Origin of the sequence: Cupriavidus sp. BIS7, from assembly GCF_000292345.1 — a bacterium.
Classification (GTDB): Bacteria; Pseudomonadota; Gammaproteobacteria; order Burkholderiales; family Burkholderiaceae; genus Cupriavidus.
In genome coordinates, this window is the sequence record NZ_ALOU01000010.1 from 114,680 (window position 1) to 172,350 (window position 57,671).

At 60.8% G+C, this 57,671-nt stretch carries 50 protein-coding genes and 4 pseudogenes; 18 read left to right on the top strand and 36 right to left on the bottom strand.

Annotated features, from left to right (window positions below; genetic code table 11):
* Positions 1-77 precede the first annotated feature (77 nt).
* The 4 genes from B552_RS0104440 to B552_RS0104455 all read right to left on the bottom strand — a co-directional run bounded on the left by B552_RS0104440 (position 78) and on the right by B552_RS0104455 (position 3,093).
* Entirely contained in the window at positions 78-752 is a 675-nt protein-coding gene (locus B552_RS0104440; RefSeq protein WP_019447807.1) for an anti-sigma factor, read from the bottom strand.
* On the bottom strand, positions 742-1,362 hold the full coding sequence (locus B552_RS0104445; RefSeq protein ID WP_019447808.1) for an RNA polymerase sigma factor: 621 nt from the start codon (positions 1,360-1,362) through the stop codon (positions 742-744). The genes B552_RS0104440 and B552_RS0104445 overlap by 11 nt, the downstream gene beginning before the upstream one ends.
* A gap of 402 nt (positions 1,363-1,764) precedes the next feature.
* Complete coding sequence (locus tag B552_RS0104450; protein WP_026035319.1) at positions 1,765-2,112, bottom strand: cupredoxin family copper-binding protein; 348 nt, start codon at positions 2,110-2,112, stop codon at positions 1,765-1,767.
* A gap of 36 nt (positions 2,113-2,148) precedes the next feature.
* Positions 2,149-3,093, bottom strand: a complete 945-nt coding sequence (locus B552_RS0104455; RefSeq protein ID WP_026035320.1) for a metallophosphoesterase — start codon at positions 3,091-3,093, stop codon at positions 2,149-2,151.
* A 300-nt stretch (positions 3,094-3,393) separates the two neighbouring features.
* On the opposite strand from B552_RS0104455, the gene B552_RS0104460 reads away from it, so the two are divergent.
* The 5 genes and pseudogenes from B552_RS0104460 to B552_RS0104480 all read left to right on the top strand — a co-directional run bounded on the left by B552_RS0104460 (position 3,394) and on the right by B552_RS0104480 (position 9,642).
* Complete coding sequence (locus B552_RS0104460; protein ID WP_026035321.1) at positions 3,394-5,091, top strand: adenylate/guanylate cyclase domain-containing protein; 1,698 nt, start codon at positions 3,394-3,396, stop codon at positions 5,089-5,091.
* A gap of 343 nt (positions 5,092-5,434) precedes the next feature.
* Positions 5,435-6,610 carry an iron-containing alcohol dehydrogenase gene (locus tag B552_RS0104465; RefSeq protein ID WP_019447812.1) on the top strand — a complete coding sequence of 392 codons (1,176 nt, stop codon included), beginning with the start codon at positions 5,435-5,437 and terminating at the stop codon, positions 6,608-6,610.
* A 635-nt stretch (positions 6,611-7,245) separates the two neighbouring features.
* Positions 7,246-8,457 carry an NO-inducible flavohemoprotein gene (gene hmpA / locus B552_RS0104470; RefSeq protein WP_019447813.1) on the top strand — a complete coding sequence of 404 codons (1,212 nt, stop codon included), beginning with the start codon at positions 7,246-7,248 and terminating at the stop codon, positions 8,455-8,457.
* Between the two features lie 169 nt (positions 8,458-8,626).
* Positions 8,627-9,223 (top strand): short chain dehydrogenase, encoded by a 597-nt coding sequence (locus B552_RS0104475; protein WP_026035322.1) that lies wholly within the window; start codon positions 8,627-8,629, stop codon positions 9,221-9,223.
* A gap of 111 nt (positions 9,224-9,334) precedes the next feature.
* A pseudogene (locus tag B552_RS0104480) lies at positions 9,335-9,642 on the top strand (acylphosphatase).
* 163 nt (positions 9,643-9,805) lie between these two features.
* On the opposite strand, the gene B552_RS0104485 reads toward B552_RS0104480, so the two are convergent.
* Together B552_RS0104485 and B552_RS0104490 are read right to left on the bottom strand one after the other, a co-directional pair.
* On the bottom strand, positions 9,806-10,024 hold the full coding sequence (locus B552_RS0104485; RefSeq protein WP_019447816.1) for a hypothetical protein: 219 nt from the start codon (positions 10,022-10,024) through the stop codon (positions 9,806-9,808).
* A 241-nt stretch (positions 10,025-10,265) separates the two neighbouring features.
* Positions 10,266-11,189: a LysR family transcriptional regulator gene (locus B552_RS0104490; protein WP_019447817.1), complete on the bottom strand. Its 924-nt coding sequence runs from the start codon at positions 11,187-11,189 to the stop codon at positions 10,266-10,268.
* Between the two features lie 132 nt (positions 11,190-11,321).
* Here B552_RS0104490 and B552_RS0104495 point away from each other — a divergent pair, with 132 nt between their 5' ends.
* The 6 genes from B552_RS0104495 (at position 11,322) to B552_RS0104520 (ending at position 19,003) form a co-directional block, all read left to right on the top strand.
* Positions 11,322-12,410: a tartrate dehydrogenase gene (locus B552_RS0104495; protein WP_019447818.1), complete on the top strand. Its 1,089-nt coding sequence runs from the start codon at positions 11,322-11,324 to the stop codon at positions 12,408-12,410.
* 155 nt (positions 12,411-12,565) lie between these two features.
* The gene (locus B552_RS0104500) at positions 12,566-13,921 is read left to right on the top strand and encodes a dicarboxylate/amino acid:cation symporter (protein ID WP_019447819.1); all 1,356 of its coding nucleotides are present in this window, start codon (positions 12,566-12,568) and stop codon (positions 13,919-13,921) included.
* 25 nt (positions 13,922-13,946) lie between these two features.
* Complete coding sequence (locus B552_RS0104505) at positions 13,947-15,212, top strand: glycerate kinase (RefSeq protein ID WP_026035324.1); 1,266 nt, start codon at positions 13,947-13,949, stop codon at positions 15,210-15,212.
* Between the two features lie 12 nt (positions 15,213-15,224).
* Positions 15,225-16,643: a pyruvate kinase gene (gene pyk, locus B552_RS0104510; RefSeq protein ID WP_019447821.1), complete on the top strand. Its 1,419-nt coding sequence runs from the start codon at positions 15,225-15,227 to the stop codon at positions 16,641-16,643.
* An 18-nt stretch (positions 16,644-16,661) separates the two neighbouring features.
* On the top strand, positions 16,662-17,957 hold the full coding sequence (gene eno, locus B552_RS0104515; protein WP_019447822.1) for a phosphopyruvate hydratase: 1,296 nt from the start codon (positions 16,662-16,664) through the stop codon (positions 17,955-17,957).
* A 41-nt stretch (positions 17,958-17,998) separates the two neighbouring features.
* On the top strand, positions 17,999-19,003 hold the full coding sequence (locus B552_RS0104520; RefSeq protein ID WP_019447823.1) for a tripartite tricarboxylate transporter substrate binding protein: 1,005 nt from the start codon (positions 17,999-18,001) through the stop codon (positions 19,001-19,003).
* A 226-nt stretch (positions 19,004-19,229) separates the two neighbouring features.
* On the opposite strand, the gene rpoD is transcribed toward B552_RS0104520, so the two are convergent.
* The 4 genes from rpoD to B552_RS0104545 form a co-directional block, all read right to left on the bottom strand.
* The gene (gene rpoD / locus B552_RS0104530) at positions 19,230-21,080 is read right to left on the bottom strand and encodes an RNA polymerase sigma factor RpoD (RefSeq protein ID WP_019447825.1); all 1,851 of its coding nucleotides are present in this window, start codon (positions 21,078-21,080) and stop codon (positions 19,230-19,232) included.
* Positions 21,073-22,236, bottom strand: a complete 1,164-nt coding sequence (locus B552_RS0104535; RefSeq protein ID WP_019447826.1) for a DUF1275 domain-containing transporter — start codon at positions 22,234-22,236, stop codon at positions 21,073-21,075. Before B552_RS0104535 ends, rpoD begins: the two co-directional genes overlap by 8 nt.
* Positions 22,237-22,297: 61 nt before the next feature.
* Positions 22,298-23,113 carry a fused MFS/spermidine synthase gene (locus B552_RS0104540; RefSeq protein ID WP_026035326.1) on the bottom strand — a complete coding sequence of 272 codons (816 nt, stop codon included), beginning with the start codon at positions 23,111-23,113 and terminating at the stop codon, positions 22,298-22,300.
* A gap of 29 nt (positions 23,114-23,142) precedes the next feature.
* Positions 23,143-23,394 carry an HPr family phosphocarrier protein gene (locus tag B552_RS0104545; RefSeq protein ID WP_026035327.1) on the bottom strand — a complete coding sequence of 84 codons (252 nt, stop codon included), beginning with the start codon at positions 23,392-23,394 and terminating at the stop codon, positions 23,143-23,145.
* 160 nt (positions 23,395-23,554) lie between these two features.
* On the opposite strand from B552_RS0104545, the gene B552_RS0104550 reads away from it, so the two are divergent.
* Positions 23,555-23,737, top strand: coding sequence for a hypothetical protein (locus tag B552_RS0104550; protein WP_019447829.1), 183 nt, complete (start codon positions 23,555-23,557; stop codon positions 23,735-23,737).
* A 41-nt stretch (positions 23,738-23,778) separates the two neighbouring features.
* On the opposite strand, the gene B552_RS0104555 is transcribed toward B552_RS0104550, so the two are convergent.
* From B552_RS0104555 to B552_RS0104640, 17 genes and pseudogenes are all read right to left on the bottom strand, one after another.
* Positions 23,779-24,291 (bottom strand): formate hydrogenlyase, encoded by a 513-nt coding sequence (locus tag B552_RS0104555; RefSeq protein WP_019447830.1) that lies wholly within the window; start codon positions 24,289-24,291, stop codon positions 23,779-23,781.
* The gene (locus B552_RS0104560; protein WP_019447831.1) at positions 24,291-25,835 is read right to left on the bottom strand and encodes an NADH-quinone oxidoreductase subunit C; all 1,545 of its coding nucleotides are present in this window, start codon (positions 25,833-25,835) and stop codon (positions 24,291-24,293) included. The genes B552_RS0104555 and B552_RS0104560 overlap by 1 nt, the downstream gene beginning before the upstream one ends.
* A 4-nt stretch (positions 25,836-25,839) precedes the next feature.
* Entirely contained in the window at positions 25,840-27,294 is a 1,455-nt protein-coding gene (locus B552_RS0104565; protein ID WP_019447832.1) for a hydrogenase 4 subunit F, read from the bottom strand.
* A 1-nt stretch (position 27,295) separates the two neighbouring features.
* The gene (locus B552_RS0104570) at positions 27,296-27,955 is read right to left on the bottom strand and encodes a formate hydrogenlyase (RefSeq protein WP_019447833.1); all 660 of its coding nucleotides are present in this window, start codon (positions 27,953-27,955) and stop codon (positions 27,296-27,298) included.
* 1 nt (position 27,956) lies between these two features.
* Positions 27,957-28,904 carry an NADH-quinone oxidoreductase subunit H gene (locus B552_RS0104575; protein ID WP_019447834.1) on the bottom strand — a complete coding sequence of 316 codons (948 nt, stop codon included), beginning with the start codon at positions 28,902-28,904 and terminating at the stop codon, positions 27,957-27,959.
* Positions 28,905-28,914: 10 nt separating this feature from the next.
* Positions 28,915-30,939 (bottom strand): hydrogenase 4 subunit B, encoded by a 2,025-nt coding sequence (gene hyfB / locus B552_RS0104580; RefSeq protein WP_019447835.1) that lies wholly within the window; start codon positions 30,937-30,939, stop codon positions 28,915-28,917.
* Between the two features lie 138 nt (positions 30,940-31,077).
* A pseudogene (locus tag B552_RS29135) lies at positions 31,078-31,227 on the bottom strand (ribbon-helix-helix protein, CopG family); the annotation flags it as partial.
* A 1,626-nt stretch (positions 31,228-32,853) separates the two neighbouring features.
* A complete protein-coding gene (locus B552_RS0104595; protein WP_019447838.1) occupies positions 32,854-33,210 on the bottom strand; it encodes a transcriptional regulator in 357 nt (118 codons plus the stop codon).
* Positions 33,211-33,215: 5 nt separating this feature from the next.
* A complete protein-coding gene (locus B552_RS0104600) occupies positions 33,216-33,518 on the bottom strand; it encodes a type II toxin-antitoxin system HigB family toxin (protein ID WP_026035328.1) in 303 nt (100 codons plus the stop codon).
* A 546-nt stretch (positions 33,519-34,064) separates the two neighbouring features.
* Entirely contained in the window at positions 34,065-35,072 is a 1,008-nt protein-coding gene (locus tag B552_RS0104605) for an aromatic ring-hydroxylating dioxygenase subunit alpha (RefSeq protein ID WP_193352170.1), read from the bottom strand.
* Entirely contained in the window at positions 35,069-36,202 is a 1,134-nt protein-coding gene (locus B552_RS0104610) for a hypothetical protein (RefSeq protein WP_157160176.1), read from the bottom strand. The genes B552_RS0104605 and B552_RS0104610 overlap by 4 nt, the downstream gene beginning before the upstream one ends.
* Entirely contained in the window at positions 36,199-37,347 is a 1,149-nt protein-coding gene (locus tag B552_RS0104615; RefSeq protein WP_019447842.1) for a hypothetical protein, read from the bottom strand. Before B552_RS0104615 ends, B552_RS0104610 begins: the two co-directional genes overlap by 4 nt.
* On the bottom strand, positions 37,335-38,792 hold the full coding sequence (locus B552_RS0104620; RefSeq protein ID WP_348599285.1) for a F390 synthetase-related protein: 1,458 nt from the start codon (positions 38,790-38,792) through the stop codon (positions 37,335-37,337). The genes B552_RS0104615 and B552_RS0104620 overlap by 13 nt, the downstream gene beginning before the upstream one ends.
* Complete coding sequence (locus tag B552_RS0104625) at positions 38,683-39,531, bottom strand: MBL fold metallo-hydrolase (protein ID WP_019447844.1); 849 nt, start codon at positions 39,529-39,531, stop codon at positions 38,683-38,685. Before B552_RS0104625 ends, B552_RS0104620 begins: the two co-directional genes overlap by 110 nt.
* Positions 39,528-40,526, bottom strand: coding sequence for an NAD(P)-dependent oxidoreductase (locus B552_RS0104630; protein ID WP_019447845.1), 999 nt, complete (start codon positions 40,524-40,526; stop codon positions 39,528-39,530). The genes B552_RS0104625 and B552_RS0104630 overlap by 4 nt, the downstream gene beginning before the upstream one ends.
* A complete protein-coding gene (locus B552_RS0104635; RefSeq protein ID WP_019447846.1) occupies positions 40,526-41,539 on the bottom strand; it encodes a beta-ketoacyl-ACP synthase III in 1,014 nt (337 codons plus the stop codon). Before B552_RS0104635 ends, B552_RS0104630 begins: the two co-directional genes overlap by 1 nt.
* Before the next feature lie 9 nt (positions 41,540-41,548).
* Positions 41,549-42,289 carry a helix-turn-helix transcriptional regulator gene (locus B552_RS0104640; RefSeq protein WP_019447847.1) on the bottom strand — a complete coding sequence of 247 codons (741 nt, stop codon included), beginning with the start codon at positions 42,287-42,289 and terminating at the stop codon, positions 41,549-41,551.
* A gap of 523 nt (positions 42,290-42,812) precedes the next feature.
* Between B552_RS0104640 and B552_RS0104645 the strand changes: the two genes are divergently transcribed.
* From B552_RS0104645 to B552_RS27145, 3 genes and pseudogenes are all read left to right on the top strand, one after another.
* Positions 42,813-43,349, top strand: a complete 537-nt coding sequence (locus B552_RS0104645; RefSeq protein WP_019447848.1) for a hypothetical protein — start codon at positions 42,813-42,815, stop codon at positions 43,347-43,349.
* A 110-nt stretch (positions 43,350-43,459) separates the two neighbouring features.
* Entirely contained in the window at positions 43,460-44,005 is a 546-nt protein-coding gene (locus tag B552_RS28725) for a hypothetical protein (RefSeq protein WP_157160177.1), read from the top strand.
* Positions 44,006-44,634: 629 nt separating this feature from the next.
* Positions 44,635-45,251, top strand: a pseudogene (locus B552_RS27145) (tyrosine-type recombinase/integrase).
* Positions 45,252-45,371: 120 nt separating this feature from the next.
* Here the strand turns inward: B552_RS27145 and B552_RS29415 are convergent.
* The 4 genes and pseudogenes from B552_RS29415 to istA all read right to left on the bottom strand — a co-directional run bounded on the left by B552_RS29415 (position 45,372) and on the right by istA (position 48,193).
* The gene (locus B552_RS29415; protein WP_348599289.1) at positions 45,372-45,602 is read right to left on the bottom strand and encodes an antibiotic biosynthesis monooxygenase; all 231 of its coding nucleotides are present in this window, start codon (positions 45,600-45,602) and stop codon (positions 45,372-45,374) included.
* Positions 45,571-45,780 (bottom strand): annotated as a pseudogene (locus B552_RS29420) (hypothetical protein); the annotation flags it as partial. The gene B552_RS29415 and the pseudogene B552_RS29420, both read right to left, overlap by 32 nt.
* A gap of 96 nt (positions 45,781-45,876) precedes the next feature.
* Positions 45,877-46,632 (bottom strand): IS21-like element ISRme9 family helper ATPase IstB, encoded by a 756-nt coding sequence (istB, locus tag B552_RS0104665; protein WP_019447851.1) that lies wholly within the window; start codon positions 46,630-46,632, stop codon positions 45,877-45,879.
* A gap of 7 nt (positions 46,633-46,639) precedes the next feature.
* Positions 46,640-48,193, bottom strand: a complete 1,554-nt coding sequence (istA, locus tag B552_RS0104670; RefSeq protein WP_026035332.1) for an IS21-like element ISRme9 family transposase — start codon at positions 48,191-48,193, stop codon at positions 46,640-46,642.
* A 1,004-nt stretch (positions 48,194-49,197) separates the two neighbouring features.
* On the opposite strand from istA, the gene B552_RS0104680 reads away from it, so the two are divergent.
* Complete coding sequence (locus tag B552_RS0104680) at positions 49,198-50,100, top strand: alpha/beta hydrolase (protein ID WP_237718164.1); 903 nt, start codon at positions 49,198-49,200, stop codon at positions 50,098-50,100.
* 666 nt (positions 50,101-50,766) lie between these two features.
* Here the strand turns inward: B552_RS0104680 and B552_RS28735 are convergent.
* The 5 genes from B552_RS28735 to B552_RS0104695 form a co-directional block, all read right to left on the bottom strand.
* Positions 50,767-52,350: a polymorphic toxin type 5 domain-containing protein gene (locus B552_RS28735; protein ID WP_157160178.1), complete on the bottom strand. Its 1,584-nt coding sequence runs from the start codon at positions 52,348-52,350 to the stop codon at positions 50,767-50,769.
* Between the two features lies 1 nt (position 52,351).
* Entirely contained in the window at positions 52,352-53,527 is a 1,176-nt protein-coding gene (locus B552_RS0104690) for an HlyD family secretion protein (protein ID WP_019447855.1), read from the bottom strand.
* Positions 53,528-54,011: 484 nt separating this feature from the next.
* On the bottom strand, positions 54,012-54,314 hold the full coding sequence (locus B552_RS28740; protein ID WP_157160179.1) for a hypothetical protein: 303 nt from the start codon (positions 54,312-54,314) through the stop codon (positions 54,012-54,014).
* 32 nt (positions 54,315-54,346) lie between these two features.
* On the bottom strand, positions 54,347-54,637 hold the full coding sequence (locus B552_RS28745) for a hypothetical protein (protein WP_157160180.1): 291 nt from the start codon (positions 54,635-54,637) through the stop codon (positions 54,347-54,349).
* Between the two features lie 508 nt (positions 54,638-55,145).
* Positions 55,146-56,069: a LysR family transcriptional regulator gene (locus tag B552_RS0104695; RefSeq protein ID WP_035879413.1), complete on the bottom strand. Its 924-nt coding sequence runs from the start codon at positions 56,067-56,069 to the stop codon at positions 55,146-55,148.
* Between the two features lie 110 nt (positions 56,070-56,179).
* On the opposite strand from B552_RS0104695, the gene B552_RS0104700 reads away from it, so the two are divergent.
* Both B552_RS0104700 and B552_RS0104705 read left to right on the top strand, forming a co-directional pair.
* Complete coding sequence (locus B552_RS0104700) at positions 56,180-56,710, top strand: NAD(P)H-dependent oxidoreductase (protein WP_019447857.1); 531 nt, start codon at positions 56,180-56,182, stop codon at positions 56,708-56,710.
* Between the two features lie 29 nt (positions 56,711-56,739).
* Entirely contained in the window at positions 56,740-57,594 is an 855-nt protein-coding gene (locus B552_RS0104705; RefSeq protein ID WP_019447858.1) for an SDR family oxidoreductase, read from the top strand.
* Positions 57,595-57,671 lie beyond the last annotated feature (77 nt).

A 57,671-nucleotide genomic window follows, 5' to 3' on the forward strand; every position in this document is an offset into this window, starting at 1 on the left:
GGGCCGAGCCGAAGTCCAGAGATGCCCGGACGATGCAGAACGGGGAGCGGTGGGAGGCATAGACCAGGCTGCCCCTCTCACCGACTGCTCGCCTGAGTCTTCAGCGAGGCCACGAACGTGTCCAGGTGCCCCGGCTCCGCATCGGTAATGGCCCAGAAGCTCATGCCGTTCTGCTGCCAGCGGGCGATCGAATAGCCGTCAGCTGAATACTCGGCCGACGCTGCCTGTGAGCCTTCCGAAGTGGGAAACACGTAAAGATCGATTGGGTGCATTTGGTAGTGGTAGATCAGCACCGCAACGGTTCGATGGCCGACATAGTCGAGCCGGCCGCCCACAAGAGGAAAGCCCTGTGCCGCAAGGTCAACCACCGGCGGCGCGTAGTCGAGCTTGCCGTTGAACCAGGGCTTGACCGTATGCTGATCGGTGGATTGCACGTCGATGGTGTGCTGAGATAGCAACGAGCGTACGTGGCTCGAAAGCACTTCTTCACCCATAAGACTGGGTTGGCGCGGCTGCACCAGGGACATCATGCCAAACACCAGTACAGACGCTGCAATGCCCGTAATCCCACCGCCGGCCCAAGCCAGCGCGCCGTCGAAGGCAAGGCTCCTCCAGACGACCCATGGCGTGCGACGGATCTTGCGCGGCAGCCGTGCAATGACGCGTGCACGCAGATATGTCGGCGCACGATAGTAAAGCGATTCGTCGTGCAATAGAGTGCTCAGCGAAACGAGCGTCTTGTCATCGTTCATGATTCACTCCCATCCGGTACTCACATGCGGATGCGCGTGCAACGGCGATGCCCCCGGTCTGGCTGCCTGCTGCCTCTTGCGCGGCGCGCACGGCGACACTGAGCAAATGACGGCCACGTGCTAACCGTGACATCACGGTGCCGATCGGGATGCCCGCCACGGCGGCGATATCGCAATAGCTCAAGTCCTCGAGCTCGCGCAATACCAGCACTTCGCGATACTCGACCGCCAACTTTTCAAGCGCACGGTGGACAAGCTGCGCATCTTCACGGCGCACTGCCACCGCTTCGGGGCTACTGCCAATATCGTCGACCCAACCAGGCAGGCGTTCATCGCCGTGAAGTGTCTCGTCATAGGGGGTGCCGTCGGCTGCGTCGCGTCGTCGGCGCCATTCGGTGAACCACGTGTTCCTGACGATGGCAAGCAGCCAGGGGCGCGCGTTGTCGCCATGAAAACTATGGAAAAGGCGAAACGCGCGCAGGTAGGCATCTTGCACAATATCGTCTGCGTCGCTAGCGCTGCCGCTCAACCAGCGTGCGAGGTTGTATGCAGCATCCAGATGCGGCAGTGCCAGCTCAGCGAAGCGGCGTGATTCGTCGGTTGCGTCCACGGTGCTCTCCTGTCCCCTACGCCTGTACTACTGGCCGGGTTTTCCGCTTATTCCATGGGAATTCGTCGGGACAATCCCTGTGGAATAAGCGATGGCGACCCGAGGAGCACAATTCCCATGGATACGGAGGATTTTTCGAAACGCATGACGGTCTCCAATGTGGTTTCGATACGCGGCGCACCTGGAAACCAGCGGATTCCTTGTGCGGGATACCCGCGTGAACCAGGTCAGGCCCTGGGCTGCGCTTGTCGTTGGCAGCCCTGCCGTCATTCGTCATGCGGGTGCCGGTCCGGGGCAATGGTGCATCGGGCCGGCACCTGTACTACTACATATTGAGAGAAGTTATTCGTGTGAGCTTGTTGCGCTCGAATGCGCGACATTCGACGCGTCGCGCATCGGTTCCTACTGGACCGTAATCGTCGCCTTCATGTTCGGGTGTATGCCGCAGAAGATCTTGTAGACACCTGGTTTGTCGAATTTGAACTTGTAAGTGTCATTCTGATCGAGCGCGCTGGAGCGGAACAGGCCCGCATCATTGACTACCGAGTGCGGCTCGCCATCGAGATTCTTCCAGGTCACGGTCGAGCCAGCTTTGATCGTGACCGACATCGGCGAGAACATGAAGTTCTTGATGACGACGACATCAGGCTCCTGCGCTTGCGCAACGGAGAGCCCGGAAATCGATGCCGCCAAGGCCATTGCTGCCCCGAGGGGAATCACGATGGCCCGGCGAATGGTTATGGATAGCATGACATTGCTCCTGATCGGTCAGTTGTGTGCGAATGCTCAGGCGAGTGTCGAATCGCTGAGAGTCGGTGCAAGCGGGTGGCGCTCGATCTTGATAGTGGTCACGCCAAGCATCCTGGGAAGCCGTTCGCTCGGTACGGTCAGCGGCATGGGTCCAGGTCCTTCGCCAGCCGTCGGCTGAGGGTATGCCGTCGAGCGCGCCGTATGGAACGTGACGTTGCCCTCTACCTTCGACACGATCTGGTGAATGTGCCCGTTCAAGACCGTCACCGAACCGAATCGCTTCAGATAGCTCATCGCCTCGCCGGCATCGCCAGTGCCCCATCCCCATGGCTGGTAGATCGTCCACATAGGCATGTGAGCGAAAACGACGATTGGCGTGCTGGATGAGCGCCCCTTCAGATCGGCTTTCAGCCAGGCAAGTTGGTCATCACCCAAGCCCCCCAAGCCGTTCGGCTTGAAGTGCATCACATTGACCAGGCCGATAAAGTGGACGCCACTGTGATCAAAGCTGTAGTAGCCCTTGTTGTCAGATGCGGCACCGAAGCGTTTGAAGTACTCCGTCCCCGGCCCATCAGTCACGTCATGCTCACCTGGCACCGTATGCAGTTCGGTGATGCTTAGCCCTGACATCAATTGAGCGGCGTGGTCGAACTCATCCGCCTTCGATAGATGGGTGATGTCGCCTGTATGAATCGTCAGCGCTGGCTTGACCGGCATGGCGTTGACGAACTCAATGGTCTGTTTGAGCGTGCCCGCGACATCGGGATTGGCCTCCTTGTTGAAGCCAATATGCGTGTCGCTGATCTGCAGGAAAAGCGGCACGCCCGCAGCAGCGGATGGCCCCTTCCCCGCGGCGGCCAGGGCCAGTTGCACCGGCTCGAGTACACCTCCGGCCAGGACAAATACTGTGCCTGCCCCACCAAATGCAAGGCATTTCAAAGCGCCGCGGCGCGACGGATCGGATGGAAGATCTGATGACATATTGCCCTCACGCTTCAGAGTCGAGAGGTTGACCACCGGACCATCCGACGGGCCTCCCGATCGGGTTCAGGTGCAATACCGCCAGACCTTTCGTTTTATTCCTCCGCAAGTGCATCACTGCGGCGGCGAGGAACAAGATTCGTGTCAGTGCCGAAGCAGCACATGGCTGCGCACAGGTAGCGGGAATAAACCAGGGGTCTGTGCAGTATTGCAAGTGCACAGCGGACCCGTTCCAGGTATGGATCGATATCCCAACGCGGCAGGCAGCAGCCGGCTCATCGAGGGCAAGGAGAATAGAGCGTGTCAGTCTTTACCTACCTCCGAAGGTTGCGGCCGACTGGGGTACGATCGGTACGGCTGGGCAGCGGATTGGTGCTGTTCACGTACATCGGCACGCACCTTCTGAATCACTCTCTGGGCAATATCTCGCTCGCATGGCTGGAGCGCGATCTGCTTGTACAGAAGTTCATCTGGCAGGGATGGATTGGCACGTCCGTGCTTTACAGCGCGCTGGCCACGCATTCCTTCCTGGGCCTGTGGGCGCTATATGAACGGCGCTCGTTGCACTGGACTCCGGGCGAGGTGGCGCAGCTCGTCCTCGGCTTGTGCATACCACCGCTGCTAGCCAACCACGTCATAAATACGCGCATCGCCTTTGCCGAGTTCGGCTTGAACAAGGGATACGCGCAGTTGCTGTACTCGTTCTGGATCGATTCACCGTTCTTCGGCCGCGTGCAGCTTATGCTCCTGGTGGTTGCCTGGCTCCATGGGTGTTACGGCATCTGGTTCTGGTTGCGGTTGAAGCCGTGGTTCGGAGCGTGGCGCAGCGTACTGCTAAGCGCTGCCGTGCTGCTACCGGTGCTCGCGCTGCTGGGCTTCGTGCAGGGGGGACGGGAAGTGACCGCGCTCGCGCAGGACCCTGCATGGCGTGCCGAGGCGACCCGAACGGCGATCATCGGCACGAGGTCGCAGAATCTCTGGCTCGCCGAACTTCGCAACGACTTCCTGCTTCTGGACGGTGGAGCACTGCTACTGGTGCTCGCGGCTCGGCTGGTGCGCTCGATGCGCGAGCGCCGCGCCGGGCGATTCTGCGTGCTGTATCCGGACGGCCAAACGGTATTCGCGCCGCTTGGGTTTTCGGTACTGGAAGCTAGCCGCATGGCCGGCATTCCCCACGCCAGCAGTTGCGGTGGCCGCGCCCGATGCACCTTATGCCGGGTCCGCGTGGTCAGCGATGCGCCGCTTCCGTCCCCGGCCACGGCGGAGCGGCGGGTTCTGGAGCGGCTGGGAGCCGATTCGCAGACCGTTCGCCTTGCCTGCCAGTTGCGGCCTGCCCATGATCTCTCCGTGTGGCCATTGGTCCCGCCTGCGGCATCCGCAGCCTTCCTGCACCGGCGCCAGCGGGAAGCCATGCCGCAAGAGCGATTCGCAGCGTTCATGTTCGTGGATATGCGGGATTCCACAAAGCTTGCGGCGGCACAACTACCATTCGACAGCCTGTTCGTGGTCAGTCGCTTCCTGAACGCGGTCAGCTCCGCGGTGGTCCAGGCGGGCGGTCTGCCCAACCAGTTCCTGGGAGATGCAGTGCTCGCGATCTTTGGTTTGAACTGCGAACCCTCCACCGCTTGTCGTCAGGCGCTCAAGGCGGTGCCGCTTGTGGCGGCCAATATCGACGAACTCAACGCCGCGCTCAAACAGCAGGTGCAAACGCAAATCCGGTTTGGCATTGGACTGCATTGCGGCCGCGCGGTCATGGGTGAGATTGGCTTTCGCGAGCACGTCACGTTTACCGCGATCGGTGACCCGTTGAATGTCGCCTCGAGACTGGAGCAGCTAACAAAGGAAATCGCTTGCGAGGCCATCGTCTCGGAGCAGGTCTTCCAGCATGCCGGCGTTTCAGCCGCAGGCCTGCCGGAGCTCTCCGCACGCCTGCGAGGCCACGATAATCCGGTACCCGTCCGAGTGCTGTCCACGGCGGCGCAGATGCCTGGGGCCTGACTGCACCAGCGATGGCGACGTGGATGAAAGGCCCGGCCGGCTCGCGCTTTACGCGCTCAACATGAGCGCGATCCACAATGCGGATGACCCCGCACAAGTCCACCGCTACGGGGCAATTCTGCTGCAGCTCGTATCAGATGTGCGGAAGGTATGGAGCGGTGCGACGCTGAAGGTATTCGACAACGTCGCTCCAAAATTGAACACATCTGCTCATTTTGCAACACTCTGTGGGTCGCCTCTGATCGATAGCGTGTGAAAAGTCGCCTGACTGAATACAGGTACGGTTCGTGCGTCAAGGCTTGTGGGTGCAGGACACCTTATTTACCACAACATTGGAGACGCCATGAACACCCACCTGAATACCGCTGCTCGCATTGACAGCTTTTTCATTCCCTGCGTGAGTCTCTTCGGGCCAGGCTGCGCGCGTGAAACGGGCACTCGCGCAAAGTCACTTGGCGCGAAGAAGGCCATCATCGTCACAGATGCCGGCCTCCACAAGATGGGGCTCTCCGAGACCATCGCCGGGTACATCCGCGAGGCCGGACTCCAGGCCATCATCTTTCCCGGTGCCGAACCCAATCCGACCGACGTCAACGTTCACGACGGCGTAAAGCTGTTTGAGCAGGAAGGATGCGATTTCATTGTTTCACTCGGCGGCGGCTCCTCGCACGACTGTGCCAAAGGTATCGGACTCGTCACCGCCGGAGGAGGACATATCCGCGACTACGAGGGCATCGACAAATCAACGGTGCCCATGACGCCATTAATTTCGATCAACACCACTGCCGGCACTGCTGCGGAGATGACGCGCTTTTGCATCATCACCAATTCGAGCAATCACGTGAAGATGGCCATTGTCGACTGGCGTTGCACACCTTTGATCGCAATCGACGATCCTTGCCTGATGGTCGCAATGCCGCCCGCATTGACCGCAGCGACCGGTATGGATGCGCTGACTCACGCTGTGGAGGCCTATGTTTCCACCGCGGCCACGCCGATCACCGATGCATGTGCGGAAAAAGCGATTGCCCTGATCGGCGAATGGCTGCCAAAAGCTGTGGCAAATGGGGACTCAATGGAAGCACGCGCAGCGATGTGCTACGCCCAATACCTTGCCGGTATGGCCTTCAACAATGCGTCGCTCGGCTATGTGCACGCGATGGCTCATCAACTCGGCGGCTTTTACAACCTGCCGCATGGTGTGTGCAACGCAATCCTGCTGCCCCATGTGTCCGAATTCAACCTCATTGCCGCGCCAGAACGCTTCGCCAAAATCGCTGAACTGCTCGGTGAAAACACTGCAGGCTTGAGCAAGAGTGACGCCGCCAAAGCAGCCATCTCGGCGATCCGGGCCCTCTCCGCTTCAATTGGCATTCCGGCGGGCTTGGCGGGTCTGGGCGTCAAGGCCGAAGATCATGAGCTGATGGCAAGCAACGCGCAAAAGGATGCTTGTATGCTGACGAATCCGCGCAAAGCCACACTGGCTCAAGTCATCGCAATCTTCACTGCGGCGATGTAAATCGCGTGCCCCTTCCAAGAACTCGGGAGGCGGGCCGATTGCCTGTCGCCCAGGTCCGATCTCCTAACAAAGTTCCTTCCAACTCCAGGAGTTACGATGACTTCCCTCTACGTCGAACCGCTCTCCGGGATTAGCCGAGACGGTTCACCGGAAGCGCCGCAGATGCCGAAGATTCTTGCGCACTCAACCGCTACCACTTCGCACGGTGGGCCCAGGAAGCCAACCGAGGTGCTCATGGACGGCTCAAGCGGCCGGCCCGATGTATGGTCCGTTGCCGTGCTGGGTTACAACTAGCGTGGGTTCACCGCCGAATTTCGGGGAGGGATCGTGGTCCGTCGGCATGGCTCCCGAGGCACTTGTAGCGAGTAGCGCCGAGCAATCTCAAAGGTGACCCGTGGGCCAGGGGCGAGACTGCGGGCCCTGGCGCCCGGCAACCGCAGGCTCGCGTCCTTTCAGCCTGCCGCGTGAAACGATACCGCCCGCGAAGGGTGAGAAATCTTCACCCATGCCCTCTACAACTACGTCGCGTTGTTCGCCCGTCCCTCATCTAGACTTGACCGTATTCAAGGCACCAACGCAGGCCTGCCTAGTCTCTTCCCGTTTGGGATCTCGCGCCCGCGCAATGGAGGGTGACCATGCTGACACAGAAAACCAAGGACATCGTTAAGGCCACTGCACCAGTTTTGGCAGAACACGGCTACGCCATCATCAAGTGCTTCTACAAACGCATGTTCGAGGCGCATCCCGAACTGAAGAATGTATTCAACATGGCCCATCAGGAACAGGGCCAGCAGCAGCAGGCGCTGGCACGCGCTGTCTATGCCTATGCGGAGAACATCGAGGACCCCAGTAGCCTGATGGCCGTGCTGAGGAACATCGCCAACAAGCATGCAAGTCTGGGCGTCCGACCGGAACAATATCCCATTGTCGGGGAACACCTGCTGGGCGCAATAAAGGAAGTGTTGGGCAGCGCAGCAACCGACGAGATCATTTCCGCGTGGGCGCAAGCCTATGGGAATCTGGCCGATGTCCTGATGGGTATGGAAGGCGAGTTGTATGAAGGTACCGCTGCACAGTTGGGTGGCTGGACCGGCTGGCGTAACTTCATCGTCCGCGAGAAGCGGCCAGAGAGCAGCGTGATCACATCCTTTATTCTTGAACCTGTCGATGGTGGGCCGGTGGCGAATTTCGAACCCGGCCAGTTCATCAGCATCGGCGTTGATGTGCCTGCATTGGGGTTGCAGCAGATTCGCCAGTACAGCCTGTCGGATATGCCCAATGGACGCAGCTATCGTATTTCCGTAAAGCGCGAAGGCGGTGATGCGCATCCAGCGGGGTATGTCTCATGCCTGCTGCACGATCACGTCAATGTCGGCGACGAGGTGAAGCTGGCCGCGCCATATGGCACCTTCCACATTGACGTGAACGCCAAGACGCCCATCGTCCTGATCAGCGGCGGCGTCGGTCTGACCCCCATGGTCAGCATGCTCAAGAAGGCGATACAAGACCCACAGCGACAAGTGGTGTTTGTGCACGGCGCCCGCAATAGCGGGGTACACGCCATGCGCGACCGGCTGCGCGAGGCCGCCAAGACGAATACAAATCTCAATGTGATTGTGTTCTACGACGACCCGCTGCCGCAGGATGTCGCGGGCCGGGACTTCGATCATGCTGGACTGGTGACCGTTAAGGCAATCAAGGAGGCGGTCCTCCTGCCTGACGCCGACTACTACATTTGCGGCCCGATTCCGTTCATGCGCATTCAGCACGACGCGCTGAAGGAGTTGGGCATTCGTGAGGCACGCATCCATTACGAAGTGTTCGGCCCAGACCTGTTTGCCGAATAGGAGAGAAACCGGCGGGAAGCGTTGGCCGTTCAATCGGGGATTGCCACCATGCTTGCCGCTGGCAGGCCTCTTGTGCCGTGATCGCATCGGATTGGGCATCCGTTGAGTGCGGCCGTTCCCCGCCACCAAGCCGTTCACGACCACCCATCATCCGTTATCAGGGGGACGTATGCGCGTACTAGTCATTGGAGCCACAGGACTCCTTGGGAAAGAAGTTACGGCCTTGTTGTCGGAAGAGCACCACGTGGTAGAGGCAAGTCGTAGCTCTCCTGTTGTCTCAGTGGACATCTCCGACAAGCATTCGATTCTGGCAATGTACAAACAACTGGGCTCGGTGGACGCCGTGGTCTGCGTGGGAGGCACTGCAAAATTCGCCCCGCTGGACGCTCTGACGGACGATGATTTTGCGTTCAGCCTGGCCAATAAGTTGATGGGACAGGTCAATCTTGTCCGTTATGGGGTTCCGTACATCTCCCAGGGCGGGTCGGTCACGCTCACCAGCGGTACGCTAGCGCAGCACCCAACGCTGGGGGGCGCCGCAGTCAGCACTGTGAACGCCGGCGTTGAGGCCTTCGCGCGGGCTGCAGCACTCGAACTGCAAGGCAAGATTCGCGTGAACGTCGTCAGCCCTGGATGGGTATGGGAGACACTCGAAGCAATGGGACGCGACCCCTCCAAGGGGGTGCGGGCGGCGGTAGTCGCACAGGTCTACCAGAAGTGTGTTCTGGAAGATATTTCCGGGCAGGTAGTGTCAGTCACCCACTGAGTTGCCCGCTTGAACCGATGGCAGATGCAAGTGCATCTGAAGAGCGAGGACACGCGCGCCCAAAGTCCGAAGGATGAGACTGGCACTCGCCCGTTCAGTTTGGGGGCCTCCATGCAAGCAGAGCCAAACGAAAGCACACTCGAAACGTGCTTAGTAACGGTTCGTGGTCGTGTCCAGGGAATCGGCTATCGAGCGGCCTGCGTCTGCCGAGCCAGGGAGCTAGGCGTAACAGGCTGGGTCCGCAACCGTATGGATGAATCCGTCGAGGCGACGTTGCAGGGCTCACCTGAACAGCTTGCGGACATGCTCGCGTGGTTGAGCGACGGTATGGTCGACGCACTCGTCGAAGGACTCGAAACCGCCAAGTTGATGCCACCATTCCCGCGGTTCGATAGATTCGGCAACTGCCTACTCTTTGACGAGTTCAAATGACGCCTCATAAGGCGTCGCCTCTTCCGGCACAGCCTGGCGGCAGCGATGCCCGGCGAGCGCACAGACATATGCCCCCAGAAACTCTAGGTTCACCGCCGACTTCCGGGGCCTACTCCCGAGGGCCGACGGACTGCAACCGGCCAGGACCAGTCAGTCGTCGGAGCTCTTGTGTTCCTGAAATTTGCCAAACACCTGCGCGACTAACGGCACTGTTGTCATGATTCCTACGGCGAGCAGCGTCCATCCGATAGCGCGGCGCTGTTCCGGATCCATTCGGTTACTTAGCAACAGTGCGAGGCCCGCGGCGCCTGCCGCCCGTGTTCCGGCAATCAATCCAATTTCAGGAATGGTCAGTGATACCTGTTTCATCTGTGCCTCCTCCTCGCGAGCTGGATAGATCTGAACCCGGGTAGTTTGTTGCACGAGCGGCTGGCATCTGGGGGCCAAGCGGCCACAACTGCGCACTTTGGCGCTAGCGTTCAATCGGAAGCCTAGGGAACTCTCTCGTGAACTTCAAGGGCAGCTTTCGAGCGTCTCGGAGGACCGAAATGGGTCGGTAGCCGCCCCCTGTCGCCAGAATCGACCGCGACGGACAGCATCCACCTCCGCGCTACCGGCCAAACGCCGCGAATCTCTCCGCAAGGAAATCAACGAACAACCGGATGCGGGACGACAACTGGTATCGCTGCTGGTACACGGCGTAGATATTCGCCTCGGGGGTTACGTACTGCGGCAATACCTGCACCAGGCGGCCGCTACGCAGATAGCGGTCGACATCCCATTCGGCGCGCAGCACGATGCCGTGCCCCTCAAGCGCCCAGTTCACGGCAATCTCACCATCGTTGGTCGTCAGGTTTCCGCGCACGTGAACGGATTCCGTGCGTGCCTTGGCGCCCTTGACTGGCGTCAGTCGCCACACGCCATAGGCATCGCTGCCCTGGCGGATACCGATGCAGTTATGGCGCGGCAGTTCGCTGGGGGTCTGCGGTGTGCCGTGCTCGCGCAGATAGCGTGGCGACGCGCAAAGCAGGCGGCGGTTCGGCGCCAGCAGTCGCGCCACGATGCGGGCATCGGGCGGTTCGCCAAAGCGCACGCACACATCAAACGCATCCTCGGTCAGCGGCGGTGGGTCGGCCGAAAGCTGAAGCTGCACGTCGACGTCAGGGTACATCCGGCTGTACTCGGAAATCACCGGCGCCACATGCATGCGGCCGAAGCCTAGCGTGGCATTGACGCGCAGCAGCCCGCTGGGCCGCCCCTTGGCACTGGTCAGCAACTGCTCCAGGTCGTCCAGCTCGCCCAGGATACGGCGCGCGTGTTCGAGCAGGACTTCGCCCTCTGGCGTCAGGCTCATGCGCCGCGTGGTGCGGGTGACCAGCGGCGTGCCGATGCGGGTTTCCATCTGTCCCAGCCGCTTGCTGACGGCCGCCGTGGTAATGCCCAGATCCCGGGCCGCCGCGCTAAGGCTGCCGGCCGTGGCCAGCGCCGTGAAGAAACCCAGTTCCGCGGGCTGGATTGCGCTGTTGGCTGCCATCGCTCACCTTTAACCTGCAAGTTAAGAATGGTTTAACTTTAGTGCCGATCCAGAACTTCGTCCATCGTCCAGAATCCGTTCAACGCTCAACCGGCGGTGAAACGGATTTCCAGACCAGACAGGAGACGAAACATGAAGACATACAAGATCGCAACGATTCCGGGCGACGGCATTGGCAAGGAAGTCGTGCCTGCGGGCCGCGAAGTCATGGAGGCCCTGATGGCCGCCGGCGCCAGCTTCCGCTTCGAGTTCGAGAACTTCGGCTGGGGCGGCGACTACTACCGGCAGCACGGTGTGATGATGCCGGCCGACGGTCTGGACTCGCTGCGCGACAAGGACGCCATTCTGTTCGGCTCCGCCGGCGACAACCAGATTCCCGACCACATCACGCTCTGGGGCCTGCGTCTGAAGATCTGCCAGGGTTTTGACCAATACGCCAACGTGCGCCCGACGCGCATCCTGCCCGGCATCGACGGCCCGCTCAAGCGCTGCGCCCCCGAAGACCTGAACTGGGTCATCGTCCGCGAAAACTCGGAAGGCGAATATTCAGGCGTGGGCGGCCGCGTCCATCAGGGGCATCCGATCGAAGCCGCCACCGATGTGTCGATGATGACCCGCGTCGGCGTGGAGCGCATCCTGCGCTTCGCCTTCAGGCTGGCGCAATCGCGTCCGCGCAAGCTGCTGACCGTGATCACCAAGTCCAACGCCCAGCGCCATGCCATGGTGATGTGGGACGAAGTGGCCGTACAGGTGGCCAAGGACTTCCCCGACGTCACGTGGGACAAGGAACTCGTCGACGCCGCCACCGCCCGCATGGTCAACCGTCCGAAGACGCTCGACACCATCGTCGCCACCAATCTGCACGCCGACATCCTGAGCGACCTGGCCGCCGCGCTGGCCGGCAGCCTGGGCATCGCCCCGACCGGCAATATCGACCCCGAGCGCCGCTACCCGTCGATGTTCGAGCCAATTCACGGCTCCGCCTTCGACATCATGGGCAAGGGCCTGGCCAACCCGGTCGGCACTTTCTGGTCGGTGGTCATGCTGCTGGAACACCTTGGCGAGAACGAGGCCGCGCAGCGCGTGATGGCCGCCATCGAAGCGGTGACCGCCAACCCGGCGCTGCACACCGGCGACCTCGGCGGCAAGGCCAGGACGGTCGACGTGACGAAGGCCGTCTGCGACTTCCTGACCGGTAACCAGCAGGCCAAGGCCGCATAACGCACCACCTCGGCAGTACTACCTCGCGCCCGGTGCCACACCGGGTTGCCGGCAGGCGCTCGCCGCACGCGTGCGCCTGCCCCCTTGCGGTCCCAGACGATGGCCAGCAGAGCCCCGACCGCAGGCGACTTACCTCGAATCAGCAGGAGACAGCCATGATTCAAAGGCTATTAGGCAAGCTGTATGTGCAGGTCTTGCTCGGCGTGTCGGCCGGCATCGTGCTCGGCGTGTTCTATCCCGACTTCGCCAGCAGCCTCAAGCCATTCGGCGACGTATTCATCAAGCTCATCAAGATGGTCTTTGCGCCGATCATCTTCGCCACCGTGGTGCTCGGCATCGCCCGCATGGAGAACATGAAGGAACTGGGCCGCGTCGGCGTGCGCGCCCTGCTCTACTTCGAGATCCTGTCCACGTTCGCGCTGGCCCTCGGGTTGATCGTCGTGAACGTCGTGCAGCCCGGCGCCGGCATGAACGTCGATGCAGCACACCTCGATACCAAGGCCATCGCCACCTACACCCACGCGGCCGAGCAGCCGCACTCGTTCATTGAGTTCCTGATGAACATGGTGCCGACCAGCGTGATCGACTCGCTGGCCCGCAACGACATCCTCCAGATCCTGGTCTTCGCCACGCTGTTCGGCATCGCGCTCTCGCATATCGGCCAGCGCGCCAGGCCCGTGGTCGACTTCCTCGAGTCGTTCACGCACGGCATCTTTTCGGTGGTCGGCATGATCATGCGCCTGGCTCCGCTGGCCGCCTTCGGCGCTATGGCGTTCACCGTCGGCAAGTATGGCCTGGGCTCGGTGGTGTCGCTGGGCAAGCTCATGGGCACCATGTACCTCACGTGTTTCCTGTTCATCGTCGTCGTGTTGGGCGGTGTGGCACGGGTAGCGGGCTTCAACCTCTGGAAGTTCCTGCGCTATATCCGCGACGAGCTGTTCACGGTGCTCGGCACGAGCTCGTCGGAATCCGTGGTGCCGCAGTTGATGCGCAAGCTTGAGAACGCGGGCGTATCAAAGCCAGTGGTAGGTCTGGTGGTGCCGGCCGGCCTCACCTTCAACCCCGACGGCCAGTGCATCTACTACACGATGGCTGCCATCTTCATCGCGCAGGCCACCAATACCCCGCTGACGCTGACCGACCAGCTCGTAGTGCTGGGCGTACTGCTATTGACGTCGAAGGGATCGGCTGGCGTCACCGGCTCGGGCTTCATCACGCTGGCGGCGACGCTGGCATCGATGGGCAAGATTCCCGTCGCCGGCATGGTGCTGCTGCTCGGCGTCGATCGCTTCATGTCCGAGGCGCGCGCCATCACCAACACGATTGGCAACGCCGTGGGCACGCTGGCCATCGCGCGTTGGGTCGGCGCCATCGACCAGCAGCAGCTTGACGATGCGCTCGACGGGAAGCTCCAGGACGACCCCGAGGCATTGATCGAGCCCGCGCACACCCCGACGATGGGCACGCGGCTGACACGCGCCGCCGACGCCCACGCCGGCCTGATGCACTGATAGGCACTGAGAGGACGACATCGTGATGGAAACCCCACAGGCTCTCGCGCTGCTGCGTCGCATGTTCGACGCGGCCATCGCCGCCGCGCAACCGTCGCTCACGCTGGCCCGTCACCTGCCCGAACGCCCCAAGGGCCGCACCATCGTGATCGGTGCCGGCAAGGCGTCTGCGGCCATGGCCCAGGCTTTTGAAGCCGCTTGGCCCGGGCCGCTCGAAGGACTCGTGGTCACGCGCTATGGCTACGCAGTGCACTGCCAGCGCATCGAAATCGTCGAGGCAGCGCATCCGGTGCCCGATGCCGCCGGTCATGACGCCGCACGCCGCATGCTGGACCTGGTGTCCGGGCTGACCGACGACGACCTCGTGGTGAGCCTGGTGTCCGGCGGTGGCTCGTCGCTGCTGCCGCTGCCGCTAGCCGGCATCTCGCTGGAAGACAAACAGGCCGTCAATCGCGCGCTGCTGAAATCCGGCGCCACGATCACCGAGATGAACTGCGTGCGCCGCCACCTGTCAGCCATCAAGGGCGGGCGCCTGGCCGCGGCCTGCTACCCGGCACGTGTCTGCAACCTGCTGCTGTCCGATGTGCCCGGCGACGATCCGATCGATATTGCCTCCGGCCCCACGGTCGCCGATCCCACTACGCGGCACGATGCGCTCGACATCATCCGCCGCTACGGCCTGGACGTGCCTGACCACGTCCTGCGCGTGCTGGCGTCCGACGCCGCCGAGACCGTCAAGCCCGGCGACCCTCGACTACCACGCATCGATACCACGCTGATCGCCACGCCGCGCATGGCGCTGGAAGCCGCCGCAGCGGTGGCACGCGACGCCGGGTTCTCCGTCCATCTGCTGGGCGATGCCATCGAAGGCGAGGCGCGCGACGTGGGACTGGTTCTGGGCGGCATCGCGCTTGAAGCGGCTGGCCATCAACTGTTCCCCACGCCGTGCGTGCTGCTGTCTGGCGGTGAAACCACCGTGACCGTGCGTGGCAAGGGGCGCGGCGGCCGCAATGTCGAGTTCCTGCTGGCCTTGGCCATGACGCTGCGTGGACACGCCGGCATCCATGCGCTGGCCGGCGACACCGATGGCGTCGATGGCCAGGAAGAGATTGCCGGCGCCGTGATCACACCCGACACGCTGGCGCGCGCGTGGGCACTTGGTATCCGGCCACGGGACGCGCTGGCCAATAACGACGGGCACGGATTTTTCGGAGCGCTGGGCGACGCCGTCGTCACCGGCCCCACCCTCACTAACGTCAACGACTTCCGCGCGATCCTGATCGCACCTTGATGGAGCAACACCATGAGACGCCTTCGCAATGCGAAGATCGTGGCCACGCTAGGCCCCGCCAGCACGTCACCCGAGACTATCGATGCCCTGTTCGAGGCGGGCGCGGACGTTTTCCGCCTGAACTTCAGCCACGGCAGCCATGACGACCACCGGCAACGGTTCGACACGATCCGCGCCATCGAACAGCAACGCGGCCGCCCGATTGGCGTGCTGCTGGACCTGCAAGGCCCGAAGCTGCGCATCGGCACGTTCGCCGATGGTCCGATCCAGTTGGCAGCCCGGCAATCGTTCCGGCTCGACCTGGACCGCGACATCCCGGGGTCGGCCACACGAGTCAGTCTGCCGCATCCAGAGATTTTCGCGGCGCTGCGAGAAGGCGCGGAACTGTTGCTCGACGACGGCAAGATCCGCCTGCGCGTGGACCGCTGCGGCGTCGAGTTCGCGGAGACCACGGTCCTCAACGGTGGTGCGCTGTCCGATCGCAAGGGCGTCAACGTGCCCGGCGTTGTGCTGCCGCTATCGGCGATGACCGAGAAGGATCATCGCGATCTCGAATTCGGGCTGACGCTCGGGGTGGACTGGATCGCACTGTCGTTTGTGCAGCGCGCCGAGGACATCCAGGAGATCAAGGCCATCGTGCAGGGGCGCGCCGGCATCGTTGCCAAGCTGGAGAAGCCGGCCGCCATCCAGAGCCTGGAGGCCATCGTCGCCGAGGCGGATGCCGTGATGGTGGCGCGCGGCGATCTGGGTGTGGAGATGCCTGCTGAACAGGTGCCGTCGCTGCAGAAACAGATCGTCCGGGCATGCCGCAAGGCCGGCAAACCGGTGATCGTGGCCACGCAAATGCTGGAATCGATGATTGCGGCGCCGGTGCCGACGCGCGCCGAGGCCTCTGACGTGGCCACGGCGGTCTACGACGGCGCCGACGCGGTGATGCTATCGGCCGAGTCGGCATCGGGATGCTATCCGGTAGAGGCCGTGAAGATGATGGATAGCATCATCACACGCACCGAATCCGATCCGCTCTATCACGATGCCATCCAGGCCTCGCATACGCCGCCGCGCGCCGAAGCCGCCGACGCCATCGGCTACGCGGTGCGCCATGTGGCCGCGCTGCTCAAGGTGCCGGCCACCGTGGCGTACACAAGTTCCGGCTACTCCGCACTGCGCATGGCGCGCGAACGACCGGAAGTGCCGATCCTCGGCATGACTCCACGCGTGGCGACTGCACGACGGCTCACGCTGGCGTGGGGCGTTCATGCCGTGCTGTGCCACGAAGTGGTCGACGTTCTGGAGATGGCCGATCTGGCCAGCCGCACCGTGCGCAAGGAGAACTTCGGGCAGCCGGGGCAATCGATCGTGATCTCCGCCGGCCTGCCATTCACGGTGGCCGGTACCACCAACCTGCTGCGCATCGCGCAAGTGCAATAAGGCAAGGAGGCCAACCCCATGTCAGTGATCCAGGAAGTACGCGGCTACGAGGTCCTCGATTCGCGCGGCAATCCCACCGTGGCGGCGCGGGTGATGTTAGTTGACGGCAGCGAGGGCTTCGCGGCCGCGCCGTCAGGCGCCTCCACGGGCGCGCGCGAAGCCATCGAACTGCGCGACGGCGACCGTCATCGCTATGCAGGAAAGGGGGTGCGCCGCGCCGTCGGCCATATCAACGTCGATATCGCGCGTACGCTGGCCGGCATGACTGCGGCTGATCAGGCGGAGATCGACCAATGCCTGATCCGGCTCGACGGCACCGCCGACAAGTCGCGCCTGGGCGCCAATGCACTGCTGGCAGTTTCGCTGGCCACGGCGCGTGCAGCAGCCGCGTCGGCGGGCGTGCCGCTGTACCGAGCTATCGGCACGAGCACGGGCAACAGCGGCGACCTGCGGCTACCCATGCCAATGATGAACATCATCAACGGCGGCGCGCATGCGGACAACAGCGTCGACATGCAGGAATTCATGATCCTGCCGGTGGGCGCGCCCTCGTTTGCGGAGGCGGTGCGCTGGGGCGCGGAAGTGTTCCACACGCTCAAGGCGCTGCTGAAGCAGCGCGGGTTCTCCACTGCAGTGGGCGATGAAGGCGGATTCGCGCCGGACCTGAAGTCGAACGAGCAGGCGCTCGAAGTCATCATGCAGGCCATCGAAATCACCGGCTTTCACGCGGGCCGCGATATCGCACTGGGACTCGACGTGGCCAGCTCCGAGTTCCATCACGATGGCCGCTACGTGCTGCAGTCGGAGAACCGCCGCTACGATGCCGCCGGCTTTGTCGACCTGCTGGCCGGCTGGGTCTCGCAGTATCCAATCGTCACGATCGAGGACGGCATGGCCGAAGGCGACTGGACCGGCTGGAAGCTGCTGACCGAGCGCCTGGGCAAGCAGGTGCAACTCGTAGGCGACGACCTCTTCGTCACGAATGCGGCCATTCTCAAAGAGGGCATCGACTGTGGCGTCGCCAACGCGATCCTGATCAAGCCGAACCAGATCGGCACGCTGACCGAGACGTTGGCCGCCATCGACCTGGCCCAGCAGGCAGGCTATGCCTCGGTGATCTCGCATCGCTCGGGCGAGACCGAAGACACCACGATTGCCGACCTGAGCGTGTGCACGGCCGCCACGCAGATCAAGACCGGCTCGCTGTCTCGTTCGGACCGCGTGGCCAAGTACAACCGCTTGCTCTATATCGAGGCTGAACTCGGCTGCGCGGCCACGTTCGCGGGACGCGCCGCGCTATCCGTACCGGCCTGACACCGCATTTTTCCCAACCACTAGAAGAAGAGGAGACAACCATGCGCAACTTCAACCCATTGTTCAACCCATTGACGATCCGCCGGCTCTGCGGCCTGTCGCTTTTCGTCCTCGGGCTCAGTGGCCAGTCACTGACGATGGCGCAGGAATGGCCTGCCAAGCCGATCAGCCTGGTCGTGCCCTTTCCATCCGGCGGTACCACCGACATCCTGGCCCGCGCGCTGGGCGACCAGTTGTCGAAGAACCTTGGCCAGCCCGTCATCGTCGAGAACCGGCCGGGTGCCGGAGCCACTCTGGGCGCCGACTATGTCGCCAAGGCCAGGCCCGACGGCTACACGCTGCTGATGGGCGCCGTACATCATACGATCGCTACATCCGTCTACAAGAAGCTGCCCTACAGCTTCCAGAAGGACCTCATTCCGGTGTCGACGTTGGCGATGGTACCCAACGTACTGGTCGTCAATAGCGCGAAGACACCGGTGAAGAACGTGGCGGAACTGGTCGCGCTGGCGAAGAAGGCATCGCTCGAGCTGTCCTATGGTTCGAACGGCAATGGCACCGCACAGCATCTGATCGGCACGCAGTTTCAGGCGGCCACCGGCACCCAGTTACTGCATGTGCCATACAAGGGCAGCGGCCCACTGACTACCGACCTGCTAGGCGGCCAGGTAACGATGTCGTTCGACACACTGACTACTGTGCTGCCGCACATCAAGGCCGGCAAGCTCAAGGCGCTGGCAGTTACCACGTCAAAGCGCTCCAGTGTGTTGCCCGAGGTGCCCACGATGGAGGAATCCGGGCTCAAGGGCTTCGATATCGGCACGTGGTTCGGCGTGCTGGCGCCAGCCGCGACCCCCAAGCCAATCGTCGCGCGGCTCAACGCCGAAATCGTGAAGATCGTGAACTCGCCGGAATTCCAGCAACGCATGGCCGCCGCCGGTGCAGAGCCGATGCCAAGTACCCAGGAAGCTTTCGCCAAGCGCATTGGCGACGAAACAAGCAAGTTTGCGGTGCTGGTGAAAGAAGGAAACGTGTCGATCGAGTAGCCAGAGAGAGCCGGCTCACCGCGCACGAAGCAGGCACGCCAGTGCGACGCGCGGTGAGGCTCAGCGATACAGCCCCGTCGCCGGGTCAATGGGCCCATCTTCGCGCGGCGCCAGGCGCAGCCGGTCCAGCGCGTCATCCTGTCTGCTGGTGACATGCATACGTGGCTTCTGATTGGTGCCAGCCACTCCTTCAGTAACCATGTGGAAATGAAGGCAATCGAAGGTCCTAATGGATATCGCGATGCGCATGCAGGCTAGGCGCGCGCTCGGGATGGCGTAGCTTGCGCAGCGCTTGGCGCTCGATCTGGCGTACACGCTCACGTGAAAGACCATACTGCTGGCCGATTTCCTCGAGTGTGTAGTCCGTGTCGGCATCCATGCCATATCGCATCCGTACGATCTTCGCTTCCCTGGGCGGCAGCGTTGCCAGGGCTTCGTCCAAGTCAACCCTGAGCGCTACACGCATGGCGGACTCCTCAGGCGAGAATGAACCTTCGTCGGACAACGTGTCCCACAGTAGGGCATCCCCGCTTTCGCCCACTGGCAATTCCAGCGAAAGGGGTTCCTTGACCAGATCCAGGATTGCCTTGACCTTCTTCTCGGAAAGGGAAAGACGCTTCGCCAGAGCCTCTGGGGTCGGCGCCGTCCCCGTTTCATGGAAGAGTTCGCGTGAGGCACGATTGAGTTTGCTCACAACCTCGACCAGGTGAATCGGAATCCGGATAGTCGGCCCCTTGTCAGAAATCGCACGGGTAATACCCTGACGAATCCACCAGGTGGCATATGTTGAGAACTTGTAGCCGCGACGGTAATCGAATCGATCCACGGCTCGCATCAGACCGAGATTGCCCTCCTGAATCAGATCCAGCAACGGCATCCCACGGTGAAGGTACTTCTTGGCGTTGGAAACGACGAGCCGGAGATTGGCCTTGATCATTTCGTCTCTGGCTGCCCGGGCTCTCGCCCGTGCCTTCGAGACACGCCGGCCAAGATCTTTCAGATCGCCCAGTGACAGGACCGCGCGATGCTCCAGGGCAATCATTTCCCGCTGGATCGCCTGAATCTCCGGGATGGCTTGCGCCAGCGCATCCACGTTACCACTGATGTGTGGTGCTGCCAGCGCCTCCGACCAGCAGAGATCGGTTTCGTGTCCCGGGAAGGTCTGTAGAAACCGCTCTCTGGCGACGCCGCACCGATCGATGACGATGCCGGCGATCCGGCGTTCCGCCAGTCGAATGGCGTCGACGCGGGTGGACAGTACCTGGCCGAGACGAGCCACAGCGGCGGCGCTGAAGTGGAAGACCGCCAACTCCTGGCGGATCGCAATCAGCGCATTGGCGGTGTCCGGCGTGGCTGCTCGCGTGCCGAAACAGGCTGACCATTCGACGAACCGCGCCCGAATGGTCGCCAGTCGCGCCAGCGCCTCACGCTGCATCATGGTTGGCGATTGCGCGGCCGCCGTCCTGGTAGACGCTGGGCCTGGCTCGTCCATGTCTATGTTCGCATCGCTGGGCTCTTGAGCATCGCTATCAACCTCATCCAGCCCGATCGTTGGCCCATTGACTGTGTTTGCCTCAGTACCTCCCCAATGGTCGATGAGGTCCTCGACATTCATCTCGCCCCGCTCGATCTCCTCTGCCATCGCGAGCAATTCGGAGACCACAAGCGGACACGACACCAATTCAGCGACCTTCTCGGTCACCGCGATTTCGTGCCGCCTGGCAATCGCCACCTCCTCGTCGCGCGTGAGCAACGGGATCGTCCCGATTTCACGCAGGTACAGTTGTACGGGGTCGGTCGTGCGCGTCGCTCGCCCATCGCTCTGCATGACAGCCGCTGCAGCGTCCTCGATGGCCGCTTCGTCCATGACCAGCGCGTCCGCACTCGCTTCGAGCCCGACGGTTTCGTTGGCCGGCGCCCGCTCAACGAGCGGAATGCCCAGTTCTTCCAGCACGCGCTGAATCTGTCCGACATCGCCGTCAGGCAGTGCGTCGCTCATCTCGCCGTGTGTCAGAAACCCACGTTCGCGGCCGAGGGCCACCAGTGCGACCAGGGGCTCAAGTTGCGTGCTATTCATGGAAGGTAAAGCCACCCGCCAAGTGCGGGAGCACAAGCGCGACCCCAATGGCGGAAAGGGTCCAGATCACAATAATCACCACCGCAGCCGCCCTGCTGATGGGCCGACGCGCGGCGCTTCTTGCCGCCGCGCGATGCTCCTCCATGACTTCTGCGGGAATCAGGCGGATGACGAGCAACACACCCAGCGGAACCAGCACGACATCGTCCAGATAACCAAGTACCGGGATGAAATCCGGAATAAGATCGATGGGCGATAGCGCGTAGGCGGCCACGACCAAGGCAAGGGCCTTTGCGTACCAAGGCGTGCGGGAGTCCCGCGCGGCCAGCCAGATGGCGTGGACATCTGCCTTGACCGTGCGGGCCCACTGGCGTGCCCGTGCACCGATGCGTGAGAGGAAATCCCGGTGCCAGACATGCAGCCTCACGTCGTCGAGCACCGGTACCACAGCCAGCGCGATCAATAGGGTCGCCAACGGCAGCGTGGCGCTGAACCCCACATGCTTGAATCCCAGCGCACCAGCCAGGCCACCGAAGAAAAACAGGCCGACAAGGGTGGCCAGGACACGCAGCTTTTGCCGGTTGGCGAGAACCAGAGGCTTCTCAGAGTCGGCCCTGGAGAGATTCCAATAGAAGAGCTTGCCGAGCTCGATGCCGATATCAGTCACCATGCCGGTCACATGCGTCGTCCGGATCTCGGCGTTCGATACCTTTGTCACCATGGCGTTCTGCAAACCCATGATGAAGCACAACACCATCACCGTGGCTGGCACGAATAGCCATTCGTGATGCTCGAGATTGCCCCCGAGGAGCCCAAAGCAAACCAGAAGCCCGGCCTCCAGCATCAGTGGCAAGGCGTACGTACTTTGCAGTTCCTCCCTGCGGCCCCAGTTGATGAGCACGGCCGAGCAAGCGGCCCCCGACAGAAACGAAAGCAAGGCGCCTAGACCGTCGAGCACGAGTCCGAGGCTGCCCAGTGCCAGGTTGTCAGCCATGGCAGACAGGATCCCGGACATGTGCGAGGTGTACTGCTGCACCGCCAGAAAGCCACCTGCGTTGGTCGCCCCGGCGACGAAGGCTAGATAGCGAGCCAGTTGCAGGTTAGTTTCGGGACTGCGGTCTTTCCCCGTCAGCCGGCGCAGGTATGGGATTGGCATGCTCGCCTTACGGGCAAAGGGTCTCAGGCATTTGTGGAGGCATGGTCGGCGGGCACCATGGCTATCTCGTTAACCGCTGCCAATAGGTATCGTCCGAGGCTAGGCGTTTGCCTCGCTTCAGCCGGCCGGCCGCCGAGCGCAAGTTCAGGGGATGTGTGGTCTCGAGCAAGCGCGCGCGCGTGACCAGCGTATCCAGCGACGGGAGATTGCACGCCCCCTTCCACGCAATCAACGTGTAATTGCAACTGTCCTCGGTCAGCGACACCGAAAACGCATCCCCGAACACGGCGCGAATTTCTTCCAGGTAGAAGGGAATATCCTTGTCGTTCTCCAGAAAATTGGCGACCAGGACACCATCCTCGGCAAGCCGTGCGTGGCAGGCCGAGTAGAACGCCACGGTTCCAAGTTGCGCAGGCATGCCGCGTGCCAGGAACCCATCCACCAGAATGACATCCGGACGTGCGTCCTGGCCTCTGACATACTCGGCGCCATCCGCGCAGATGACCTCGAATCGGTCGTCATCCGGAGGAATCTGGAACCTGTCGCGCAAGGCAATCACCGCCGGATCAATCTCGATAGCCACCACCTTGGTAGTGGGAAGATGGTGGTAGCAGTATTTGGCAAGGGAGCCGCCACCCAGGCCGATCATGGAAATCCGCGACGGCGTCGGCTGCAGCAGCAGAAAGCTCATCATCGTTCGCGTGTAGCCAAGCACCAGCTTGTTGGGATCGCGCACGGACATGAAGCTCTGCGTCGCATGCATGTCGAAATGGAGCGAAATTGCCTGCTCTGTCTCCAGCACCACTGGCTTCCCATCCTTGGTGACCGTGGCAAGAAACCGTAGATATTCTCTGACAGAGGCGCGTTGGGAATTCATCTGATACTCGGTCTGGGCTTACATGTGGCTCAGGCTGCCAGCAGGGTTGCCAGCAACTTCACGGCGGCAGCCTCATCCGGACCGGTGGCCTGCACCCGCACCCGGGTACCCGCGCGCGCGGAGAACCGCATTACCTGCATCACGTCCTTGGCGTTCACAAAGCAGACATCGTTGACCAGCAGTACATCACTCTGGAATTGATTGGCCGCATGGGCCAGCCGTGCCGAGCCCCGGCCTTGCAAGCCAACTCGGCAGGTCACCTCAATCGTAGCTTCTACCACCGCACCCTCAAGCTTGGCCCTACCCCTGGACCGCTGGCGCCGAAGCCCCGAGGCGAGACACCGAGGTCAATTCCCCCAGCCCCCCTCACGAGATTCACACGCCACAGCCTAGTTGTATATTATGATAATGCTATTATCATACAATACTTCTCCAACACACATGGAATCCAAGACTGCCCGACTCACTGTGCTGATCGATCCGGTGAAGAAAAGTGCCTTCGAGTCACTCTGCGCGGCGCAAGATCAAACGCCGTCGCAAGTGGTGCGGCAGCTCATTCGCGAGTATCTGAATCGGCACGGCGTCGACTATGCAACCCGCCCCAAGGTCGGGGAGATCGCCTGACACAACAGGACAATATGTAATGGCTGTGCGACAGCGGCAGATCAACCGCGATAGCGCCGTACCGCGCCGAGAATGCCGCGCAGGATTTCGACCGGCGGTGGCGGGCAGCCTGGCACCATGACGTCCACCGGAATGACGTTGGCAACGCGGCCGCAACTCGCGTAGCTTTCGCCGAAGATGCCACCAGTACACCCGCAGTCGCCCACGGCAACCACCAGTTTTGGTCCGGGCGTAGCCTCGTAGGTGCGCCGCAAGGCTTCCTCCATGTGGCGGGAGACAGGTCCGGTTACAAGCAGCATATCGGCATGTCGCGGGCTGGCGACGAACCTGATGCCGAGTCCTTCGATGTTGTAGTAGGGATTCCCCAGCGCGTGGATTTCAAGCTCACAGCCATTGCAGGAGCCCGCATCGACCTGACGGATAGTCAGCGCACGACCGAGGATTTCAAGCAGATCCTCGTGAATGCGGGCCATCGCGGTGTCATCGACACCGCCGTGCGGCGCAGGCTCGGTAAGAATTCCAGTACGCGCGATCTGCTTCAGTATTCGCCACATCAGAGGTCGTGCCCCGCATAGCTGAGGTTGAAGGACTTGTTGATCAGCGGAAAATCCGGAACGATGTTGCCGATGATGGCGTGCTCAAGCGCCGGCCAGTTCTGCCACGATGGGTCGTGGCAATGACAGCGCAGGATGCGGCCGTCAGCCGAGAGTTCGAGCGCGACGAGGACTTCGCCACGCCACCCTTCCACCCACCCTGCGCCAATGGCGCCGTTGCCCGGTAACTGCAGCGCGCCGCAAGTTGCCCCGTCTGGCAGTCCGGCGCAGATTGCGCGAATCAGCCGTAGCGATTCAAGGGCCTCGTCAAAGCGTACCGCCACGCGTGCAGCCACATCGCCGACACTATGCGTGACGATCCTCACGGCCAGGCTTTCGTAGGGCAACCACGCGTGTTCGCAGCGCAGGTCCGCAGCCTGGCCGCTGGCACGGCCCGCCAATCCCGCGAGCCCGAGTTGGGCTGCCAGCGACGGAGGGATCCGGCCGGTGCCGAGAAAGCGGTCCTGCAGACCGGCATGCTCTTCGTAAATGGCACGCAGCGCGCGCAGCTCCCGTTCAATGTCGTCGCACTGCCGGCACAGGCGCTCTTGCATGTCTGACGACACGTCGATCGCCACCCCGCCCGGCACCACCACATCCATCATCAGGCGATGGCCGAATACTTCCCCCGACAAGCGCTGCCAGTCCTCGCGCAAGCGCGAAAACTGCGCGAGCCCAAATGCCAGTCCAGCATCATTACCCAGCGCGCCGAGGTCGCCCAGGTGGTTGGCCACCCGCTCGCGCTCGAGCATCAGCGCGCGTAACCACCCAGCGCGCGCCGGCAGCGTGACGCCGCATGCCGATTCGAGCGCCATGCAGTAGGCCCAGGCGTACGCTACCGTGGAATCACCCGACACCCGGCCTGCCAACCGATAGGCTTCGGTCGGTGCGAGTTCGGCAAATCGCCGCTCGATCCCTTTGTGCGTGTAACCCAGCCGCTCTTCCAGCCGCAGTACCTTTTCTCCGACCACGGAAAAGCGGAAATGTCCGGGCTCGATGATGCCCGCGTGCACTGGCCCCACCGCGATCTCATGCACGCCATCCCCTTCAACGCGGACAAACGCGTAGGCGGCGGGAAGCATGCCTGCAGTGTTTGCGTGCCCCGGCCCGCCTTGTTGCAATGGACGCGCCCCCTGCGGCCACAGGCCATGGTCAAGCCACGGCCGGGAGTCGTGGGCCCCTTCCACGGGGATGCCAGACAGATCGGTCATGGCGCGCTGCATCCGGGCGGCACAGGGAAAAATGCCCGCCAGATCGGGCACCTCACATGCACTGTCACGCTGGAGTTCGAGCCAGACGAGCCCATGCGGCAGCGCATAGGCGGCACATGCCGTCGCACTTGCTCCTTCGTCGCGCTCCACGCCCCATACCGCTACCAGGCGTCCGCCCGCATTCGCCACGGCACGTGCAATGTCCAGCCAGGCATCCTGACCAACGCGCCCATACCATATCGGCAACGGTGCCGGCAGGCGCTCAAGCTCGATACCAAGATCAGGTTGCGTCATGGGTTCATCCCCCCAGCATTGCGGCCGCCTGCCTGTACCAGCCATCGAGATAAGGCGGAATATAGAGCCCTGCCACCAGCCCAAGCCCAAGATGCAGGAACACCGGGACCAACGCCGGCGGATGCGCCAGTGGCTTGAGCTCGGTGTCGCCGAACACCATTGGCTGCACGCGACTGAAGATCGATGCGAAGGCTACGCCGAGCGCGATCAACAGGAACGGCGTCGCCCACGCATGCTCGCGCATGGCGGTGGTGACGATCAGGAATTCGCTGGCAAATACACCGAACGGCGGCATGCCGAGGATGGCCAGCGCGCCCAGCATCAGGCCCCAACCCACCGTGGGACTGACGCGAATCAGTCCGCGGATGTCGTCCATGATCTGCGTACCCGCCTTCTGTGCGGCATGACCGACGGCATAGAAGATCGCCGACTTGACCAGCGAATGCATCGTCATGTGCAGCAGACCGGCATAACTGGCGATCGGCCCGCCCATGCCGAAAGCAAAGGTAATCAGGCCCATATGCTCGATCGACGAATACGCGAACATGCGCTTGACGTCGCGCTGACGAATCACGAAGAACACGGCCGTCACTACCGAGAGCAGGCCAAATCCCATCATGAGGTAGCCGGTAAGATGACTGCCCACCGCCGCGTCCGTCAGCATCTTGCAACGCAGCACCGCGTAGAGTGCGACATTGAGCAGCAGGCCGGACAACACGGCAGACACCGGCGTCGGCCCCTCTGCATGCGCATCGGGCAGCCAGTTGTGCAGTGGAACCAACCCCACCTTGGTGCCGTAGCCGATGAAGAGAAAAGCGAAGGCCAGTGTGATGATATTGGGGTCCAATTGCCCCTTTACCGCATCGAGGCTGGTCCACAGCAACGCGCCGCCCTCGGCACCGACCACTCTCTCCGCTGCCATATAGAGCATCACCGTCCCAAACAGCGCCTGAGCGATACCGACCCCGCACAGGATGAAGTACTTCCACGCTGCTTCCAGGCTGGCCGCGGTGCGATAGACACTAACCAATAGCACCGTTGTCAGGGTGGCGGCTTCCATTGCCACCCACAGGATGCCGAGATTGTTAGTGGTCAGCGCCAGCAGCATCGTGAACGTAAACAACTGGTACATGCTGTGGTACAGGCGCAGGCGGGGCGGCGTCATCTTGCCGTGATCGCGTTCCACTCGCATGTATGGCCGCGAGAAAACCGAGGTGGTAAACCCGACAAAGGCGGTCAGCGCCACCAGGAAGACGTTCAGGGAGTCGATGTAGAACTCGCGCTGCCACACCAGCAAGGGCCCATCCGAGACGACCGTCACCGCCAGTACGCAAGCCGCAGCGAAGGTGCCCAGGCTGAACGCAACATTGATGTCGCGTGCCCGATCGCTATGCCCGAAAAGCGCCAGCACCATGCCGCCGGCGAGCGGAGTTGCGAGCAGGAGCGCGAGCGCCGTCACGTCAATCCTCCTTCAGTTGCTCCAGATTCCGGATGTCCAGGCTGTCGAACTGCGCCCGGATCTGGAACATGAACACGCCCAGAATCAGCACCCCGATCAGGACATCCAGTGCAATACCCAGCTCGACTACCATCGGCATTCCGTAGGTGGCCGCAGTGGCGGCAAAGAACAGCCCGTTTTCCATCGACAGGAAACCGATCACCTGCGGCACAGCCTTGGAGCGCGTGATCATCATCAGGAAAGACAGCAACACGCAAGCCAGCGCGATGCCGAGCGTGCCGCTGGCCAGCTTGAGCGACATTTGCGAGATCGGCATGGCCAAATTGAACGCGAAGATCACCACGAGGATGCCAATCAGCATGATGGTGGGAATATTGATCAGCGTTTCAATATCCCAGCGGATCTGCAACCGGTCGATGATCCGGTGCAGCAGGTACGGAATCAACAGCACCTTGAGCACCAGCGTGAGCGCCGCCGACAGGTACAGGTGCGGCTGGGTGGTGACATAGCCGACCACCGCCGTCGCCAGGGCCAATGTCATGCCCTGAAGCGTAAACAGGTGAATCAGCGACAGGATGCGGCGCTGCGAGATCATCGCAAAGGCAAGTATCAACAGCACCGCGCCAAGCAGGTTGACGAACTGAGTCAGCAGCGCGCTCATATCAGTGGACCAGAAGCAGATGCACCAGCAGGCCGATCACTGCCAGCAGGAAGGCGGTGGCGAGAAACTCTGGCACGCGAAAGATCCGCATCTTGGCGTTGGCCGTCTCCAGCACCGCCAGCAAGAACCCGCCCAACGTCAGCTTGAGCACCAGCGCCGGCAATGCCAGCAGTATTGACAGCGGTGCGTCTGCCTCGCCCACGCCCCAGGGGATGAACAGTGCCAGCCCGATGCAGGAGTAGGCAAACAGCTTCAGGCTGGCTGCCCACTCAAGCAGCGCCAGATGTCGACCCGAGTATTCCAGGATCAGGGACTCATGGATCATGGTCAGTTCCAGGTGGGTAGCGGGATTGTCCACGGGCACGCGCGCGTTCTCGGCCAGCGACACCATGGTGAACGCGACGCCGGCGAAGGCCATGCCCGGATAGATCGCCAACTCGCGATGCGCCAGCGTCTCGACCATGGTGGCGAGCGAGGTCGAGCGGGAGATCAGGGACGCCGAGAACAGCACCATCAACAAGGCCGGCTCCGCCAGGAAGCCGATCAGCATCTCGCGGCGAGCGCCCATCGTGCCGAAAGCGGTGCCAATATCCATTGCGGCCAGCGAGATGAACACCCGTGCCAGCGCGAACAGGCCCACCAGGGCGATGGCGTCGGCGGCCGGTGCCAGTGGCAGGTCGGTGGACAAGGTAGGGATGATGGAGCACGCCAGCGCCATGCAGCCAAATACCACGTAGGGGGTAGCACGGAAAAGCGGCGAGGCATTGTCGGCCATCACCGATTCCTTGTTGAACAGCTTGTGCAGCATGCGATAGGGCTGCCAGAGGCTTGGCGCAGATCTATTCTGCAGCCAGGCACGCCACGCATTGACCCAGCCCAGAAGCAGCGGTGCCAGGGCAATCGAGATCACGATCTCCAGCAGTTGCGACAGCAGGCCAGTTGCGCTCATCGGTATCGCCTCACTGCATTACCGCCAGCAGCACGGCAATCAACGTCAGGAAACTGTACAGCAGGTACGCGGAAATCCGCCCCTGCTGAATCACGCCAAGCACTCGCGCCAGGAACGAGGCCAGCCCGATAACCGGCATATACAGCCAGCGCCAGAACTGGTCCGCCACCGTCACGCGATATTGCGGGTGTTCGTCGAACGGAGTCGGCAGGTCTCGGCGAATCAGGAAGAAGGGCTCGAAGATCTGCCGAATCGGCTGGCCGAAGCCCTCCGCGGTGTCCTGCATGCGCGCGGTACCCCACGGGAAGCCGCAGGCCCATGCTGCACTCCTGCGCAGCCGGCCATGGTAGAAGCCGCGCACAAGTAGATAAGCAAGCGCGAAGCTGGCAAGGATACCGAGCAGGAAGATGATCGGACCATAGCTGGCCTGCTCCGGGCTGATCGGTGCGAGCAGCCAGCCACTCGTCGCGACGCGTGCGCCGAGACCACTGTCGACCAGTTGCTGCGTCACCGCATCGATCAAACGGATGAACTGTGATGGCAATAGCCCCAGCGCGACGCTTCCAAGCGCCAGCCATAGCATGCCGGCACGCTCCCAGCCGCCCGCGTCCCGCGCGCCACTGAGCCTGGGCTCGCGCGGCAGGCCGAGAAAGATCACGCCGAAGAACTTGACCATCGTGTAGCCGGCCAGGGCCGCCACCAACGCAATCAACGCTGCCACAACTGGGATCAGCATGGTCAACAACGGCACCGGCAGGCCAGTTGTGAACAGAAAGCTCTGCAAGAGCAACCACTCCGAGACAAAGCCGCCCAGCGGCGGCAGGCCGGCGCTAGTCAGCACGCCCACCAGCGTGAGCCAGCCCACCCATGGCATCGGCCGTATCAGCCCTCCCAGCTTGCCGAGGCTGCGCTCGGAGGTGGCATGCAATACGCTGCCAGTACCAAGGAAAAGCAGGCTTTTGAAGAAGGCGTGGCCGGCCACGTGGTAGAGCGCGGCGGTCAAGGCCAGCGCGGCCAATGGCTTCATGCCGTAGGCCGAAAAAATCAGCGTGAGGCCGATGGCGACGAACAACAAACCCATGTTCTCTATCGACGAGTAAGCCAGCAGCCGCTTCATGTCGGTCTGGACCGCAGCAAACACCACGCCGTACAGCGCGGTCGCCAGGCCGAACGCCAACAGCAGCCCACCCCACCACCACAGATGCACGTGCGTCAGGTCAAAAACCACGCGCAAGAGACCATAAATGGCTGTATTGAGCATAACGCCGCTCATCATTGCCGACACCGGAGACGGTGCGGCAGGGTGCGCTTCAGGTAGCCACACATGCAATGGCAGCAAACCAGCCTTGGTCCCAAAGCCAAACATTGCAAGCAGGAACGCCACCGACGCCCAGAACGGCGTCAGCGCCTGGGCTCGCATGTTCGCGAAGGTATAGTCGCCGGTGTTGGCCTGCAGGACGCCAAAGCACAACAGGACTGCGATGGCACCGATGTGTGCCATGGTGATGTACAGGTAGCCGGCACTGCGGACTTCAGCGATACGGTGGTTTGCGGTCACCAGGAAGAACGATGACAACGCCATGGTTTCCCACATCACCATGAACGCGTAAGCATCGTCGGCCAGCACGACGCCAGCCATACTGGCCAGGAACAGGTGGTACTCCAGGCATAGCAGTCCGGGCGGTGTGCCCTCGCCCTGGCGAAAGTAGCCAGCCGCAAACGCGGAAATTCCAGCCGCCGCGGCACCGATCACCATCAGGAAATAAGCGGACAGACTATCGAGCCGAAGATGGAAAGGCAGGCCCGGCAGCCCGATCGGCAGTACTGCCACTTCGGCGCTGCCGCCTAGCGCGGCAAGAGCCAGTGCGCCAAGCACCAGCCCGAGCAAACCGCCGAGCGGAAAGAGCAGGCGCGACACAAGCGCCAGATGGTGCAGTGCGAGCACGCCCGCAGCCCCGACCAGCAGCCAGGCGGCCGCGACGACGAGCATCCAGTCGAGCAACAACCACTGTCCGACTGCAGGCACGCCGTGCACGACTCAGGCTCCGCGGCGAACTGTGCGCCGCCGGGCAGGCGCAGTCGTTTCGCGCTGCGACGACTTCTTCCTGGCAGGCCTGCTGTCGCCGGCCGCCTTGCCCGCAACCGCCTCGTCCAGGTTCAAGCCGCTGGGCACATATTCAACGCCGTGCTGAGCCAGGTAGTCGCGAATGAGCTGACGTATCACCTGCGACGCCGTCCGGTCCTGCTGCGCGCACAGGGACTCGAAGGCTGCCTTCTTGTTCGGGTCGATCAGGATCGTGAGCCGGGCCGTCTTGAGTTCCATGGTGCCTCGCATTGCAATACCATGATCATATGCGTCACATAATAGTGCCACGTCGGGTGAAATACCAAGCCGCGTTGGCACTAGCCGAGAAGATTGCATTGTCATGCTCCGTACCGTACTTATGGGTCCGCTTTCTGATGCGTTGCCGCCATTCGGACAAGCCAAGTAAGTGACTGTGAAGGGTCGGTCAGAGACAGCAGAGGGGCGTTCGTCGGCATTCCGACCGTCTAGTTGCGGGGCGGCCCGCAGAGTACATGGACCCAGTGACGGGGAAGACGTGGACAGGCCAGGGACGTCGCCCCAGATGGCTCGAAGGTCGGGAAGATGCGTACAGAATCGGGGGCCTCTGTAGGCGTCCTCCTGGTACACGCCTACAGTTCGAAACTTGTCCTATATTTTGAGGTAGCAGATGGCGGATCGCCCCGAGCCGGAGCGCGGAAACACAATCCGGCAGCGCCGAGAATTTTCAGCGGGCAAGGCCCCCCGGGATGGTCATCGCCAGCGGCGCAAGAATTCTGCAAGCCTTAGAGCCGGCGCGCCTTTCCGGGCGATTTCACCGACATTTGCAGAACTCTTTCTAGGGCTTTGCACAACTCTGTCCCGGGACGGCAGAGCCGCCGATGTAGCGAAACAATAAAGGCTGAGAAATCCTTTCAACAAAGGCGAAGATTCAAAAAATCCATTCTCAATCAATACTTTGGCGTCATGTGGAAGATGCTCGCCGCGGCATGAGGTTCGGAGGGCACTTCCGACGCTGCGACAATAAAACCTGAGAAATGGCCGGCCTAGTCACCACAGTCATCTTCGGCAAAGTAGTCGCCGAGCGAAGGCACCACCGGGCGAGAATCGTTGCGCTCGTCAATGGGTGGCTTCGGCCACCGCTCTCGTTCCCGTCATGAGCACCTGAATCGGCTATACCGAGGATGCAAAAACACCCTCAATTCCAAGCCGAGCAAGCCACCGCTCTCCACTTCTGCCAATCTCCCAGCCTCGGCTGGGCCGATTTTGAAATGGCCAGGCGGCGAGACACCGCTTTTGCCGACAATCCGAAGGCTGCTGCCACCCGGCAATCGCCTCGTAGAACCGCTGAGCCCGTCGGCAGAGAACGGTAGTCGGGCCGAGGCTTGGATCGCCCGACACATCAACCTCGGCGAGGATATTGCAACGGCGCGAACCAATACCTTCGATGATCGCTGGCCTCTAAACCCGGGAGACCAAATTCGTATCCCCAAGTCGACGCCGCCGCTTCTTCGGGTTGTGTTGACTGCGACTGACAGCCAGATCGTCGTCACAGAGCTAGATGGCAAGCGGACCTATGTTCGTACAGCTAGACGCCCGGCGTAACAGGGGGACTGTAGAGGGGAGTCCAGGGCTCGAGCAACTGTCAAGCTCGTTCACGACGCCTTATGTCGACTCTCACTATGGGCCGCATCGCGGTCGGGCAACCAGGAAAGCAATCGACGGGAGCAAACACGGCGCCTCCCCGCGCCGGATACTCCCGGTTCAACCGCCTAACGCGTGCCCTCCCTGGTTGCCCATCACCCCCAGATTGCAGAACTCCGCATACACCGTGGCCGCGTAGTTGATGAGGATCGAGACTTTCTCCGCAGTCATCATGCTTTTCCGTTATCCGATGAGTACTTCAGCGGGGATATGCAGTTCGCGGTTCAGACGTCGAATCATTGAAAGGCTTAGCCCGCGTTTCCGGTTGAGGACTTCGTAGACCCGGTTCAGGTTGCCGATATACGGCTGCATGTCGGCGGCCGACAGTCCAGCCTGCTCCATGCGGAACTTGATCGCCTCGATGGGATCGGGAAGACCCAGCGGAAAATGTTCAGCCTCGTAACGCTCGACCAATGTCGCGATGACCTCCAGGCGGTCCCCTTCTGATGTGCCCGGTGCCGGATCGACATCAACCAGGCCGGATACGATCTTCAACGCTTCCTGGTAGTCGCGCTCGTTGTGAATTGGGCGGATTTCCATCTTTGCTACTCCAGTTCTACAGTCTCAGCATCGATCCTGTCGTACTCGCCATGAGTTCCGACGAACTTGATGTAGACGACACCGACGCGGTAGGCGACTGCTACGACGAGTTGGTAGTCGTTGCCCTTGATGTTGAATACCACCCGGTTTCGCCCGACAAAGCTCGCCGTCGAAACTCTCGCATTAATGTACTGCGGAGTCATCCGGATGGCCTTAATGGCTTCTTCGTGCCACGCCAGTATCGACTGGCGTGCAATCGGATGCTTATCGCAGAACGCCAGGAGGACTTTCTTCGCAATGACTCTCATGGACATGAGAGTAGTCCCATTTTGGGACCATGCGCAAGCACCTCGTCTAGCACACAAGTTCCCGCGCCAGTTACGAGATCTTTTCCTCCCAAAATGGGCAAAATGGCTTTGCGTGCACCGCAACTCCTGACTCCATAGGAAAACGGGCGGTATGGCGCGTTGTCAGACCCGCCGCTGGCTACACAGTCGCATTGATGCCTTACTGCGTAGGCGCGATCCGCAGGGTTTGCTTCACGCGTCGCACACCGTACTCTGTCTCGGGGAAGTCATTCCAGATCAATGGCCTATTTTCCCCATCGGTGACGCTCGCCACGACATGAGGCCGAGAGACCAGATCCGGCGCTGCGACAATATAACCAGAGAAATGGTAGGCCTAGCCTAGCAGGTGCGTGGGGCAAGAGGCTGTTGAGGAGATGACAACATCCAGATGGCGCTTACCGGCCAGTAGCGGCCATTTAGTGAACTCGTTCGCATGGTCAGGAGATAGCTCCTTTTCGGTCATCCATAGGCAACGAGACAATTGCAAGTAACCGTTTGCCGCCGAATCTAGATGCTGAGACTTACGACGCGCTCTACAGATTCTTCGAGAGGCTCTCTGGCCAGTAGCCGCCGTATTGACGGACCTAACAAATCAACTGGGGAATCCAATAGCCGGGTGCTCCGACCTGCGGCTTCAAAACGGTCAATATTCGCGCGAGTTGCTTCCAGGATCTCCTTGTCCTGGCGGAAAATCAAACCGAACAGGCGACCTAGAACAATCCGCTTCAGCCAAGCGGGAGTCCAGCCATCCCGCGTGGCTATGCGGACATAGACGCGTAGCCGGCCTGCATCTTCGGGGGCGAGCCATGCAGTTGCCAGAAGATTGAGCCCGTGTCGGCCGCGGTACTCGATCTCGGCTACGCCGGGCAGACGGAACCGGCCAAAACTCTCGGTGCGACTACCCTCGAGCAAGCGGGAAATGAGACCCGATTGCACCCCCTCCTCGCTATAGCGGACTTCGATTCCATCGGGCAAGCGCTGGACCTCGGCCTTAATTTGCTGGCGCTGACTGTCACGACGAATCCAGCCGGCATGAACGAACGGCGTATGGCTGGCATCGAGCAGATTTTCCGCCGCCTCGGCAACGGAGCAGCTCGCGGTGTCGACCATGAAAAAGGCGTCAACGCCATTGCCAACAGACGGCGGTACCGGAGCCGGCGTATCGGCGGTATGCGCGAAGCATCCCCAGACCAGGCCATGCGCAACACTGGTTTTCAATGTCGGAACCAGCGTTGCACGAATGCCGGCACCATCGATGCCGGGCACGCGTGTACAGCGCCCGGCACCATCGAAACGCCACCCGTGATACGGACAGGCCAGTTCGCCATCACACACTTTCCCTCGAGACAAGGGTGCATGGCGATGAGGACAACGATCATGTAGAGCCGCTGGCAGCCCGGCCGCATCGCGAAAGAGCACCAATGGCACTCCATGCAGTTGACGGGAAAGAGGCTCGCCAGCCAATAGCTCTTCAATGGTGGCTAGGGGCCACCAGTAGCATTCAGGTTTCATCATAGTTTGAGCCTCTGCATCAGTGGCACCCCGATACCTTGCAACAGTCGGCTCAGCACGCGCCAGACCCGCTGCCGCGCCGCTGGCAAATGGCTGACATGGACCATGCTGTATTCGATTGCCGGCTCGCCGCCGCGTATCCGCTTAAAGTGCGCAGCACCCGAACTGAAATTGAGCAGACAACGGCGCTGCACCGCCTCCCGAAGGCATATCTGCGTAATCAGGCGATACAGGCCGAGCTTCTGCGGCAATGCAGTGTCGTAGCCAACCACCGGCGCCGTAAGCACCTGCGGATTGCCAAACCAGCCCAGAACGCCGTCGATCTGCCCTTCTCTGCTGCGCAACGCGCGCAGTTCCAACCAACCATCGCGCTGACCGGCCCGTAGCCAGTCGGCACTGAGCTGTGGATTCAGTGGGCAGTATTTCTCCAGGTACAGGAGGTTGTACAGATGCGCGAGGCGCGAATAGTCCTCGTTGCGGAGGTCGCTGCCGCGCACAAGCTCGTACGGAGACTTGCGCAGTAGACTCGCGTCGATGCGGCTGTTGTGGCGTTGCAGGAAGCCTGCTGCCTCGCCTTCGCGCGCATCGAACAAGTAGACTTGCCGGCTGGGAATCGCAAGGTAGCCAAGTCCCCTCAGGCGTTCGATCAGGCCCGCATTGCTGAACAGATTCAATGAGCGAAAACAGATAGCGTGCTCGGGAAACGCCCGGACCAGCAGATCAGTCATTTCGGGCAGATCCGCGCCATCCCAATCGTCTGGGTAGACATTGGTCGATAACAACCAGTTGTTCACCTGGACAAGCCGGTCGATGTGCGCCGATGCCAGCCAGCCTCCCATGGCGCGTATCAGTCCGCGCAGAGGCCAGGTCAGCCAGGCGTAGCCAAGCTGGGCCAGCTCGTACCGCGCATACCCGGTATACGCCGTTAGTGGCGACACCACGTAACTATTGTCGGCACGCTCACTGCCCTCATTGACGCTCACCGGAAAGGAATACGCGCCGGTGTCCAGCACATGCATGTGCGTAGCAATATTCCGAATCGCACAGGGCCCATGGAGCGCGAACGCTGCCAGCGCAGCATGGTGTGTAGCCTCGTGGCTGGCGGCAAATTGCTCCGCGGATAGCAGCCTCAAGGCATCTCCTCCAACGCCTGCCCATCCCATTCGATATCGGCGGTGGCGGCGGCGAGCAGTCCACAACGCCGTCTAACTGCCCGGCTAACTATTTCGATGAGACCGGAAATTTGCGCTGGAAGTGGTCCGAAGTCCCCTGGTCGCGTCACCACGTCGGGAGCTGAAAAGTAGTCGCGCCAGAATCCGGTGTCAAACAGGTGTTTTCCAGAGGCGAAAAGAATCATGGCAAGAGCGACCTGGCGTGGCCTGGGCGCCGGTGTCAAGACTCCTTCAGCACCTAGCAAGGCCGCTACGAGCGCCTTGGGATCGTCGGCAAAAAGATGTACGCCGCTAGTGGCACGAGGATTGCACTCAAGCACGCGGCACGAGCCGTCGGCCTGTTCGATGAAATCGAACGCCACTTGCCCCGTATAGCCGGTTTCGGCCCCAAATCTCTCGACGAACGCCTGGATCGGCGCCGGGCTGGTGGGCTCGAACCAGATGCCCGAGCCGCGACCGACACGATATCGCGGGTGATAGCAAGCATGCGCGGTCAAACGGCCTTCGACCAGCAAGCTGTAGCTGCAATGTTCGCGGCCTGCGGCGTAGCGTTGTGCCAACCATGGCCGCACCGGCGTCGGGCTCAGCCGTGCGACTTGCGCCGGATCCGGACGCAGCAGGGTGCGATTGGCGAAGCGCGAATAGGCGGGCTTGAACACCCAGTCACGCGTATCCTCACCCTCCGCGAACACCTGCGCGGCTGCAGACGATTCCAAAAGATGCGTTTCGGGTGCCTGTACTTCCCAACCCTCCACCATTTGCGCAAATCGTCCCTTGTGGTGCAGTTCGTGCATCAACGCGAACGGCGGCACGACCACCCGTGCTGGGATGTGGGCACAACCGTGCGAGAGGTAGAACGCCTCCTCGCAGGTTGGCACCACAAGGTCTATGCCCCGTGCCACGACCTGTTTTGCGAGCGTGGCAATCCAGGCGGCCGACTGGCTGCGCGGCTCTGGCAGGCGGATATAGTCGTGAACCATGTTGGAGAAGCGCCCGACCGGCCAGTGCAACGAATCGCCGACGGACACTCGCCAACCAGCCGCATGAAAGCAGCGGGCCCATTCCAAGCATGCCGGCGCACGGGCACCAAGGATCAGAACGTGCATGCCAGTCCCTCCGGTACTGCCACCAGCCTTACCCGGCGGCGCTTCACGCCTCGCGCCGGGGGGCGCCAGTCGGAAAAATCAAGCGCGGGAGACTCCAAGCCAAGCCGCCGCCAGAGTTGCTCGAATTCCGCGCGGACGCGTTCAACGGCCACCTGGCGATCGCCGTCGGCAAGCAGGCCCACACCCCATTGCATACCCGATTGCACCACTTCGAATTCACGCACGCTCGGCCCGGCAAACAGCATGGCGCGCCGAATCAGGTCGGGATATAGCGCAACCCCACGGCCGTCAATGCGGCTGGGCAGCCAGAGCACTTCGTCGGCGCGTCCTTCGATGGCGGCGATCGCGCGCTCCACTCGCCCGCAGCGGCACGGCTCGTCGGATACACGCAGTACGTCGTTGAGTCGATAGCGCACAATGAGTTGGGTGTCGCGGGTAAAGTCGGTAACGATGGGCTGAAATCTGGTCCGTGCTTCATCGATCCAGTCCGGTTCGATATGCACATAACTCTCGTTGAGATGCAGGGTCCCGCGCTCGCACGTGTAACCGAGAAAGCCCTCGGTGGCCTGGTAAATCTGATGGGGTTCGACGCCGAACGCGTGTCGTACCGCCGCGCGATCTCCGTCTTCCAGAACCTCCGCCACGGAGATGACGTGACTCGGGCGGATGTCTAGCCGGCCAGCCGCAGCTTCGCCGGCAAGCGTACGAAGTAGGGACGGCGGCGCCACCAGCACGTCTGGCTGGCTGGCGTTCAATCGCGGAAGTGCTGGTTCGACACCGCTCAAGACATCGAAGAAGCCAAAGTCGATGCGCCGGCTGCTCAACGTCGTGTAGAGGTTGCTGTTGGCGCGCAGAAAGAAGGCCACACGCACCGATGGCGTCCACGGCAAAAGCAGGCGCTTGAGCAGATGAGCCGGCAGTACGCGGCCTAGCAAGATGCCAGCCCAGCGCAGGCGTTCTGCCTTGCTAACCAGGAATACTCCGCGGTTGCCAGATGTGCCGCTCGACAGGCCCACGGTCAGCGCGTCGGCGCCACCACCAAGCGTGGGCGCGAAGTCACGCGTGGTCTCGCCGCGCAAGGCAATCTCGAAGGCATCACCAAGGCAGATTCCACGCGTGTTGCGCGCATCGAAATCGGCCATCATTGACGACTTGTCCATGATGGGCAGATCCGTGATCGCCACATTTCGAAAGTCCCGGTAATACGGAGCACGAGGCAGTACGTCCCGCAGGAAGCGGGCAAGGCGTGCCTGTTGCCAAGCCTCCAGTTTCGCGCGGTCGCGAAAGGCAAGTCGCCAGCGAGACTGCGCAAAGTACGCCACCGTACTCAGGGCATTAGGATGCATCGCGATACTCCTGCCACGCCACCGGGCAGTGCGAAGGCAGCAGGGCCACCGCTTGCTCGCGCCGCGCGATGTCCGCCAGGCTCTCGAACGTTGCGACATAGCGCCGCCTCTCCGCGCTAATGAACATGGCGGGAATGGCTGGCAGACGGCCCTCCCTCAGTGCAGGCAGCGACCAACATGCGTCGGCGACCAGGATGGCCGGGCGGCCTCCAGCATCCTCAAGGAAGAGGCCGAGTTGGCCGTGGCTGTGGCCGACCAAAGGCACGCCGATCAGACTACCGTCGCCAAGCAGATCGAAACCCTGTGTGAGTGGTGCCAGCCATCGGGGCAAATCGCGTTTCGGGCAATTGTCTGCGGCCCTGACACGGGCAAAGTAGTCGGGTGGTAGCAGGCCAGGCAGATGTCCGCCCAGCGTGGCCCGCCAGCGCTTGCCGAGACGGCTTCCAAAATGCTCGGTATCGGCTGCCAGCGCGATGAAACGGGCATTTGGAAAATCGCGCAGTCCGGCGATATGATCGCCATGGTAGTGCGACACGATGACCAAGCGGATGTCAGCGGGGGTAAGACCGAAGCTCGCCAACTGCGTCAGAAGCGCTTCATTGGCCGGGAGGTCGACGGGCAGCGCAGTCCGGTAAAGGCGTTCCGGCCATTTTTCTGTCGCGGAAAAGAAATGGTCAGCGTAACCAGTGTCATAAAGTATCCAGCCGTGCTGAGGATGGCGGATCAGGCCACAGAGAGCAGGAAAATCCACCCGCCTCCAACGCCCGCCGCGCGCCGCCATGCATTCAAGATGGCGGCATGCACCAACGCGCAGCACGTGCAATGCAAGTGTCGTCATGCCTGTTGCTCCAGCCACCACCGCGCGTGGCGCCCAATGCCTTCGTCGATCGATATCCTCGGTCGCCAGCCGAGTTCATTGCGCAGCGCCGAGACGTCCAGTGTTTGACTGAATGCCAATACTGCTGCGCTGTAACGCGTTAGCACGGGCTCCCCTCTCCCGAAAATACGCGCGGCGCTTTCCATGCCTCGGGCAAGCGCGTCGACAACGGGCCATGGCAGCTTGCGGGTGCGCAGCGGCAGTGCAAACTCTCGCGCCATCACCGAGAGGAGGTCTGACAGCTCTCGAGGTTCGCCATTGCTCACGTTGTAGATGTTCACCTGTCGCGGCAACGGCTTTGTGAGCGCCAGCCAGGCGGCATCAACGGCATTGTCGATGTAGGTCAGATCGAGCTGGATGTGTCCGCCGCGCATGATTGGCAGCGCGCCCTTGTGCAGGACTCGCAGGATGCGCGGCATCAGCGTCTGATCCCACGGGCCGAACAGGGCGCGTGGGCGCAGTATCGCTACCGCGCGTAGTCCTGCCTCTTGTACGAGCGCCTCGGCGGCCAGCTTTGTCCGCACATAGTCATTTGCCGGACTCGGTAGCTCTGCGTCCTCGCGTATTCCAATGCGATCAGCAAAGCCGAAATAGATACTGGGCGTTGACACATGTACCAGGCGAGGCACGCCATGCGCCTCGCAGGCCGCGACTACCTCGGCTGTGCTGACGACGTTGGCACGATGGAAGTCATCGTAACGGCCCCATGGCGACGACAGTGCGGCGCAATGTACGATGGCATCCGCACCGCGAGCAGCGTTGGCGAGCGCGGATTCTGCTGCGGCATCGCCATGCGACAGCGCCTGCCATCGCACCGGTGCTGGCGCACGGCCAATAACGTTGGCCGCAGCCTCTGGATTCCTGCCCGTGAAGACCACTTCGGCACCTTCGGCTGCGGCACGCCAGACCAGATGGCGGCCGAGAAATCCCGTGCCGCCGGTAATGACCAGTTTCATCAGTACTCCAGGACCATACCACCCAGCGACAGTCCGGCGCCAGTGCCCAACAACAGCAGGCGTTGACCGCGCTGAATACGACCGTCGCGAATGGCGACATCGAGCGCCGTGGGCAGCGACGCCGCGACCTGATTGCCGTGCTCGGCAAAGATATCCACGATCTTGTCGCGCCGGAAGCCGATCTTCTTCGCTATGTGCTTCATGGCGAGCTGGCTGGCCTGATGTGGCACAACCCAGTCGATCTGATCGCGCCCGACACCCGCGCGCGCAAGTAGTCGCTCGACGAACGTTGGCAGGTGGGCCGCTGCCAGTCTGAATACACCCTTCCCGTCCATGCGGAACTGGGCCAGCCCATCGAACGGCTGGTCTATACGGGCCGGATGATAGCGACTTCCACCGGCAGGAATTCGACAGAGGTTCGCGCCCTCGGAATACGTGTTCAGCTCTGCCGCGAGCAGACGTGATCTCCCCTCGATACTGGGCCCGAGCACCGCGGCAGCGGCACCGTCTCCAAATATGGCACTGCTCTCGAGCGTGCTCCAATCGAGACCGCAAGAAGCGATATCAGCGGACACCACGAGCACTCGCCTATAGCGACCGGCCACGATTGGCCACGCCATCGTGTCCAGCGCGGTGACAAAACTCAGACACGAAGCGTTGATGTCGAAGGCCGGGATCGCACTTGCGGACAGACCCAACTCACGGTGGACCAGTGCGGCATTGCAGGGCATTCCCTGATCCTGCGTGCCGCTTGCTGCCACCAGGCAGTCGATGTCAGCCAGCGAGAGCCTGGCTGCATCCAGCGCTCGCCTGGCCGCTTCGGCAGCCAGCGTTGCGGCGGTCTCTTCTCTCGTGGCGAAATGCCGCCTGCGTACACCACTCACACGTTCGACGGTGCCAATACATCGGTCCAACTGGCGGTCAAGGTCAGTGCTTGCCACCACTTGGGACGGTAACGCGTGACCCGTGCCGAGCAACGCGACAAAGCGGACATCGATTGGAGAGGTTGTCATCGGCGTGGCTCACTGTGTACGGCGACGCAAGCGGGCGAAGTCGGGTGGTTCCCATTCACGTATGGCCAGCAGCATGGCGGTTCCCTGCCGTTCTCCGATCGTCGCCCGTACACAATCTTCATGAAACTCGGAGAACTGGTGTCGCAGCTTTTGCAACTGCGCCATGAACTGTCGGCGAGCATCGGGGGTCAACATGCCGTGCACGAAAAATAGGGATTCGGCCTCCCCATTGAAAGGGGCTGTAAGAAAATCGTCGCGCCCCCGACCTGCAAAGAAACGCGCAATATTACCGCCCGGCAGCCAATCGAAGTCACGCGCAACATTGATTCGGATCCGGTTACCCGGAAGCAAATCGATTAAACGCATGCGGTCAAGCAACAACAAATAGCGCAGACATTCGGCTTCATCGAGCTGATAGTGCTCAATAATGTCTACAAGGCGCCAATGGTTGAGGGCGCAAGTAGCCACCAATAGCAATTTTGGGTCGGAAACCAGTTCGGCCTCCAGCCTCTCATCGAGGCAGACCAGGCGTTGAGAACTGGCGGCGGCAGATTGTGTCAGCTCGGCCAGTGTCATGTCGAGAAGACCGCAAATGTCGAACAGGCGATCGATCGAAAGATTGCCCGTCGAGAACAATCGCTTCACGCTTGCCTCGGATAGACGCAACGCTGCCGCAATATCCCGATAGGTGACACCGCGCTCTCTCAACTTTATTTTTAGCGTGGTAAGCAGTTGCTTACGTTCCGTCATTGTTCTCGGTCTACTCGATGAGTTGCGGGTAATTCTGTGCCATCGGCTAGGTAAGAGCCAGCGCACCGATACAAGTATCATATTTTGATACCGTATGGCGTCTATCTTGCAACGACATGCATCGGGGAATCACCAATTGATCCCTTTTTAAGGTGGGGCTGCCTGACGGCCGGGGCAGAACTGCGGGTTTTCGAGGTTGCCTGGTACGCCGCGAACGGGATCGACTTATCGTGAGCAGTCGTTGGCAAGCGACTGAGCCTGCGGGCCGGCTTGGGCCGGCTGTTGCCTCTGGCGCCAACGCACTCGTGCGCGGGTGGGCTGAGGTCAGAGTCCGGCCAGGAGCGGTCACCTAATTCGCCCTGTCGTGCACTGCTGACACCCCACTTCGCACCTCTGGCTACGGCTAGCCGGTCGGTGTTACGTTGCTCGCAGCACGCCTTAAGCCTTGAGCACGCGGACAAGGCACGCACCAACAGCTCCCCGGGCAAAGCCGGGGGGCATACTTCACTGAGTTAGGTTACACATGACTATTCGCCGAGCATTCCTCGTGCCCTGGTTGTTCGTCGCTGCCGCCCACGCAGAGACCAGTTCATTTAACCGCTTTACGGACGACCTTTCTCAACCGTTGGAGACTGACGCCACAACGGTAATGGTTAGAGGCATGACGCATGACTTTGCGGGGAAACTTTGCGGGAGGTTGAACAACGCAACCGGGGAAGACGCACAACAGGAAGTAGCAAAATGGAGAACGCGGAACGACGCGTTCATACGCGGCGCCGCGAGCGTACTGAATGCGCTCGGTGACCGGTATCTTCCGATTGGCGGCGAGACTGCCAAGCAAGGCTACTTTCAGATGATTCTGCAGACCACAACGAAGGCAGCCAACCAACGAGTGATGAAGCAGCTAAGCGGCGCAAGCCTCGACAACAACGTCGTTCCACCGGAACGCGCATGCTACGGGCTGGCGCGCTTGCTTCATGATGGAATAGCTGACTTTAAACGTTCGCCGGAGATTACGCACGCTCTGGTCCCCTACATGCAGCAGAAGGGGATTCGTTAGTGCACCTAACCTGCAATGTACGCGGACCCGGCCTCGCGGAACCTCGCGCCGCAGATTGAAGCCTCGGCCGATGCTAAGAAGAATATCTCTTCGCTATTTGGTGCCCGACAATGAACATCCGTATCGTGCAGTTGTCTGCTGGATTCGGCTTTCTCTTGGCTGCAAATTCGATTGCTTGCTACGCGCTATCGATCCGCACCGACTATCAGGACTTCGATCTAGTCATGACGGCAGAAGAACCTGTTTCTCGGGTCGAGTCCGATAGCATCGCCCGCTTCGTCCGAGAACACCCCAAAGGTACCCAAGACAAGTATCAAACCTATAGTTTCCTGTTCGGGTCGATTTGCCCGGCGAGCCAAGATGCTGAAAGAGATTCGCAGCTACTATTGCAACGTCTCAATGAAGTCATTCATATCGTTGAAGCTGCCGGAGCGCATATCGAGCTCCCGACGACTTACTCCGCACCGTGCAATGCCGCTATGACAACGGAGTTGTCGTCCACATTTAGCAACTCGAAGAGAAGACTGATTTGGATTCATGGCCGAATCAACTGGTTTCCGAAATGGGAGAACGGGGCGTATGCAGCGCCGGGAAACTACGCAAGATCTTTGAACTGTCAGGCGAGTAAATGTACCCAACAGAATGCTAACGATTAGTGGGGAGTTAAGACCTATCCCGTACGGCCACTTCTGATCGCGAGCGGTCATTGACGCACGGATCGCCAATTGGCCGCTTAGGGTCGAACTGGGACCACTATGATTGCCCGTCATGGCAAGCGCTGAAGATCGCGGCAGACACATACAGCTCCAACACTGATTGCGCAGAGTAGTTTGTGCCCCCTTCGGGCGATGCGCGTTTAGGGCAAGAGGTTCATGATCCATGGACGCGAGTGCACCGGAGGCAGTTCACTGAGCACTCCATTCTCAGGAGAGCCCATGAACCACATTGAGCCAATCACATGTAAGTGCAGCGTCAGGGTCCAGATTCACGAGTACCCGATGGACCTTGGAGACGACGAGCCGCGAGACAGAGGCTACTGTCCAATCTGCAATCGCCTCCTGTTTGAGATGGAGCGCCCCGGTATTTTGGTGACTGAAGTCATCCTCCCTGGAGACAGGACGAAGTGCGCCGACGGCGAGCGCCACCTCGGACTTCCGCCCGGATACGACGACGAAGACTGGCCATTTCCCACACTAGCGGAACTACTTCGACGACAGGAAGGCCGGTGATCCTCTTGGAGGAGAAGGCGCAGACTCGGTATGCCTTCATCTGAAAGGAGACCATCATGCTTCTCCACGCGGCGCGTCAAATCCCATGGAACAAGGGAAGGCTGACGGGCCAGAAGCCTCCGCTGAAGCTGAACGAGATATGGGCAATACGAACCCGGCTTCAGTTCACGTCAAACGTTCGCGAACTGGCCATGTTCAACCTTGCCATTGACAGCAAGCTGCGTGCGTGTGACCTAACCCGCCTGCGCGTGCAAGACATCTGCTTTGGTAACCAGGTCGGTAGCCGCGCAACGGTAATGCAGCAGAAAACTCAGCGCCCCGTGCAGTTCGAGATCACCGATCAAACTCGCGAAAGTGTCCAGTGCTGGATTCGCGCTCGCGGGCTCAAGCTATGCGATTACCTCTTCCCTGTCGCTTGCACTCGTCACCACACCTTTCAACTCGCCAGTACGCGCGGATCGTCCATCGCTGGGTTGCCTCTATCGGCCTGGACGATTCTGCCTACGGAACGCATTCAATCCGGCGGACCAAAGCATCGCTGATCTACCGACGTACGAAGAATCTGCGGGCCGTCCAACTGCTTCTCGGGCATACCAAGCTCGAAAGCACAGTACGCTACCTCGGAATCGAAGTGGACGACGCGCTTGAAATGGCAGAGCAAACCGAAGTGTAACCAGGTGCCTGGCCGGCGAAGGGGCCCTTGCCGGCCAGTTTCTGCCCTTCCACATTGAGGATATGAATGGGCATGTCGACAATCCCAAGGCGTCGACACGTCTTTCCGGTTCTTCGCTGATCAGATCGCAGTCAGCCGCAGCACGGTCGGCGGACCATCCATGAGCGCGCCCATCGCTTTGCCAATCGTTCGGAAGTGCTCCGATTTTCGATGCGCGTCGACCGCATCGGAATCGCGATACTTCTCCACAAACGCATAAACTTCGCCAGAGGTCGTACTCGACGCACCCCTCCTCCTGCCGGGACGCCGCCGCGAGTTCCGCTGCAATCTTCTCGAACTGTACCTCGGCACCCGGTTTTACTTTTATTTGTGCGACTACGGCCAACATCTCCGTCTCCTCAGTGGATTGATTGTTCAAAAATCCTAGCCTGACTGGACGACGCAGTCTATCTGGCGGAGCAGGCATGGGTATAACAATCGTTCGGTATTCGCCCTCGTGCACGTTCTTTTGGACGACATCGTTCTGCATAGCTGCGGATTTCGGTGAAGGTGATCAGCAGTTTCGGCGAACGTGATCAGGGAAGGAAGGTGGTACTGCGCGGTCAGGAGATTGTAGCGTAGGTGATCACGATGCCCGTTTCTTGGCGTCGGTTGCCGTGCGCTTACGCATGGATTCGCCTTTGAGCGGCACCTTGTGCGCCTGGTGGACCAGCCGGTCCAAGATGGCGTCAGCCAGCGTCGGATCATTCAACCACTGGTGCCAATGCTCGATCGGGAGCTGGCTGGTCACGATGGTCGAGCGGGTACCGACGCGATCGTCCAGAACTTCCAGCAGATCGCCGCGTGCGCTTTCAGAAGGCTCCTGTAGGCCCCAGTCGTCCAGCACCAGGACATCGATGCGCGCGAGCTGCGCCAGGCGGCGGGTGAAGCTCCCGTCGCCGTGGGCGATCTGCAGTTCCTCGAACAGTCGCGGCACCCGCAGATAGAGCGCAGAGAATCCCTGCCGACAGGCCTGCTGAGCAAACGCACAGGCCAGCCAGGACTTGCCGGCACCGGTCGCCCCGGTCAGGATGAGGCTCTGAGCATTGCGGATCCAGTCGCAACTGGCCAAGGTTGCGACCAGCCGCTGGTCAAGGCCGCGGCTGCCGTCATAGACCACATCCTCGAGGCATGCCTGGGTGTGCTTGAACTTGGCCGAGCGCAGCAGCCGCTCCAGGCGCCGGGTGTCGCGCCAGGCAATCTCCCGGTCGACCAGCATGGAGAAGCGTTCCTCGAACGGCAGGCTGGAGCTGGCGGTCAGGACAGACTGTTCCTCGAAGGCCCGCGCCATCCCGTCGAGCTTGAGGGCCTTGAGCTGGCCGACGGTGTGTTGCATCAGCATAGTTTTCCTAATGGTAGTAGTCGGGTCCGCGCACGTTGTCGTGCATGGGGGAATGCCACTCGGTTTGCGATACCGGCAGAGTGGCTTGCCGGTCCAGATGGTTTTCAAGGATGGAGACCACAGACTTACGCGTGAGCGAGCCAATGGCGACGGCGCGGGCGCAAGCGGCTTCGAGCCGCTCCTTGCTGTACTTCTTGGCCAGACTCAGCAGACCCAGGCAGGCGCGATAGCCCATCTCGGGATGGCTTTTGTGGGTGAGCTGGTATTCGACGATGACGGCGACGTTGGGCCCAATCGAGGCTGCCCAGTTGAGCAGCCGGCCGGGCGTCCATTCGAGGTGCGCGCGATGGGCCACCGGCATGTGTTCCTTGACCGTGCTGTGGCTGCCCTTGCGGGTATTGCGCGCGTGCAGCGCTACCCGTTTGCCACCGTACAGGATCTCGATGGTGTGGCGGGTTACGCGAGCCTCCACCGCCTTGCGCACCAGGGCATGTGGCACGCTGTAGTAGTGGCCGTCGATCTCGACGTGGTAGTCGACGTTGACGCGGCACTGTTTGAACGTTGCAACTTCGTAGCGCCGCGGCGGCAGCGGTCGCAGCACTGGCCGGTCCAACCGCTCGAACCACTCCCGGCGCGTGCCAGGCAGCTTCTTGAACGGTCGGTCGTTCAGGTCGGCGACGAGCTTCTTGATAGCCTTGTTGAGCTCGCCCAAGCTGTAGAAGCGGTGGTTGCGCAGCCGCGCCAGAATCCACCGCTCGACGATCAGCACGCCGGTTTCGACCTTGGCCTTGTCTTGCGGTTTGCGCGGCCGCGCCGGCAGCATGGCCGTGCCGTAGTGATGAACGAAGTCCTCCGCAGTACGGGACAGCACTGGCTCATACCGGTCAGGGCGAGCCACCAGCGCGCGCGGGTTGTCCGGCACAAGCAGTTCGGGCACGCCGCCGGCGTATTCCATCGCGCAGACCATTCCCCCGATCCAGTCGGCGGTGGTCTGCCCCCGGGTGGCGCACGCGTACGTGTAATTGGACGCGCCGAGCACAGCGACGAAGATGCTGGCTTCGAAGGCAATGCCGCCCTCCGCATCCAGGATCGGCACCATCTGACCGGCGAAGTCTGCAAACAGCTTCTCGCCGGCGCGGTGCTGCTGGCGCATGGACCGCTTGAGTGTCGCTGCCCAGTCCCGGTAACGGCAGCAGAACTGCGTGTATTGGTAAATGGGGACGCCTGGATTCGCCTCCAGGTATTCCTCCCACAGCAACTGCAGTGTCACGCCCTTGCGGCGCAGCTCGCGATGCAGATAGGGGAAGTCCGGCGTCACCCGCCCGCCCGGGCTGTTGGCCGGCTTCTGCGCGCCGAACAGCCGCCGCTCCAGCGTATCTTCGTTCAGGCTGTCCGCCTGCGGCCAATCCAGCCCCGCTGCCTTCGCCATTGCCGCGTACTGCGAAACGGCGCCAACACTCACACCCGTCGCTCTAGCGATCTGCCGGTGCGAAAGGCCACACGCCCACTTCAGGCGAAGCACTTCCTTGATTTTGCGCATGGTCATCCGGTTAGCCGGCATCAGCTTGCTTCCTTGAAAAAAGGAAGCAGCGTATCGCCGGCGTTCTAGTCCATGCGCAGTCCCACCCCTAACCCTTGCTCGGCCCCATTACGGTGCGTGATCACCCATTTCGGCAACGTGATCACGAGTTTCGGGAACGTGATCACCGATTTCGGCGGCGTCGCCGAAGTGATCACGTTCCGCCGAAACCAGCGATCAGCTTCCGCCCGAAGCAGATGATCACGTTCCCCCGAAATCGCTGATCACGCGCCCCGAAATACGCAGCATAGCAGTTGTCGCCATGAAGCGACGCTCGACGTGTGGAGCTGAACGCGTCCGCACGTTTTCTCTGAAGGGTCATTCACTGGCAACCACTCGCTGCATGCGTGCGCATCCCTCAGCTTGATGGCAAGCACGTTAACCATGCCGTCCATCTCAGCCAGCAGCAGGGCCGCACGCTGCCGAAGGGCTACGCGGAACCTGCGCACGGGGAATTCGGATTGCGAAGTGATTTCCATCGCACCCGCCACTACGTCTGCTTGCTAAGCGCGAGCGCGGCGCAGGGCGGCCGCGTGGCCTAGCTGTCTCGGATTCCGTTCGGGCGCCTGCCCGGCGACATCAATATCGTGCGCGGCGGGCTCAGTTTCCCTTCACCACCCGCATCCTGGTATCGCTGTTGCTCTTGGGGCTGCCTGCTGCGCCGCTTACAGCATTTGCCTCGTCAGGCCGATTCGTCTTGCAGATGACTACCCGCCAATCTATAAATTGACGTTGTTGCAATTTATCCGCAGCACAGCATGTCGTACGATTTCGTGCGTGCGCCGAAGGAAGACTGGAAATGAGTACCCTGCCTCGTTTGATACTCACCGGCAGCGCGCCTGAAAGTCGCATCGCTCCGTCTAACACGGCGCACAGTAACCAGCATTCAATGATCAAAGCCGTCCGCGATCTTTAAACACCAACTGCATAGAGAGATTGTGATGAGCTGTCGAGAAATTCTCGGCCGCGCCTTGGCGATCCTGGCCTTGAGCGCCGCCAGTCACCTGTCCCTGGCGCAGGTGCCACCCGATATCGCCGAAAGGCTCAAGACTCTGGGAAGAGTCGTTGACCCATCGGGCACCGCCGCCCTGTACGTGCCATTGTTGAAAACGCAGTCGTTTTCGGGCGTGCGCGTCTCCCGAGATCTGAACTACGGGCCGACGGACGACCAGAGGCTGGATCTGTTCGTGCCCGAGACTGCGCTCCAGTCGCCGAAGGCCGTGCTAGTTTTCGTACATGGCGGCGGCTTTGTACGCGGCGACAAACATGCGTCCGACAGCCCATTCTACGACAACGTGATGCTATGGGCAGCGGGCCGCGGACTGATAGGCGTCAATCTCAATCACCGGATGGCGCCTCAGAACTCGTGGCCAGCAGGCACCGAAGACCTGGGTCTGGCAGTGCGTTGGGTTCAAGAGAACATCGCCGCGCTGGGCGGCGACCCGAAGCGGGTCTTTCTAGTGGGTCATTCGTCGGGCGCGGTACTCGCGGCTTCCTATGTCGCCCACCCGGAGTTCTACGGACCGGCCGGCGTAGGACTGGCCGGCGCAGCATTTCTCTCGGCGACCATCTTTGACCCCGCCACCGCAGAGATCAGCCCGGCGCTCAAGGCATATTTCGGCGACGACGCCAGCCGGTACGCAGAGCGCTCGTCAGTGCCTGGACTTCAGCAGACACCGTTGCCGCTGATGGTGGCGACCGCTGAACTGGATCCAGTCTCCGTGGAGCGCCAGGCGCTGCAACTCCAGGAAGCGCTCTGCAAGACTGACCGCTGTCCGACATTCGTACGCTTCCCGGGACAGAACCATTTCTCCGAGGTTTTCTCGATCAACAGCCCCGACAATACGGTCGGCATGGGAATACTTGCGTTCATTCGGGGCGTTCGGTAGCGCAGGCTCCGGATGACACTGCGACCGATTCAGACTGACCAGGGAAGACCCTGTGAGAAGGGTCGGCAACCGCCTACAGCCACCCTCCGCTCAGTCGACCGAGGTCGGCCAGTTTCCGACACTCGCCGGCGTACGCGCGCTGACGCTCGAACGGCTGCTCTGGTTTTGCCAACGGACCTTCGAGTGTTGAGCAGAATAAACCGACCGCGCAGGAGGCGGATTTTTCCGTGTTCGAGCCGCGGCGAGTGTTTATTGAGTCTAACGCGTTCCCTACTCGTGGCGTTTCTCGTGGCCGCCATGTCCGTTGTAGGAAACCGGAATTAGCTGGACTACGTGCGCTTTTGTTGGACTGGAAGTCCGGAATTCGCTGGACTGGCGTGCAATTCCTGCCGGCGCTGAGCCAGGACGGGTCGGTCGGTACACATGCTGTCCGGGTCATCGGCGATGTCTGGCTTCTTCTGCAGCCTCCAGACCAAGCGACCGAGCCGCGGGGTCTATCGCACCCACCATAACGTGCGTGCCGATGGGGGTGCCTAGAAGCGCTCCCTGCAGCTTGAATGCTGCATCTAACGCTTCGCGCGATTTCTTGTCTGTCATGCTCGTCTATTCCTCTGGGGCGATGGGGCCCTATCGAGGTGTCCGAGGAAATTAGACCACGACAAGGCGCTATTCGCCCGTCCATCCGAGCACTCGTGCAGCCTTCAGAAACTTGCCAAGCGTCGGCTCCATCTCCGCCCAGAGTCTTAGCGTTCTCCACTCGACGAAGACGCCTTTGACGAGCACAGCCTCCTTCAACATCGCCACCTTGCCGCCGGTTTCGCCAGTCCAGTTCGTGTATTGATTGAGGAAAGCATCTTCAACCGCAAAACGCTCCACCCCTCCAACCGCTCTTACGAGCCAGTTTGACTCCAGATGGCCCGCTTGTACGGAAGGAGCATCAGCAAGATGGCTACGACCTCTCCAGTCTTGCGTCTGTAGGTCCACGAGAAACCTCAGCGGATGCCTCTTGTCGGAAAGGATGACTTCAAGCATCTCTCGCATGAACCGTGTCCGTAGGGCACTAGAACTGCCGACGGAACGCCCCGCAGCCGGAGCCGCCCCGCTACTCATCGACGTCCGCCTTGCCCCGGATCTAGCAATGCGGCGGAGTGGGGCGCCGCCGCAAATGCCTCCCACCGACATGCTACTGAAGGCCATGGACATGAGTGCACCTTGCAAACGTTCATCGTTAGCAAGCCACATACTCAGGTAGCGCAAACCAGCTGCCCCTTCCCCAGCGAGCCCCATGGCAGGTATGAAGGGATCCATCGTCTGGAAAGCATCCCATTCCTGGCTGAATGATGAACGACGCATCGCATCGTCGAACGCAGTAAGAATCTCAAACGGGAGATTGATGAACGCCCCCATCAGGTTGCCAACGCTAAGCCAACCATTGGCTAAGTAATTCGTAAGCGTTGATCCAGTATCGATAGGTGGGTTCAGTGTGAACAAGTCCCCCTTTTCCGGTGGAAGCCAAAAACCTCCTTTGGAATCCTGGTAAAACCAATCACCAAGACTCCTCGGACCCTCGGGAGCCTGCGGTGGCGGAGGACTCCATAGCTCTTCGCGCGGAGTTGCTGCATTCTCCGGGCGAGGGCCAGGCCGTTCATATTTATCAAAGATGCGCTCTGGCCGTACGAAGGTTCCATGGCTGCCCGAATGGCGCCAAAAGTCGGGAGGGATACCTACGGCCTGCTGACCGGAAGAGTTATTCGACCGATCCGGGTGGATCCCCCGGATGTAGACAGTCTCAATGCCATCCGGCTCTATGGTGGCCCCTAGTGGCCCCGGCTGTCGCGGAAATAACGTATCTAAATTCAGCGTATTCTCTTTATAAGACGCGCCTACCACGAAGGTCCCGGAATTGTCCGCAATTTGATTGCGATCATGAAGCCATGGGCTTCTTGAATTATCTTCGCTCCGCCCTTCTTCTGGACTTCCCCAGTCGCCAAGCCGTTCACTCCTGGGGGCATCGTCGTCAATGGTAACGAAGCCAAACGGATCCCGAACGTCTGATTCGGGAAGTTCACCCGTAAGATCGGACAAATCTTCGGTTCCCGTCAGGTAATATCCAACGTATTGGCCAATAACAGGAACCTGCGAGGAATACTGTGCTAGCCCGAACTGCCAAGCACTGGTAAGGCCCTTGCCGCCTCCCCCTGAAGACGAGCCACCTCCGAAAACGGCCTCAAGTAAATCGGCCCAGTCCATATTAGGAATCGAAAGAGATTAATGTGTTTTCGAATTCAAAGTTGTAGTTCAACGGAAGAATTCGACCCGCAGGACCTTCGTTGTTGCAACGGATCATCACGTTCCATTGCTCATCAACAGACTCATGTCCCCGGACGGCACAAACGACTCCGTCAACCTCGACAGGAGCTGCTCCAGCCTCGCCGAACAGCGTCGTCGTTATTTTTGCTGTATATCCGACGCGAATGAGCCCCCTGTATTTCACCTCGCCAACGATTAAGACGTTTTTATCGTTCTCTAGTCGAAGAACGGGTTGACCTACGGCAACCGACTCGCCGACATTGCGGAAGACCGCGGTCACGACGCCGTCAAAGGGCGCGACTAAAAATGTGTTGATGTACCCAAGCTGAATTCTTCTAATGTCCGCCGCGGTCACCGCCTTTGCGTAGAGAACATTCTCGCTGGAGTTCAGCTTTACCAAGCGATAGGCGGCAAGTCTTTCTTGTCGCAGCGATATTTCTGAACGTAAATATCGAGCCGTATTGTCGGCCGGCGGAACTTGATATTCGTGCCCACGATACGTTGTATCAGTATGTGATGTTGTGTCGAATGATTGGCCACCGGTAGTGCTCGTTCGGGAGTCGCTCGTCGATGTTGGGTCCTTCACAACCTGCAGACCATCGGACTTATACAGATCATCTAATACATCGCTTCGACTCTTAAGAACGACCGAAAGTCTATTGAGAAGGGTCGTAATAGAATTCTGGTCAGTAGGGGTTTTTCCAAGTAAACCAATTTTTACTTTCACTGCTTCGTCGGATTGATCCGCGCTCTTTTTGAGGCCGTACCATGCGAGGGCCTGTGTCAAATTGTTGGCGATGTCCTTGGCGCGCAGACGGCAAAGTATGGAATTTCCGAATGCGCTTTCGATCATGTAGGGATCGTCGCCCACTGGCTTGGGCAAGGCGAAGATATTGACGGTGCCTTGACTGCCTGAGTTGGTCACCAGTTGGGACGTCATAGCGGGGAGTTCCACCTTTGGCTCCAATTTATCTTGGAGGGAAACCATGTCAAAGGCATTTACTGTCCTCCCGATCAAATCCTCTGATAGGAACTCAATGATACCGTCCATTGGAAAACAGAGATCCGCCGACTGTGTTGGACGAACACTGAGCCTGATTGCTTTACCGAGTGCCATCTGCTTTTCTCCTTACATTCACGCATGATCCACTACATAAGGGAGCAAGATCTTGCAAGTAAGTGTGCTGTCGGTCTCGCACATTGCACGAACGCCGCGCAGATTAAGCAGTGGTATCGTCCAGCACTCGCCTGGCTGAAGAGCGCCCAATTTTGTCTCTCCAACCGCGTTTTTTGAACTGAGGGTCACTGGGTCACCCAGTAAATCGTTGTGCACGACGAGAAGTAACGGCTCTGTAAGGTCTGCCGTGACACCCGCGGATCCCCACAAATAAGCGTCATTTCGGACCTTTACAGAATAGCTGTACATCGATCCGACCTCCGATTTGATTCGTTGGATTTGGCTCGTGAAACTATCTCTACGGACTCTGACCGACGTCTCAACGCAGACATTCGAACGACCGACCTTCCCGGCCATGTCCTGACCTGCCGATTTCCCTCATAGCCGTCGCACTGTGGCCGAACCGCTTTTCACCCCTTTGGCTTTACTGCGCAGGGATTTCTTTGGCAAAAAGTGCAACCCTCTGATTCAATGTAAGGGCATTATGATTGATCAATCTAACTCTTGCATGAGCTGAATTAAAATATGCGTTGATCACTCTTTGAAAATCCTCTCCGTCTTTTTGTTTGAATATTTCCTCAGGAACATCAAGCATCTTATACATCTTGTCCTCAGGATTGTGAGGGTAGATGCCCACCCTTATTCCAGAATTCTCTGAATTTTCGATGGCGGCAGCTACAATCGATCCGGAGCCGTCTGTAATGACAATTAGATGCTTGCTTGACATGAATAATTCTCCTTAGATCGCCATTGTTTTTATTAGATGTTTCCGCCGCCTTGCAGGCTAAAATATGTGTCGATTCCGTCATTTCTAATGGTAACCCAATAATTATAATAAAATTGCCCGGTATCTGGCGACCAATCGCAAGTTTTCGTAAAATCATTTACGACAAACGAAGCATGTCCAGCTTGTGGATAAGACAATTTATTTATTTCAGGGTGCGCCATAATCCACTGCGCCCCATGGTCTTCCCCGAATCCATAGGTAATCTCCGCTCGCACGCTCTTACCATTTTTTAGCCAATAAAGTCCCACCTCATTGAATGCCATGATGTCCTCCAGCAACAATTAGTGTAGTAACTAGAAAGAGAAATCAAAGGAAGCCAAGCTCGAATCACTCCGACCAACCAGCATCCACTTCCTCTCCCAAAAGCCGGTCCAGGACAAGAGGGCAGGAACACGAAGTCCTGGTGTGGACGCCCCTTGCGAACACGATAGTCCGCGCATTCGTATAAGCAATTGGCCAAAAGTATGAGAATGCCCACAACTTCGGATTGCAGGTTTCTAGATGTTCCAGCTACGATTTTAGGAATATTTATATCTCATTTTAAGAATTTTTACCGGAGGTTTGCGGAGTGTTTTTTTGATCGACAAGTCGCTCAGCAACGAGCAGCACACGATTCCAGGTGGATGGCCGATGAAGTCCTGAGAACGGTCCTCGCCGTCCTTGTGGACCGGCTGGCGGCAACGGGTCGGTAGCAGTAGTTCGATTACGCCACGATTCGCAACTAGCTGGCAATGCCCCCAAGTTCGCCCGCACGACGCGCCGGTAGGGCACTCAATTGAAGGCGTCGATGCGCGTGAGCCAGCCGCCCTGAGTGAATGATTCGGTCAGATAATTGATAAATGCACGCACCTTGGGCGGCGTGAGCCGGTAATGGGCGTAGTAGACGTAAATGTTTCCACCGCTCGCTGGATACCCCGCAAGAACCCGGATAAGCCGACCATCGTCGAGATATGGCAAGACGTGATGTGCGCCGAGCCTCGCAAGCCCCATGCCCGCGATGGCTGCGTCGCAAATCGCGTCCAGATCGGTCAGTACTAGGCGCCCGTCGACCGGGACCGTCACCGTTTCACCCTCGACATCGAAGGCCCATTCGCGCAGCCGGCCTGTGGTCGCAGAACGCAGGCGGATGCAATCGTGGCTCGAAAGATCGGCGAGCGTCTCGGGCGTGCCGTGCCGACGAAGATAAGCGGGCGCACCCACCGTCAGCAGCCGGATCGGCATGAGTTCGCGCGCCACCACGTTGGCGTCATCCTCGACGCCAGAGCCAATCGCGGCATCGAAGCCTTCCTTGACCAGATCCACATGGCGGTTTTCCAAGCTCCAGTCGAGCCGGATGCCGGGGTAACGCTCGAGAAACGCGGGCATGAGCGGCAGAACATATTGCCGCCCGAACCCAGGTGCGACACTAACGCGTAATGTGCCCGCCGGCTGGCTGTCGCGTTCGGTTAGCGTCGCCATGGCCTGGGTCAGCGTGCGAGCCGCCGCGGCGGTTTCCGCGTACAGACGCTCGCCGGCCTCGGTCAGCGCCAGGCTGCGTGTGGTGCGCTGAAACAACCGCGCGCCGAGGCTCCGTTCCAGCTTTGCCACGTGCTTGCTGACGGCCGCGGGCGTCAAACCCAGCCGGCCCGCCGCAGCGGAGAAGCTGCCTGACTCCACTGTCCTGAGAAAGCTTTCGAGGGTACGCAGGTCTTCCACGTCTATTCGATCCGAATCGTTGAAATTGATTCGACAATTATGGACTATCTGGCGCGAATCAAATGCGCCAGAATGGCGCCCATCGTTTGGAAAACCAAGAGCTTCCCTCCATGTCCGAAAGCCGAATCCTGCTTGTCTACGCGCATCGCAATCCGGGCGCATCGCGCGTGAACCGCGCCCTGCTTGATGCCGCCGCCACGCTCGCCAACGTGACCGTGCATGATCTGACCGCGCGTTACCCCGACCTGCGCATCGACGCTGAGCACGAGCAGCGCCTGTTGCTGGAGCACGATGCCATCGTGCTCCAGTTTCCGTTCTACTGGTACAGCACGCCTGCCATACTGAAAGAGTGGCAGGACGCCGTGCTGGCGTACGGCTTCGCCTACGGCTCGGAGGGCGACAAGCTGCGCGGCAAGAAGCTGATGATCGCAACCACCACGGGCGGGCCGTCCGATGCCTACCAGGCCGGAGGCTACAACCAGTTCACCCTGAGCGAGTTACTGCGGCCGCTACAGGCCACCGCAAACCTCGCCGGCATGCGCTATGAACCGATCTTTGCGGTCACAGGCGTGCGCATGCTCGATGACGCAGCCCTCGACCGTACCGCCACGGCCTATTACGCCCGTCTGGCGGCACTCTGAACCCACCTCTCTGACAAGAGGAATACCCCATGTCAAACAGCATTCTCGTTACTGGCGCCACCGGCACGGTGGGTCGCCAACTCATCAAGCAACTTAAGGCGGCCGGCGCGGATGTGATTGCCATGTCATCCACAGGCAAGGCGGTCGAGGGTGTCGAAACCCGCCACGGCGATCTGGCGGACCCAAAGAGCCTGGCGTCCGCGATGCTCGGCGTCGATGTGCTGTTCCTGCTGCTCCCGCTGCAACGCAACATGGCGGAACTGGCCCGCAACGCGATTGCCGCCGCCAAAGCGGCTGGCGTCAGCCATATCGTCCGATCCTCGGGCGCCGGCGCCGATCCGGCCAGCCCTGCCGCGATAGGCCGCGTGCAAGGCGAGATTGATGAACTGGTGGCACAGTCCGGCATTGCGTACACATTGACGCGGCCCAACTGCTTCATGCAGAACTTCCTGACCTTCTACGGGGACATGATCCGCGCCGGCACGCTCTATCTCGCGCAGGGCGACGGCAAGGTGTCGTTCATCGACGCTCGCGATATTGCGGCCGTCAACGCTTCGATCCTGCAGCATCCCGCCGCGCATGCCGGCAAGACTTACACGCTGACTGGCGGCAAGGCGCTCTCCAACGCCGACGTGACGCAGTGCATCGGCGCGGCCCTGGGGCGCAGCATCAGTTACGTGGCCGTGCCGGATGATGCGGCGATCTCATCGATGCGTGACGCGGGCGTGGACGAGTGGTCGATCGTTACGCTGATGAGCCTGAACCGCGTGATCGCAGCCGGCTATACGGCGGAGGTCAGCCCCGATGTCGAGAATCTGCTGGGGCGAGCGCCCATCCCCTTCGAGGCGTTTGTAGCGGATCACCTCGCAAGCTGGCGCCAGTAGCCATAGACGGCTGTCGCCTGATGAACTACCCATTCAACTCAAGGATTCTGCGTGAAAGTGCTTCGCCGGGTCGCCGC

Bases quoted from the DNA above. Each gene is read 5' to 3' on its own strand.
- rpoD (WP_019447825.1), bottom strand. From the start codon at position 21,080: ATGAATAGCACGCAACTTGAGCCCCTGGTCGCACTGGTGGCCCTCGGC.
- B552_RS0104705 (WP_019447858.1), top strand. From the start codon at position 56,740: ATGTCAAACAGCATTCTCGTTACTGGCGCCACCGGCACGGTGGGTCGC.
- B552_RS28725 (WP_157160177.1), top strand. From the start codon at position 43,460: ATGAACATCCGTATCGTGCAGTTGTCTGCTGGATTCGGCTTTCTCTTG.
- hmpA (WP_019447813.1), top strand. From the start codon at position 7,246: ATGCTGACACAGAAAACCAAGGACATCGTTAAGGCCACTGCACCAGTT.
- B552_RS0104535 (WP_019447826.1), bottom strand. From the start codon at position 22,236: ATGCCAATCCCATACCTGCGCCGGCTGACGGGGAAAGACCGCAGTCCC.
- B552_RS0104620 (WP_348599285.1), bottom strand. From the start codon at position 38,792: ATGTCGCAACGTTCGAGAGCCTGGCGGACATCGCGCGGCGCGAGCAAG.
- B552_RS0104640 (WP_019447847.1), bottom strand. From the start codon at position 42,289: ATGACGGAACGTAAGCAACTGCTTACCACGCTAAAAATAAAGTTGAGA.
- B552_RS0104475 (WP_026035322.1), top strand. From the start codon at position 8,627: ATGCGCGTACTAGTCATTGGAGCCACAGGACTCCTTGGGAAAGAAGTT.
- B552_RS0104465 (WP_019447812.1), top strand. From the start codon at position 5,435: ATGAACACCCACCTGAATACCGCTGCTCGCATTGACAGCTTTTTCATT.
- istB (WP_019447851.1), bottom strand. From the start codon at position 46,632: ATGCTGATGCAACACACCGTCGGCCAGCTCAAGGCCCTCAAGCTCGAC.
- B552_RS0104540 (WP_026035326.1), bottom strand. From the start codon at position 23,113: ATGAATTCCCAACGCGCCTCTGTCAGAGAATATCTACGGTTTCTTGCC.
- B552_RS0104600 (WP_026035328.1), bottom strand. From the start codon at position 33,518: ATGAGAGTCATTGCGAAGAAAGTCCTCCTGGCGTTCTGCGATAAGCAT.
- B552_RS0104690 (WP_019447855.1), bottom strand. From the start codon at position 53,527: ATGGCACTCGGTAAAGCAATCAGGCTCAGTGTTCGTCCAACACAGTCG.
- B552_RS0104645 (WP_019447848.1), top strand. From the start codon at position 42,813: ATGACTATTCGCCGAGCATTCCTCGTGCCCTGGTTGTTCGTCGCTGCC.
- B552_RS0104485 (WP_019447816.1), bottom strand. From the start codon at position 10,024: ATGAAACAGGTATCACTGACCATTCCTGAAATTGGATTGATTGCCGGA.
- B552_RS28740 (WP_157160179.1), bottom strand. From the start codon at position 54,314: ATGTCAAGCAAGCATCTAATTGTCATTACAGACGGCTCCGGATCGATT.
- B552_RS0104505 (WP_026035324.1), top strand. From the start codon at position 13,947: ATGGAAACCCCACAGGCTCTCGCGCTGCTGCGTCGCATGTTCGACGCG.
- B552_RS0104625 (WP_019447844.1), bottom strand. From the start codon at position 39,531: ATGACGACACTTGCATTGCACGTGCTGCGCGTTGGTGCATGCCGCCAT.
- B552_RS0104555 (WP_019447830.1), bottom strand. From the start codon at position 24,291: ATGTGGCGAATACTGAAGCAGATCGCGCGTACTGGAATTCTTACCGAG.
- B552_RS28735 (WP_157160178.1), bottom strand. From the start codon at position 52,350: ATGGACTGGGCCGATTTACTTGAGGCCGTTTTCGGAGGTGGCTCGTCT.
- B552_RS0104495 (WP_019447818.1), top strand. From the start codon at position 11,322: ATGAAGACATACAAGATCGCAACGATTCCGGGCGACGGCATTGGCAAG.
- B552_RS0104500 (WP_019447819.1), top strand. From the start codon at position 12,566: ATGATTCAAAGGCTATTAGGCAAGCTGTATGTGCAGGTCTTGCTCGGC.
- eno (WP_019447822.1), top strand. From the start codon at position 16,662: ATGTCAGTGATCCAGGAAGTACGCGGCTACGAGGTCCTCGATTCGCGC.
- B552_RS0104570 (WP_019447833.1), bottom strand. From the start codon at position 27,955: ATGAGCGCGCTGCTGACTCAGTTCGTCAACCTGCTTGGCGCGGTGCTG.
- B552_RS28745 (WP_157160180.1), bottom strand. From the start codon at position 54,637: ATGGCATTCAATGAGGTGGGACTTTATTGGCTAAAAAATGGTAAGAGC.
- B552_RS0104700 (WP_019447857.1), top strand. From the start codon at position 56,180: ATGTCCGAAAGCCGAATCCTGCTTGTCTACGCGCATCGCAATCCGGGC.
- B552_RS0104455 (WP_026035320.1), bottom strand. From the start codon at position 3,093: ATGTCATCAGATCTTCCATCCGATCCGTCGCGCCGCGGCGCTTTGAAA.
- B552_RS0104440 (WP_019447807.1), bottom strand. From the start codon at position 752: ATGAACGATGACAAGACGCTCGTTTCGCTGAGCACTCTATTGCACGAC.
- B552_RS0104550 (WP_019447829.1), top strand. From the start codon at position 23,555: ATGGAATCCAAGACTGCCCGACTCACTGTGCTGATCGATCCGGTGAAG.
- B552_RS0104520 (WP_019447823.1), top strand. From the start codon at position 17,999: ATGCGCAACTTCAACCCATTGTTCAACCCATTGACGATCCGCCGGCTC.
- B552_RS0104635 (WP_019447846.1), bottom strand. From the start codon at position 41,539: ATGACAACCTCTCCAATCGATGTCCGCTTTGTCGCGTTGCTCGGCACG.
- istA (WP_026035332.1), bottom strand. From the start codon at position 48,193: ATGCCGGCTAACCGGATGACCATGCGCAAAATCAAGGAAGTGCTTCGC.
- pyk (WP_019447821.1), top strand. From the start codon at position 15,225: ATGAGACGCCTTCGCAATGCGAAGATCGTGGCCACGCTAGGCCCCGCC.
- B552_RS0104605 (WP_193352170.1), bottom strand. From the start codon at position 35,072: ATGATGAAACCTGAATGCTACTGGTGGCCCCTAGCCACCATTGAAGAG.
- B552_RS0104490 (WP_019447817.1), bottom strand. From the start codon at position 11,189: ATGGCAGCCAACAGCGCAATCCAGCCCGCGGAACTGGGTTTCTTCACG.
- B552_RS0104615 (WP_019447842.1), bottom strand. From the start codon at position 37,347: ATGCACGTTCTGATCCTTGGTGCCCGTGCGCCGGCATGCTTGGAATGG.
- B552_RS0104595 (WP_019447838.1), bottom strand. From the start codon at position 33,210: ATGGAAATCCGCCCAATTCACAACGAGCGCGACTACCAGGAAGCGTTG.
- B552_RS0104450 (WP_026035319.1), bottom strand. From the start codon at position 2,112: ATGCTATCCATAACCATTCGCCGGGCCATCGTGATTCCCCTCGGGGCA.
- B552_RS0104560 (WP_019447831.1), bottom strand. From the start codon at position 25,835: ATGACGCAACCTGATCTTGGTATCGAGCTTGAGCGCCTGCCGGCACCG.
- B552_RS0104630 (WP_019447845.1), bottom strand. From the start codon at position 40,526: ATGAAACTGGTCATTACCGGCGGCACGGGATTTCTCGGCCGCCATCTG.
- B552_RS0104575 (WP_019447834.1), bottom strand. From the start codon at position 28,904: ATGAGCGCAACTGGCCTGCTGTCGCAACTGCTGGAGATCGTGATCTCG.